Raw genomic sequence first — 44,279 nt, forward strand, 5'->3', positions numbered from 1 at the left:
AGCACACCGAAACCGACAGGCACCGACCCCTCCTCGACCCGGGCCACCGTATCGCGCTCATCGGTTGCTCATCGGGCGCCGCCACGCTGGTCGGGTACGACGAGACGAAAGAGGGATCGAGATGAGCACCACCATCGCGGGGTTCGACTACCAGCGCGTTCCGGTCGCCGAGGGCGTGACCCTGAACGTGGCGGTGGGCGGCTCCGGCAGCCCGGTCGTGCTGCTGCACGGCTTCCCGCAGACCCACCTGATGTGGCGGCACGTCGCCGCCGACCTGGCCGGCGAGCATACGGTGATCTGCCCGGACCTGCGCGGCTACGGCGCCAGCGACAAGCCGGCCGCGGACACCGAGGACACGTACGCCAAGCGGACCATGGCCGCCGACGTGGTGGCGGCGGCCCGCGCGCTCGGGCACGAGCGGTTCGCGCTCGCCGGGCACGACCGGGGCGCCCTGGTGGCGGTCCGGGCCGGCCTGGACCACCCGGACGTGGTCACCCACCTGGCGTCGCTCGACGTGCTGCCGACACTCGACATGTGGGACGTGCTGCACGGCGTGAACGCGTCGGTGGCGTTCCACCTCTACCTGATGGCGCAGCCGCCCGGCCTGCCCGAGCAGATGATCGCGGGCAGCGCTGACGCGTTCTTCGGGCACTTCCTGGACGCCTGGGCGGGTGACCCGGCGGCGATGCCGGCGCAGGTGCGCGCCGAGTACCTGCGTGCCTCCCGGGAGGCGGTCGACTCGATCGTGGCCGACTACCGGGCGTCGGCCGGGATCGACGTGGCGCACGACCGGGCCGACCGGGACGCCGGGCGGCGGCTGGCCATGCCGGTCACCGTCATCCAGCAGGACTGGGGCGCCGCGCTGGGTTACGACGCGGCGGCGGTGTGGCGGGCCTGGGCGCCGGACCTGGAGCACCGCACCACCACCGCTGGGCACTTCATGGCCGAGGAGGCGCCGGGCGAGATCGCCGAGGCGCTGCGCGCGCTGCTCAAGCGCTAGGTACGGCGGTCCGGGCGCGCGCCACGCGCCCGGACCGGCCGCCCCCGTCCGCTCAGCCGGCCCGTCTCCGGACGTGCCACAGGCCGAGCGCCGCCAGCAGACCGGCCGCGCCGAGGTGCAGCGCCAGCTCGATCCACTGGAACGTCCAGAACCGGTGGTTCGGCTGGTAGGCCAGGTCCACGTGCAGGTCGAGCTTGCCGAGGCAGACCGCGGTGTCGCCGAACGTGCCGGTGGCGCCGGTCCGCGGCGGGTCGCGGAAACAGGTGCCGAACGCGGCGTCGGAGAGCTGCCGTCCGTCGGCGGTCCGCAGCGGGCTGATGTCGGTGACCCAGGCGCCCGGCACGTCCAGTCCGCCGACGACCGGGGAGCCGGTGATGCTGCCGAGGTTGCGGGCCCGGTTGACAGTGTCGGCGGTCATCGGCACGGTGACCCGCTCCGGCGGCAGGTAGTGCGGGCGCAGCAGGTTCGGCACCGCGAGCTGCGCCAGCACCACTGCCAGGAACACCACTGCCATGGCTGGGAGGGTGCGGCGCAGCAGCAGCCCGGCGACGACGCCGAGGACGAGGCCGAACACGGCGTACCCGACCGGTGCGACGCCGCGCGCGCCGAACAGCACGGTGCTGAACCGGTCGCCCGCGACCCGGTCGACGGGCGAGGCCGCCCAGGTCAGCAGCGCGCCGAGCAGCCCGGCGACGAGCGCGGCGGCGGCCGACAGCACGGCGAGCTTGACCGCCAGCCAGCGGCGGCGCGGCACGCTCTGGTTCCACACCAGCCGGTGCGTGCCCTGCTCCAGTTCCCGTGCGACCAGCGGCACGCCCCAGAACGCGCCGATCAGTGCGGGCAGCAGCGCGAACCCACCGGCGAGGAACAGCATGGTCTGCGCGTACCGGTCGGGCAGCCGGGCCGGGTCGGGCACGGCCCGGATGTCCGCGCCGAGGCGCAGCAGGTAGGCCCCGGCCAGCACCAGCAGGACCGCGCCGGCGAGCGCCGGGAGGCGGAACTGCCGCAGCGTCATCCGGATCATCCGGTCACCGCCGGGTGGGCGGCGGCCCGGGACAGGTACGCCAGCACCAGCTCCTCCAGCGTGACCGGCGCGTCGTCGCGTACCGCCGGGCCCCGGACCACGACGCGGCCGGGCTCGGCCCAGACCACCTCGGCCCCGGCGGGCGCGGCGGCGATCCGGTGGTGGGTGGCGAGCAGGTCCGTGACCGGCCCGGCCACCTGGACCCGGGCGGCGCAGAGCACGACCAGGTGGTCGCAGACCTGCGCCACGTCGCCGAGCAGGTGCGAGGAGAGCACCGCGCCGGCGCCGAGTTCCCGCACGAAGCCGGCCAGGCCGTGCATGAACTCGCGGCGCGCGAGGGGGTCCAGCGCGGCGGCCGGCTCGTCGAGGATGAGCAGGTCGGGGCGTTTCGCGGCGGCCAGCGCCAACGCCAGTTGGGCGCGCTGGCCGCCGGAGAGCCGGCCCGCCTTCTGCGCCGGATCGAGGCCGACCTCGTCGATCCGCCGCCGGGCCAGCGCCGCGTCCCAGGACGGGTTGAGCCAGGCGCCCATCCGCAGGTGCTCGGCGACGGTGAGGGAGGCGTAGACCGGTGTGTCCTGGGCGACGAATCCGACCCGGGCCAGGTGCGCGGCGTCGGCGGCCGGTGGTGCGCCGAGCACCGTCAACGTGCCGGAGGTGGGCGCGATCAGCCCGCAGGCGAGTTGCAGCAGTGTGGACTTGCCGGCGCCGTTGGGGCCGACCAGGCCGACCACGTGGCCGCGCGGGACGCTCAGGTCGCAGTCGGCAAGCGCGTTGCGGCGGCCGTACCGTTTGGTCAGCCGCTCGGCGTGCAGGGCGAGTGGTGGATGCATGCGGCTCATCCTGGGCACGCCGGGGCCGGCGGACATCGGTCCGGAGCACGGTCCGGCGCGCGGCCGACCCTACTTTCGGCCGGTTCGCGGCGGCCCGCGATCTCCTAGCGTGCTGGGCATGGCTGGTGAACGGTTCCCCCGGGTGGCGGCGACGGCGGGGCTCGCCGTGGTGCTGCTCGCCGCGATCGGCGTCCAGGCGGTCGCGATCGCCGCGAGCTGGGGTCTGCGGTACTGGCTCGTGGGCGGCGCGGCCGCCGTCGTGGTCGGCGTGCTGGCTCTGGTACGCGACAGGCAGCGCGTCGTCACGGCCACTGCCGGGCTCGTCGTCGCCGGGTCGGCCGTCGCCGCCGCCCGGTTGTTCGACCTGCCGACCGAGCCGGGGCCCACGCTGGCGCTGGCGTCGGCGGTCCTGGTCGGATCGGCGGTACGCGCGTTGCCGCCGCTGCCCGCCGGCCTGATCGCCGCCGGTGGTCTCGTGGTGGCGGCCGGGGCGTGGGCGGTGGCCCGACCGGGCGCGGGCGGGTCCGGGGTGGTGGCGCTCAGCTGCCTGTGCTGGCTCGGCGGGGTCGCCACCGGGCTGAGCCTGCGGCTGCTCGACGAGCGGGCCCGCGCCACCGCCGAGCGGGTACGCCGCGACGAGCGACTGGAGCTGGCCCGGGAGCTGCACGACGTGGTGGCCCACCACGTCACCGGCATCGTGGTGCAGGCGCAGGCCGCCCACCTGGTCGGACGGCGGGATCCGGCGCGCGTCACGGAGTCGCTGGCCGGGATCGAGGAGGCCGGCGGCGAGGCGCTGCGGGCCATGCGCCGCGTGGTGGGGGTGCTGCGCGACACCGATGACGCGCCGCCGGCCTCGGCCGGTACCGAGCAGATCGAGGAGCTGGTCGAGCGGTTCCGCCGGCAGGGCCCGCCGGTGCGGCTGCGCCTACCGGGGGAGACGGCCTGGCCGCCGGAGGTCACCAGCACCGTGCACCGGATCGTCCGGGAGGCGCTGACCAACGTGGCCCGTCACGCCCCGCACGCCGGGCAGGTCACTGTGGACGTGGCGCGGGAGCCGGACGCGGTGGTGGTCGAGGTGACCGACGACGCGCCCGGCGGGCCCGCCGAACACCGGGGCGGATACGGCCTGGTCGGCCTGCGTGAGCGCGTCGAGGCCCTCGGCGGGACGCTGCGCGCCGGTCCCCGCCCCGACGGCGGATGGTCGGTGCGGGCCTCCGTGCCGTGCGGGAGGCCGTGATGGCGATCCGGGTGCTGCTCGCCGACGACCAGGCGATGGTCCGCGGCGGGTTGCGGCTCATCCTGGAGGACCAGCCCGACATCACAGTGGTCGCCGAGGCGTCTGACGGCGTCGACGCGGTCGCCCAGGCCCGCCGGCTGCGCCCGGACGTCTGCCTGGTGGACATCCGGATGCCGCGGCTCGACGGCCTCCAGGTGACCCGGGCGCTCGCCGGGCCCGAGGTGGCCGATCCGCTGCGGGTCGTCGTGGTCACCACGTTCGACCTGGACGAGTACGTCTACGGCGCGCTGCGCGGGGGAGCGGCCGGGTTCCTGCTCAAGGACGCCGGTCCGGCGCTGCTGGTGGAGGCGGTGCGGGCGGCGCACCAGGGCGACGCGCTCGTGTCCCCGTCGGTGACGGTCCGGCTGCTGCGGCACCTGGCCCCGCCCGCCCCGCCCCGCGACGAGCGCCGCCCGGCGCTGTCCGAGCGGGAGATCGAGGTGGTACGCGAGATCGCCCGGGGCCGTACGAACCTGGAGATCGGCGCGGAGCTGTTCATCTCGCTGAGCACCGTAAAGAGCCACGTCTCGGCCGTGCAGACCAAGCTCGGCCTGCGCAACCGTACCGAGATCGCGGTCTGGGCGTGGGAGCACCGCGTGGTCGACTGAACCGTTGACGGACGCCATACCGTACGTTGTACGTTAGTGACTGTCGTCAACGGAGGGGGACAGACGTGGAACACGCGATCCTCGCGGAGGGCCTGCGCAAGCGGTACGGGGGCAACGTGGCGCTGGACGGATTCGACCTGCGCGTGCCACCGGGCACCGTGTGCGGGCTGCTCGGCCCGAACGGCGCCGGCAAGACCACAGCCGTACGCATCCTCGCCACGCTGCTGCGCTTCGACGCCGGGCGGGCCGAGGTCGCCGGCTACGACGTGGCCGGGCAGGCCGACCGGGTACGCCACCGCATCGGCCTGGTCGGCCAGCATCCGGCGGTGGACGAGGCGCTGAGCGGCCGGGAGAACCTGGTCATCTTCGGCCGCCTGTTCCACCTGGGCCGGGCCGGGGCGCGGCGGCGGGCGACCGAACTGCTCGACCGGTTCGGGCTCGCCGACGCCGCCGACCGGCCGGTACGCACGTACTCCGGTGGCATGCGCCGCCGCCTCGACCTGGCCGCCGGGATGATCCTCGCGCCGTCGGTGCTGTTCCTGGACGAGCCGACCACGGCGCTGGACCCGCGCGGGCGCAACGAGGTGTGGGAGGCGGTACGGGACCTGGTGCGCGGCGGCACCACGGTGCTGCTGACCACGCAGTACCTGGACGAGGCCGACCAGCTCGCCGACCGCGTCTGCGTGCTCGACGCTGGGCGGGTGATCGCCGAGGGCACCCCGGACGCGCTCAAGTCCCGCCTGGGCGGCGACCGGATCGAACTGGTCGTCCGCGACGCCGCCGACCTCGCCGCCGCCGCGAGTCGGCTGCGCGCGGTGGCCCGCTCCGAACCGGCTGTCGATCCGGACCGGCGGGCGGTCAGCGCCCAGGTCGGCGAGCGGGCCGGTGCGCTGACCGAGGTGCTGCGCGCACTCGACTCCGACGGCGTGGGCGTGGCCGACGTGGCGCTGCGGCGGCCCACACTGGACGAGGTGTTCCTCCAGCTCACTGCCACGTCCTCCGCCGCCCGCACCGGCGTGGAGGTGACCGCGTGACCGCGACGGTGAACCCGGCCCGGCGTGCGTCGCTGGCCGGTGACGGCCTCACGTTGACCGGGCGCGCGCTGGCGCACTGGCGGCGCGAGCCCGGCCCGCTGATCGGCTCGCTGGGCTTCGACATCCTGATGGTGCTGATGTTCGCGTACCTGTTCGGCGGCGCGCTCCAGGTACCAGGCGGCGGCAGTTACCGCGAGTTCCTGATGCCCGGGATGTTCGCCATGACCATGGTCTTCGGCATCAGCATGACCACCATGGCGGTCGCGGCGGATCTGGAGCACGGTGTCACCGACCGGCTGCGGTCCATGCCGGTGTCGCGGCTGGCGCCGCTGCTCGGCCGCGCTGTCGCCGACCTGATGTTCGCGGTGGTGACGCTCGCCGTCATGCTGCTCGTCGGCTTGGCCGTCGGGTGGCGGGCACGCGGCGACCTCGGCGACACGCTCACCGCGTTCGGGCTGATCCTGCTGCTGCGGATCGCGCTGGTCTGGGTGGGCGTCTTCCTCGGCCTGACCGTGCAGGGACAGAGCGCGGTCACGGCCGTGCAGACGCTGGAGTTCCCGCTCGGTTTCCTGTCCAGCGCGTTCGTGGCGCCGTCCACCATGCCCGCGTGGCTGGGCGCGGTCGCCGAGTGGAACCCGCTGTCCGCGACCGTCGGCGCCGCCCGGGAGCTGTTCGGCAACCCCGGCTGGGGCGGCGACTCCTGGGTGGCCGCGCATCACCCGCTGCTGGCGGTGCTCTGGCCGCTGGCGCTGATCGCCGTGTTCCTGCCGCTGTCGCTGCGCCGCTACCGGGCGCTGAGCCGCTGAGCCGGACCCCGGGGGCGGCCGTGCGCCGCCCCCGGGGCACGGGTCACGGCCCGGTGAGCACGACCAGCTCGCCGGTGGCCCGGGTCATCGCCACGTACCGGTCCACCGCGCCGGAGATGCCGTCGCCGAACGACTCCGGGTCGACCAGCACCACCAGGTCGAACTCCAGCCCCTTCGCCAGCTCCGGCGTCAGCGACCGGACCCGGTCGGTCGCCGGGAACCCGGGATCGCCGATGACGCACGCGACGCCCTCGGGATGGGCGGCGAGCCAGCCGTCCACCACCGCGCGCAGCTCGGCGCGGTCGCCGTACCGCACGGGGGCGCCGTCGCGGATGGACGTGGGCACGTTGGCGTCCGGGAGCACGGCCCGGATCACCGGCTCGGCCGCCGCCATCACCTGCGCCGGGGTGCGGTAGTTGACGGTCAGCGTCGCCACCTCGACCCGGTCGAACCCGGCCCGCGTCAGCCGCTGCGGCCACGACTCGGTGAACCCGTGCCGCGCCTGCGCCCGGTCGCCGACCACTGTGAAGCTGCGCGACGGGCAGCGCGCCAGCAGCATCTGCCACTGCGCGTCGGTCAGCTCCTGCGCCTCGTCCACCACCACGTGCGCGAACGGCCCGGCCAGCAGGTCCGGATCGGCCACGCTCAACGCGCTGGAGTCGACCAGGCTGGTGCGCATGTCCTCGCCGTACAGCATGGTCATCAGACCTTCGCCGTCGTCGTAGGCGTGCGACGCGATCAGCGCGTCGACCACCGTGTCCATCTCGGCGCGCTGCGCGGCCAGCACCGCCTCGTCGCGGCGCCGCCGCAGCGACGCCTCCGGGTCGCCGACCCGCCGCCGGGCCGCGTCCAGCCACGGCAGGTCCGCGGCCGTCCAGGCCCGGGCGTCGGCCCGCCGCAGCGTACGGATCTCCTCGACGCTCAGCCAGGGCACGCACCGGCGCAGGTAGGCCGGCACCGACCACAGGTCGGCCACCACGTCGAGCGGGTCGAGCAGCGGCCACGCCCGGCCGAACGCGGTCACCAGTTCCCGGTCGCGTCCCAGTGCCCGGCGGACCGCCTCCTCCGGCTCGTCCCCGCGGTACTTCTCCACCAGGATCGTGACCAGTTCCTCCCACACGTCGTCGCGGGCCTCGTTGTGCCCGACGCCCGGGCCGGCCGCCTCGAACGCCGTCGCCCAGTCGTCGGCGGTCAGCCGCAGCTCGGCGTCCCCGACCCCGACTGTCATCCCGGTCGCGGGCGGCTCCTCGTAGAACCGGACCGCGGCGTCGACAGCCCGCACGACGTCCGCCGACGCCTTCAGCCGGGCCACCTCCGGGTCGGTCTCCGGCGCCGCCGCCGCGCCCTCCGGCACCAGGTCGGCCAGGGTGCAGATCTGCACGTCCTCCTCGCCCAGGCTGGGCAGCACGTCGGAGACGTAGTTCAGGTACGGCTGGTGCGGCCCGACGACGAGGACCCCGCCCCGGCGCTCGCCGAGGCGCGGGTCGGCGTGCAGCAGGTACGCGGTGCGGTGCAGCGCCACCACCGTCTTGCCGGTGCCGGGACCGCCGTCGACCACCAGCGCGCCCCGGGAACCGGCCCGGATGATCGCGTCCTGGTCGGCCTGGATGGTGCCGAGCACGTCACGCATCCGCGCCGACCGGGTCGCGCCCAGGCTGGCGATGAACGCCGACTGGTCGTCCAGCGCGGCGTGCCCGGCCAGAGCGTCGGCGGTGAACACCTCGTCCCAGTAGTCGGTGATCCGCCCTCGGCTCCACCGGTACCGGCGGCGGCTGACCAGGCCCATCGGGTCGGCGTGGGTGGCGCCGAAGAACGGCTCGGCGGCGGGGGAGCGCCAGTCCAGCAGCAGTCGGCCGCCCGCGCCGTCGGTCAGGCCGAGCCGGCCCACGTACACCGGTTCGCCGCCGTCCGCGCCGACCATCCGGCCCAGGCACAGGTCCAGGCCGTAACGGCGCAGCGTACGCAGGCGCGCGCTCAGCCGCCGGACCTCCTGGTCCCGGTCGACGGCCTGCCGGCCCCGGCCGCCGGCGGACCGGCGCGTCGCGTCGAGCCGGTCGGTCAACTCGGCGATCGAGCGGCGCAGGCTGTCGGCGATGACGGCGAAGTGCCGCTCGTCGGCGGCGATCAGGTTCGGGTCGGCCTTGGCCGACAGACGTTCGGGAAGATCGAAAACGCTGGTGGCAGGCAGATTCAACTCGTCTCCGATCACGGGCACGGCCGAGCCTCCGCTCTTCGCGGCTTTTCGAATGCCTCGGCAATGGGTTACGGCCGGCAATTCTGCGCCACCACCCGGGGCTTGCCGCAAGACCGGGGGTGCGCTATATGTTGGTAGTGGCGGGAGAACCCGCCATTCTTTTTGCCCGAACAATTCTCGTGGTTTTTGCCCGGCGTCCCGCCGACGGGCCGCGACCGGCGTGGCCGGTAGGATGACGGCACCATGTCGAAGGAGCGCCGGCGCAAGGCCGATCCCGCCCGCAGCCTGGCCCTTCTGTGGCGCACCCGGGAGCCGGCCAGCCGCGGCGCCGGTCCCGGTCTCAGCGTCGACCGGATCGTGCGCGCCGCGATCGAGATCGCCGACGCCGAGGGCATCGACGCGCTCACCATGCGCCGGGTCAGCGAGGCGCTCGGCGTGGGCACCATGTCCGTCTACACGTACGTGCCGGGAAAGGCGGAACTGCTCGACGTCATGGTGGACGCCGTTCTCGGTGACCTTCCACGCCCGGCCGACGTGCCGGGTGGCTGGCGGGGCCGGCTGGAACGGATCGCGCGGGACAATCTGGCGCTCTACCGGTCCCACCCGTGGCTGCTGCGCGCCGAGACGACCCGGCCGGTGCTCGGCCCGAACGTGCTCGCCAAGTACGACTACGAGCTGCGCGCCGTCGCGGACATCGGGCTCGACGACGTGGAGATGGACGCGGTGCTCACGCTCGTGCTGGGGCACGCCAAGAGCGCGGCGCGGGTCGCGCTGGACGTGGCCGAGCTGGAACGTGAGACCGGGATGACCGACGACCAGTGGTGGCAGACGCACGGGCCCTGGCTGGAGAAGTTCATGACCGCCGGCAGTTTCCCGCTCGCCGCGCGGGTCGGCACGGCCGCGGGCATGGCGCACGGCGCGGCGTACGGGCCGGACCACGCCTTCGAGTTCGGTCTGCAGCGGGTGCTCGACGGCATCTCGGTGGTGGTCGCCGAACGTGCCGCGGGTGAGCCGGAGCGCGGGAAGACCTTGTAATCCTACTGGTTAAGTAGGAAACTCTCCGTGGGGTCGATGAGCCTTCGGCTGCCCTCCCTCGCCCGCGCGTACCTGTAGGAGCCCTCCATGAGCAACGCGCCCACGCCACCCGAACCGCCCACCGCAGGCACGTCCCGGCTCGCCTTCAGCGAGGACTGGGCCGCCACTGTCCTCGGCCTCGCGCTGCTGCTCCTGGTGCTGGTCGGCGCCATCCCCGCCGGGCTGGTGCCGTGATGGCCGCCGCACCGGAGCCCGCCGTTCGCAGCACCGCCGCCGGGCCGTCCGCGGCCTCCACCGCGGACGCCCCAGCCGCCGCGACCTCAGTGGACCGACCGGACGGTACGCCCGCGGACGCGCCGCCCCCGGCCGACCTGCGCTCCGGCGCGTTCTGGGCCTGGACCGCCGTGGGTCTGCTGGTGGTGCTCGGGCTGGCCGCGCTCACCCGCTACCTGGAACAGAACGTGCCGGTCTGGGCCGAGGGCAGCGCGGTCGAGGAGGTGGCCGCCGCGATCGAGTACCCGGTCTATGCGATCCTGCTCGGCCTGCTCGGCAACCTGGTGGTCACCGTGACCGGCCTGCGCGACCGGATCTCCGCCGCGTTCCGGACCGAGTTCTTCATCAAGACCGGCCTGGTGCTGCTCGGCGCCTCGATCAACCTCGCCGTCATTGCGAGCGCCGCCGGTCCCGCCATCGCCCAGGCGCTGCTGCTGATCAGCGGCGTGTTCCTGTTCACCTGGTGGCTGGCCGGGCGCTTCGGCCTCGACGACAAACTGCGGGCGCTGCTCGCCTCGGCCGTGTCGATCTGCGGGGTGAGCGCCGCGATCGCCGCCGCCGGCGCGGTCCGGGCACGCCGGGAACAGCTCGCGTACACGGCCAGCCTGGTCATCGCGTTCGCGTTGCCGTCGATCTTCCTGCTGCCGTGGCTGGCCGACGTGCTCGGCCTCTCCGACGCGGTCGCCGGTGCCTGGATCGGCGGCAACATCGACACCACCGCCGCCGTCACCGCGGCGGGCGCGCTCGCCGGTGAGGACGCGCTCCAGATCGCCAGCATCGTCAAGGTCACCCAGAACGCGCTGATGGGCGTGGTCGCGGTGGCGCTCACCGCGTACTTCGCGCTGCGCGTGGAGCGCCGTCCGGACACCCCGCGGCCGGGGCTCGGCGAGCTGTGGCGTCGGTTCCCGAAGTTCGTCCTCGGGTTCGTCGCCGCCTCGGTGATCGCCACCTGGTACCTCGACGCCGCCGGGGCGGACGGCAAGGCCACCATGGCGATCGTCACCGACCTGCGGGTCTGGTTCCTCATCCTGGCGTTCGTCAGCATCGGCCTGGAGGTCCGTGTGTCGTCGCTGCGCGAGGCCGGCTGGCGGCCGGTCACCGTGTTCGGCGCGGCCACCGTGTTCAACCTGGTGCTCGCGCTCGGGCTGGCGTCGGTGCTGTTCCACGGCTTCACGGTCTGACCGGCTGGACCTGGGCTCGTCGAGCTGGCCGGTGGTGTCCCGGGCCCGGCACGTCGCGGTGCACCTGCTCGGGCACGGCCAGCACGAGGTGGCCCGGACGTTCGCCGCCAGCGGGATCGACAGGTTCGCCGAGCCGACCCGCTGGCGGCCCGGCCCGGAAGGGGTGCCGGTCCCCGACGACACACTGGCCTGGCTGCTGTGCCGGGTGGTGGACCGGGTCGTCGTCGGGGACCACGCCGTCGTGCTGGCCGAACCGGAACTGCTGCGGCACGCCGACGTCGGCTCGCCGCTGCTCTACCACCGGGGCCGGTACGCGGGCCTGGCCGACACGACCGACCCCGGCGACCGCCGCTGCGCCGCCTGACCGACCGTCGCTATCGTGGCCGCGTGATCACCTGCGTCGTGCACTACACGATCGACCCCGCACAGATCGAGGCGTTCGAGCGCTTCGCCCGCACCTGGATGCGGCTGGTGGCACAGCACGGCGGCGTGCACCACGGCTACTTCCTGCCCGCCGAGGGCGCCAGCGACCGGGCCGAGGCGCTGTTCAGCTTCGCCAGCCTGGCGGCGTACGAGCAGTACCGGGCCCGGTTCGGAGTGGACCCCGAGTTCGTCGCCGCCGACCGGATCCGTGACGAGTCGGGCTGTGTCCTGCGGTACGAGCGCACGTTCATGCGCCCCCTCCTGCCCACCGACTGACACCCCGGCCGGCCCGGCTACCGAGGCGGGTTCGGGCCCTCCGCTGCTGCGGCGTAGCGGCGGGCCAGGCGGGCGAACGCCTCCCGCAACTCGGGCGGCCCGACCACCTCGATGTCGGCGTCGTAGCGGCCGAGCAGGGCGGCCAGCCCGGCCCACGACCAGCCGCCCTGGGTCAGACGGCAGCGATCGGGCCCCAGCTCCTCGACGATGCCGTCGCGGGTCCACGCGGAGACCGTCCGGGCGGGCAGGTCGAGGATCACCTCGCCCCGGCAGGGCCAGTCACCCGGCCCGGTGGCGCCCTTGAACCGGCCGGCGATGTACGCCGCGACGTCCCCGCCGGGCAGCTCGCGGGGCGTGAACCGGGGGCCGGTGGGCGTACGCGGGCTGATCCGGTCGACCCGGAACGTGCGCCAGTCGTCGCGGTCCAGGTCCCAGGCCACGAGATACCAGCGCCCGCCCCAGGTGACCAGGTGGTGGGGCTGCGCGCGGCGCGGCGGCGCGTCGGGAGCGGACGCCGACACCGAGTCGTAGTCGAAGCGCAGCTCCTCCCGGGCGTGCACGGCGGCGCTGAGTGTCATCAGCAGTCCCGGCTCCACGCGGGCCGCGGCGGGCGTGCCGGCCCGTTCCACGGCGATCACCCGCAGCGCGTCGACCCGGTGGCGCAGCCGGGGCGGCATCACCTGCCGGACCGTGGTCAGCGCCCGCGCGGCGGCCTCCTCGATGCCGGTCACGCCGGTGGCGGCGGTCTGCAACGCCACGGTCAGCGCGACCGCCTGCTCGTCGTCGAAGAGCAGCGGCGGCAGCGCCGAGCCGGCGCCGAGACGGTAGCCGCCCTCCGGGCCCTTGGTGCTCTCGATCGGATAGCCCAGCTCGCGGAGCCGGTCGACGTCGCGGCGCACGGTACGCGCGCTGACCCGTAACCGTTCGGCGAGCAGCGCGCCCGGCCAGTCCCGGCGGGCCTGAAGCAGGGACAGCAGGGAGAGCAGTCGCGCGGAAGTCGTCGGCACGACACGCATTCTGCCCGCAGAAGAGGACACATCCTGACCGCTATGCCTGCGAGTGTGGGCCCGTACCCGATCAGGACCGGAAGGAACCGATGACGATGACCGGCACCACCACGACCCCCACCACCCTGGACGCCGAGCGGGCCGACCTGCTGGCCGAGCTGGCTGAAGCCCGGAACATGCTGACCAACACGGTGCGCGGCCTGACCGACGAGCAGGCCGGGCAGAAGCCGACGGTCAGCGCGCTCTGTCTGGGCGGCCTGATCAAGCACGTCGCGTCCACCGAGGAGGCGTGGTTGCGGTTCGTGGTCGAGGGCCCGTCGGCGATGTCCTTCGCCATGCCGGAGGGCGTCACCTGGGAGGACTTCATGTCCGGGCAGGCCCGCGAGCTGCCGCAGTGGGCGATCGAGCGGGGACGGGACTTCCAGATGCTGCCCGAGGACACGCTGCCGGCCATCCTGGACCGCTACGCCCGCATCGCCGCCCGTACCGAGGAGATCGTCGCCGGCGTCGAGGACCTGTCGGCGACCTGGCCGGTGCCGGACGCGCCGTGGAACGAGCCCGGCTCGGTCCGCAGCATCCGGCGGGTGCTGATCCACGTCATCGCCGAGACCACCCAGCACGCCGGGCACGCGGACATCCTGCGCGAGAGCATCGACGGGCAGACCACCACCTGAGCCGGCCGGGGCACCGGCGCCGCGGGGCGCCGGTGCCGGCCCGGCCGTCAGCCGGTCGCCGCCCGGCCCATCCGGGTCACCGCCTCGGTGAGCACGGCGGGGGAGGTGGCGAAGTTGAGCCGGACGAATCCGGCGCCGCCGGTGCCGAAGACGTGCCCGGAGCTGAGCGCCACCCGGGCCCGGTCGAGGAACATCCGCGCCGGCCCGTCCAGATCGCTGGCCACCCCCGGGCCGTCGCCCGCCTCCGTGGGCACGCCGAGGGCGCGGCAGTCCAGCCAGGCCAGGTACGTGCCCTCCGGCGGCCGCCACGACACCGCCGGCAGGTGCTCGGCCAGCAGCGACCCGAGCAGTGCCCGGTTGGCGTCCAGGCCGTCGAGCAGCCGGTCCAGCCACGGCCCGCCGGCCCGGAACGCGGCGGTGTGCGCGAGCACGCCGAAGTGGCTCGGGCCGTGGCTCACCTCCTCCGGCATCCGGGCCAGGTCGTCGGCGGCGTCCGGCCCGGCGACCGCGAGCGCCGCCTTGAGCCCGGCGAGGTTCCACGCCTTGGACGCCGACAGCAGCGCGAACGCGTTCTGGGCACCCGGCACCGTCAGGTACGGGGTGAACCGCGCACCTGGTAGCGCCAGCGGCGAGTGGATCTCGTCGGAGACCACCCGGACGCCGTGCCGGGCGGCCAGCTCCGCGACGGTGGCCAGCTCGTCGGGCCGGTGCACCACGCCGGTCGGGTTGTGCGGGTTGCAGAGCAGGAACGCCGGCCGCTCGCCGATCGCACGAGCGCGCCGGAACGCCTCCTCCAGCGCGGCCGGGTCGAGCCGCAGGTCCGCGCCGAGCGGCGCCTCGATCACCTGCCGGTCGGCGTGCGTGACGAACGCGTAGAACGGCGGGTAGACCGGGGGAGTGACCACCACCGCGTCGCCCGGCCCGGTGACCAGGCGCAGCACCTCGACCGTGCCCATCATGACGTCGGGCACCAGCGTGGTCCGGCCGACCGGGAAGTCGGCCCAGCCCCACCGCTGCGCGGCGAACCCGCCGACCGCCTCGGCGTACCCGGTGCCGTACGCGTAGCCGGTGTCGCCCAGGTCGACCGCGCGGCGCAGCGCCTCGGCCACCGGCGGCGCCAGCGGCACGTCCTGCTCGGCGACCCACAGCGGCAGCACGTCCGGCGGGTACAGCCGCCACTTCACGCTGGTGCGTGCCCGGAGCTGGTCGAGTGTGAGCTGGGTGAGCGGGTTGCCGTCGTCGGCGGAAACGACCATGCGGCTCACCCTAGGCGCGTCCTACCATCGCCCGATGGCCCACCCGGCGTACCCGCTGCGCACGCCCCGGCTGCTGCTGCGCCCGGTCATGCTCGACGACCTCGACGACGTGCACGCCTGGCAGCGCCGCCCGGACGTGGTCCGCTGGATGGCGGGCGCCGCCCCGCGTACCCGGGCGGAGTCCCTGGCGTCGGTGACCGCGATGGCCGGCGAGGACGCGCTGCGCGCGGAGGGCGACTGCCTGACGCTCGCCGTGGTGCGCGACGGGCGGGTGATCGGCGCGGTCGAGCTGGTGTGGCGCAGCGCCGCGGACCGCACCGCCGAGCTGGGGTACGTGTTCCACCCCGCCCACGGCGGCCGGGGGCTGGCCACGGAGGCGGCCGGGGCGCTGCTGGACTGGGGTTTCGGCGAGTTCGGGCTGCACCGGGTGGTGGCCCGCTGCCACGCGGACAACGAGCCGTCGGCGCGCCTGATGGCCCGGCTCGGGATGAGGCGGGAGGCGCGGCACGTGCGCAGCTACCGGTTCCGGGGCGGGTGGGCAGACCAGCTCGTCCACGCGATCCTGGCCGACGAGTGGCGTGGCCGCTGAGCGGCCGGATCAGGAGACGGTGACGGGATCGCCGACGCGGATCTCGCCGGTGGTCTCCGGGACCAGCCGGACGCCGAACCAGGTCTTGCCGTCGTGGCGCCGGTGCCGGGCCAGCGTGCGGATGGGCTCCTTCCCGCTGGCGAGGGTCTGCGGGTCGATGAGCGTCACCGAGCAGCGGTCGCAGCGTTCGGAGACCCGGAAGTCGACGGCGCCGATGCGCACCCGTGTCCAGCCGTCCTCGGCGAACGGCTCGAACGGCCCGTCGAGCACCACAGTGGGCCGGAACCGGGCCATCGCCAGCGGCTCCGGGGCCGGTTCGCCGCGTTCCAGCGCGCCCTCGACGATCCAGTCCCGCAGCCGCCGCAGCGACGGCGCCGTGGCCACCAGCAGCGGTCCGGCGTCGGAGAGGTTGAGCGGGTCGCCGGGCCGGCCGCCGTGCTCGGCCGACATCGGCCGGCGGCGCGGGTCGTCCAGCCAGGCCAGCCGCACCGGCCGGCCCAGTCGCGCGGAGAGCCAGTCGTGGGCCTCGTCGGCGGCGAGCCGGACCGTGTCCAGCCGGGACACGTCGGTCGGGACGAGCGGCCCGTCCACCGGCTCGGCGACTGTCAGCGACGACCCGTCGCGGGCGGTGAGCGTGAGCGACCCGGGCCCGGGCGCGGCGGTCAGGCCGAGCAGCGCCGGCAGGGCGGTCGAGCCCACTTTGCCGCCGTCGGGGCGCAGCACCACCCAGCGGCGGTCGTGACGCAACCCCCACGGCTGGACCTCGGCCCGGTCGACGTCGACGCCGCCGAGGGACTTGACCGGATACAGGTGGGCCGAGACCAGGCGCGTCATCGCCGCTCAGCCGATCTTCGGGGTGGCGCGCTCGATGATCGCGGACAGGTCCAGTCCGCCGGGTAGCGTCCCGTACGCCTGGCCGTGGTCGCCGCCGAGCCGGGACGCGCAGAACGCGTCGGCGACCGCGGGGTGGCCGTGGCGTACCAGCAGCGCGCCCTGCAGCACCAGCGCCAGCCGCTCCACCACGCGCCGGGCGCGCAGCTCCAGGTCGGTGTGGTCGGCCAGCTCGTCGCGCACCCGGCGCACCGCGGCGTCCAGTCGCGCGTCCGCGCCGGCCGCGGCGGCCACCTCCGCCTCGTACGCGGCGAGGACCTGCGGTTCCCGGGTGAGCGCGCGCAGCACGTCCAGCGCGGCGACGTTGCCGGAGCCCTCCCAGATCGAGTTCAGCGGCGACTCGCGGAACAGCCGCGGCATGCCGGACTCCTCGACGTAGCCGTTGCCGCCCAGGCACTCCAGCGCCTCGGCGGCGTGCCCCGGCCAGCGTTTGCACACCCAGTACTTGCCGACTGCGAGGGCGAGGCGCTTGAACGCGGTCTCGCCGTCGTCGCCGCGCGCCGACCGGTCGGTCGCGCCGGCCAGCCGGACCATCAGCACGGTGGCGGCCTCGGACTCCACGGCCAGGTCGGCCAGCACGTTGCGCATCAGCGGCTGGTCGACCAGGTAGTCGCCGAACGCCCGCCGGTGGGTCGCGTGGTGCACGGCGGTGGTCACGCCGTGACGCATCCCGGCCGCCGCGCCGATCACGCAGTCGAGCCGGGTCAGGTTGACCATGTCGATGATGGTGCGCACGCCCCGGCCCTCGTCGCCGACGCGCCACGCCACCGCGTGCTCGTACTCGACCTCGGCGGAGGCGTTGGAGCGGTTGCCGAGCTTGTCCTTGAGCCGCATCAGCCGCATCGGGTTACGGGCGCCGTCGGGCAGCACGCGAGGGACCAGGAAGCAGGTGAGGCCGCCGGGCGCCTGGGCGAGCGTGAGGAACAGGTCGCACATGGGCGCGGAGGTGAACCACTTGTGCCCGACGAGCCGGTAGCTGCCGTCCGGCTCGGGCCGGGCCGTGGTGGTGTTGGCGCGCACGTCCGAGCCGCCCTGCTTCTCGGTCATCGACATGCCGGCGAGCAGCCCGCGCTTGGTCTGCGGCGGGCGCAGCCCGAAGTCGTACTCCCGGGTGGTGAGCAGCGGCTCGTAGCGGTCGGCCAGCTCCGGGCTGTGCCGCAGCGCGGGCACCGCCGCGTAGGTCATCGAGATCGGGCAGCCGTGCCCGGCGTCGGGCCGCCACAGGTAGAAGCCGGCCGCCCGGGCCACGTGCGCGCCGGGTCGGTCGTCGGCCCACGGCGCGGCGTGCAGGCCGTGCCCGACAGCGGTACGCATCAGCTCGTGCCAGGACGGGTGGAACTCCACCTCGTCGATCCGGTTGCCGTACCGGTCGTGGGTGCGCAGCACCGGCGGGTGCTCGTTGGCGAGCCGCCCGTGTTCGGCCGCCTCCTCACCACCGGCGAGACGGCCCAGCTCGTGCAGGCCGGGCAGCGCCCATTCGGCGCCCTCCCGGGTCACGCCGTCGCGCAGTGCCGGGTCGTCGGCGGTGTCGTGGCCGACCATCGGGGGGACCTGGTTGACGACCTCGTGTGTGGTCACGGCGGCAACTCCCAGCGCGGTGGCGGATCGGGTCGGGGCCCGGATTGAACCACCGTTCACTCCGCACCGGCAACACCGATCGGCCAGTCATTTTGGCTGGATTCGTTTGACATCATCCGGCTCGGAGACAAGACTCGCCGAAACTTTCTTTTGTCCGGGAAGTGGCAAGGGGGGCCTGTGTCCAGGAACAAGCTCGGCGCGTTCGGCGCCGCACTCATCCTCACCGTCGGCGTCCTGTCCGGATGCACCGGCGGCGAGGCGGTCGACGTCGGCGGCGGGGGGAACGCCGGCGGCGAAGGCGGAATCCTCAACGCCGCGATCGGCGGCGAACCCGACCAGCTCGACCCGCACAAGACCTCGGCCTACTACAGCTTCCAGGTGCTGGAGAACGTCTACGACACGCTCGTCGAGCCGGACGCCGACCTGAAGATGGTGCCGTCGCTGGCGACCAAGTGGACCACCAGCGACGACCAGCTCACCTGGACGTTCACGCTGCGCGAGGGCGTGAAGTTCTCCGACGGGTCGCCGCTGACCTCCGAGGACGTCGTCTACTCCTTCGAGCGGATCATCAAGGAGAAGCTGAACAACGCGTACAAGTTCGCCACCGTCAAGTCGGTCACCGGGCCCGACCCCGCGACGGTGGTGGTGACGCTCAGCGCGCCCACGCCGAACCTGCTCGCCAACCTCGGTGGGTTCAAGGGCGTCGCGATCGTGGAGAAGTCCAACGTGGAGTCCGGCAAGGTGAAGACCGCGCCGGTGGGCAGCGGCCCGTTCACGGTGGCCGGCTACACCTCCGGCGACAGCATCAAGCTGGTGCGCAACGACGCCTACTGGGGTGAGAAGCCGAAGCTCGACGGCGTCACGTTCACCTTCGTCAAGGACCCCACCGTGGCGCTGCAGAACCTGCGCAGCGGCCAGGTGCAGTGGACCGACAACCTGCCACCGCAGCAGGTCAAGTCGCTGCAGGACGGCGACGACCCGGTGGTGAAGTCGGCGGCCTCCACCGACTACTGGTACGTGGCGCTCAACGAGGCCCGCAAGCCGTTCGACAACCCCGAGGTGCGGCGCGCCATCGGGTACGCCCTGGACCGGGAGGCGATCACCAAGGCGGCGAAGTTCGGCCTGGCCACCGTCAACCAGACCGCCATCCCGAAGGACAGCACGTTCTACTACGACTACGCGCCCTACAGCCACGACCCGGGCAAGGCCAAGCAGATGCTCGGCCAGGCGGGCGTGAGCAACCTGACCATGGACCTGATGGTCACCAGCGAGTACCCGGAGACGGTCAGCGCCGCCCAGGTCATCGCCGCGCAGCTCAAGGACGTCGGCATCACCGTGAAGATCCGTACGCTGGACTTCGCCCAGTGGCTCGACGAGCAGGCCAAGGGCAACTTCGACGGGTTCATGCTGGGCTGGCTCGGCAACATCGACCCGGACGAGTTCTACTACGCCCAGCACCACAGCGGCGGCACGTTCAACTTCCACAAGTACAAGAACCCGGCGGTGGACAAGCTGCTGGACGACGCGCGCACCCAGACCGACCAGGGCGCCCGCAAGCAGGCGTACGAGCAGGCGGCGAAGCAGATCGTCGACGACGCCAGCTACCTCTACCTCTACAACCCGGACGTGGTGCAGGGCTGGTCGAAGAAGGTCTCCGGCTACGAGGTGCGCACCGACCGGGCGATCCGGTTCCGGTCGGTCTCCCTGGCCAAGTGATGGCCCGCTTCGTCCTGCGGCGGGCACTCCAGTCGGCGGTCGTGCTGGTCGGCGTGACCCTTGTGGTGTTCCTGCTGCTGCAACTCGTGCCGGGCGACCCGGTCCGGGTGGCGCTCGGCACCCGGTTCGACCAGGAGACGTACGACGCGTTGCGGGAACGGGCCGGCCTCGACCAGCCGCTGCCGGTGCAGTACGCCAGCTACCTCGGGCACGCGCTCACCGGTGACCTGGGGGTCAGCTTCCGCACCGGCCAGCCGGTGAGCCAGATCGTGCTGGAACGGCTGCCCGCCACGCTGTCCCTGGCCGTCACCGCGGTGCTGTTCGCGCTGCTGGTGGCGTTCCCGCTGGGCATCGTCGCGGCGGTACGCAGCGGCTCCGCCGTGGACCACGCCGCCCGCGTGTTCAGCCAGTTCGGCGTCTCGGTTCCGGACTTCTGGATGGGCATCATGGGCATCCTGCTGTTCGCCGGGGTGCTCGGCTGGCTGCCACCGTCGGGTTACGTGGCGCTGACCGAGGACCCCGGCCGGTGGGCCACCCACGTGGCGCTGCCGGCGGTCACCGTCGGCCTGGTCACCGCCTCCATCCTCACCCGGTTCATCCGCTCCTCGGTGCTGGAGGTGCTCTCCGCCGACTACGTGCGCACCGCCGAGGCGAAAGGGCTGCGCAACCGGGTGGTGATCGTGCGGCACGTGCTGCGCAACGCGCTGATCCCGGTGGTGACTGTGGTCGCCGTGCAACTGGCGAGCCTGCTCGGCGGCGTCATCGTCATCGAAGTGCTGTTCGCCTGGCCGGGCATCGGCCGGCTCACCTTCGACGCCGTGCAGGCCCGCGACTATCCCGTCCTGCAGGGCGCGGTGCTGCTGGTGGCCGCCCTGTTCCTGCTGGTCAACCTGCTGGTGGACATCCTCTACGCCCGCCTCGACCCGAGGATCACGGTCAAGTGAGCGCCACGACCGAGAGCACCGGGCGCCGTGTGCTGGACGCGCTGCGCCGCGACCCGCTCGCCGTCGGCGGCACCATCGTGCTCGTCCTGCTGGTCGTGGTGGGCGTGGCCGGCCCGTGGCTGGCCCCGGCCGGCGTCAACGACGTCGACGTGGAACAGATGCTGCGCCCGCCCAGCGGCGCGCACCCGTTCGGCACCGACGAGCTGGGCCGCGACGTGCTCAGCCGGGTGCTCGTCGCCGCCCGCGTGTCACTGCAGGTCGGCGCGGTCAGCGTCGGCATCGCGCTGGTCGCGGGCGTGACGCTCGGGCTGCTTGCCGGCTACTACCGGGGCTGGCTGGACAGCATCCTCATGCGCTGCATGGACGTGCTGTTCGCGTTCCCGGTGCTGCTGCTGGCGGTGGCCATCGTGGCGGTGCTCGGCCCCGGCCTGCTCACCGCCATGGTCGCCATCGGCGTGGTCTACACGCCCATCTTCGCCCGGATCACCCGCGCCGGCGTGCTGTCCGTACGCGAGCAGGTGTTCGTCCGGGCCGCCGTGTCCATCGGCGCGTCCGACCTGCGCATCATGCGCCGCCACGTGTTGCCGAACATCGCCGCGCCGCTGATCGTGCAGACGTCGCTGTCGCTGGCGTTCGCGATCCTCTCCGAGGCCGCGTTGTCCTTCCTCGGCCTCGGTATCCAGCCGCCCGCGCCGGCCTGGGGCCGGATGCTGTTCGACGGGCGCGGCTTCGTCACCGACGCCTGGTGGCTGGGCGTGTTCCCGGGCGCGGCGATCTTCCTCACCGTGCTGGCGTTCAACCTGGTCGGCGACGCGCTGCGGGACGTGCTCGACCCGCGCCAGCTCACCCTCGCCGAGGCCCGCCGGAGCACCCCATGAGCGAGCGCACCGAACGCATGCCGAGCCAGCGCCAGCGGCCCAGGACCGACTCGACGGTGCTGTCCGTGGACGACCTCACCGTCACCATCGGCACCCGCCGTGGCCCGGCCCGCGCCGTGGCCGGCGTGTCCTGGCAGGTACGGCAGGGGGAGACGTTCGCGCTGGTCGGCGAGTCCGGCAGCGGCAAGAGCATGACCCTGCTCGCGGCCACCGGCCTGGCCCCGCGCGCCGCGACGGTCACCGGCCGGGTGCGGCTGCTCGACCACGAGCTGACCGCGCTGCCCGACGACCGCCGCCGCAGGCTGCGCGGCCGGCACGTCGGGTTCGTCTTCCAGGACCCGATGACCTCGCTCAACCCGGTGCTGCCGGTGGGCCGGCAGGTCACCGAGGCGGCCGAGGAACACCTCGGGCTGACCCGCCGCGCCGCCCGCGACCGGGCGGTGGAGCTGCTGGAGCTGGTCGGCATCCCGTCGGCCGCGCGGCGCGTCGACGCGTACCCGCACCAGTTCTCCGGCGGCATGCGCCAGCGCGTCGCCATCGCGATGGCGCTGGCGTGCGAGCCGGACCTGCTGATCGCCGACGAGCCGACCACCGCGCTGGACGTCACCACGCAGGCGCAGATCATCGAGCTGGTCGCCGACCTGCAGGCGCGGCTGGGCACCGCTGTCGTCTGGGTCACCCACGACCTGGGCGTGGTCGCCGGCATCGCCGACACCGTCGCGGTCATGTACGGGGGGCGGATCGTCGAGCAGGGCCCTGTCGACGCGGTGTTCGACACGCCCACCCACCCGTACACCCGGGCGCTGCTGGCGGCCCGGCCCGACCCGTCCCGGCGCGGCGAGGACCTGGTCGCCATCCCCGGCGCGCCGCCGAGCCCGCTGGACCTGCCGCCCGGCTGCGCGTTCTGGCCGCGCTGCCCGGTCCGCGCGGACCCGCGCTGCGAGCACGAGCTGCCGCCGCTGACCCCGGTCGGCGACGGGCACACGGTCCGCACCTTCTACAGTGGAGAGGCCGGATGAGCGACGACACCCCCGACGTGATCGCCGAGCTGGACGACCTCGCCGTGCACTTCCCGACCCCGGCCGGAACGGTCCGCGCCGTGGACGGCGTCACGCTCGCCGTGCACCGGGGCGAGACGCTCGGGCTGGTCGGCGAGTCGGGCAGCGGCAAGTCCACCGCCGGGCTGGCGCTGCTGCGGCTGGTCGACCCGAGTGCCGGGCGGGTCCGGGTGGCGGGCGCGGACGTGACCCGCTGGTCCCGGCGCCGCCTGCGCGCGACGCGCCGCCACGTGGCGATGGTGTTCCAGGACCCGCAGGCGTCGCTGGACCCGCGCCGCACCGTCGGCGACAGCATCGCCGAACCTCTTGTCGTGCACCGGCTCGCCGCGTCCCGCACCGCCCGGCGGGAGCGGGTGGCCGAACTGCTGGACCTGGTCGGCCTGCGCGCCGACACGGCCGGCCGGCATCCGCACGAGCTGTCCGGCGGCCAGCGCCAGCGCGTCGGCGTGGCCCGGGCGCTGGCCGGCGAGCCGGATCTGATCGTCCTGGACGAGCCGATCGCCTCGCTGGACCTGAGCGTCCAGGCGCAGATTATGAACCTGCTGCGGCGCCTGCAACGCGACCTCGGGCTGACCTACCTGTTCATCGCGCACGACCTGGCCGCCGTGGAGCACATGAGCGACCGGATCGCGGTCATGTACCTGGGCCGCATCGTGGAGACCGGCCCACCGGAGCGGATCTACCGACGCCCGGCGCACCCCTACACGGCGGCGCTGCTGTCGGCGGTGCCGGTGGCCGATCCCCGGGTCGAGCGGCAGCGCCGCCGCATCGTGCTCACCGGCGACATCCCCAGCCCGGTGGACCCGCCGAGCGGCTGCCGCTTCCGTACCCGATGCCCCCAGGCCCGCCCCGCGTGCGCCGAGACCGATCCGGCGTTGGCCGAGGTGGGTCCGGGCCACGAGGCCGCGTGCCTGTTCCCGCTAGACGGCGAGCGCGACGGCAGCCCGGGGGAGGAGGGCGGCGCGACGGACCGCGCCGACGTCGCCGGCACGGCGTAGGCTCACCGCCGATGACGTTCACCACCCGGCCGACGTTGCGCGGCACGTTCGGCATGGTCTCGTCCACGCACTGGCTGGCCAGCCAGTCCGCGATGGGCGTGCTGGAGCGCGGCGGCAACGCGTTCGACGCCGCCGTCGCGGCCGGGTTCGTGCTGCACGTCGTGGAGCCGCACCTCAACGGCCCGGCCGGCGAGGTGCCGGCGATCCTCGCCACCGCCGCCGACCCGGCGCCGCGGGTGCTGTGCGGCCAAGGTCCGGCCCCGGCCGCCGCCACCGTCGCGCACTTCCGGTCGCTGGGCCTGGACCTCGTGCCCGGCGCCGGCCCGCTCGCCGCCGTGGTGCCCGGCGCTGTCGACGCGTGGCTGCTGTTGCTGCGCGACCACGGCACCCGCACGCTCGCCGAGGTGCTGGAACCGGCGATCGGCTACGCCGCCGCCGGCCACCCGCTGGTCGGCGCCGCCGGGCAGACAGTCGCGCGGGTCCGGTCGCTGTTCACCGACCACTGGCCGACGTCCGCGCGGCTCTGGCTGCGCGACGGCCGCCCACCCGCGCCGGGGGAGATGATCACCAACCCGGCGTACGCGGACACGCTGCGCCGCCTCGTCCACGCCGGACGGGCCGCCGGTGCGGACCGGGAGGCGCAGATCGAGGCGGCCCGGCGCGCCTGGCGGGAGGGTTTCGTCGCCGAGGCGATCGACCGTTTCAGCCGGCTGCCGTTCCGCGACTCCAGCGGGCGCGCCCACGCCGGGCTGGTCACCGGCGACGACCTGGCCGGGTTCTCGGCCACCTGGGAGGCGCCGGTCACGCTGGACTGGCGCGGGCACACGATCGCCAAGACCGGCTTCTGGGGGCAGGGCCCGGTGCTGCTGCAGACCCTGGCCGTCCTGGACGCGCTCGACGACCCGGCGGTCTACGATCCGTCCAGCTTGGACGGCATCCACGCGCAGGCCGAGGCGCTGAAGCTCGCCTTCGCCGACCGGGAGGCGTGGTACGGCGACACCGACGTGCCGGGTTCCGCGCTGCTGTCGGCCGGCTACGCCCGTTCGCGGGCCGCGCTGATCGGCGACCGCGCCGACACGTCGCTGCGTCCCGGCAGCCCGGCGGGCAGCCCGCCCCGGCTGCCGTCGCACCTGCGGGCCGACGCGGACCGGCGGGCCGTCCCGCAGGACCCGAGCACCGGCGAACCGACGGTACGCGCCGACGGCGTGACCCGCGGCGACACCTGCCACGTCGACGTGGTGGACCGGTGGGGAAACATCATCTCCGCCACGCCCAGCGGCGGCTGGCTGCAGAGTTCACCCACCATTCCGGAGCTGGGTTTCCCGCTGGGCAGCCGGTTGCAGATGTGCTGGCTGGAGGAGGGGCTCGCCTCGACGCTGCGGCCGGGGCGGCGTCCGCGTACCACGCTCAGCCCGACGCTCGTGCTGCGCGACGGCGAGCCGGTGATGGCCTGCGGGACGCCCGGTGGCGACCAGCAGGACCAGTGGCAGCTGCTGTTCCTGCTGCGGCACCTGGCCGGCGGGCAGGACCTGCAGGAGGCGATCGACGCCCCCACGTGGCACACCACGAGTTTTCCGGCGTCGTTCTACCCGCGCGGCGTCGAGCCCGGCGTGCTGGTGCTGGAGGACCGGATCGACGCGGAGGTGCTGGCCGGCCTGCGCGCGAGGGGCCACACCGTCCGCCTGTCCGACCCGTGGAGCCTGGGCCGCATGTGCGCGGTCACCCGCGCCCCCCGCACCGGAGTCCTGTCCGCGGCGGCGAACCCCCGAGGTGCCCAGGGCTACGCCGCAGGCCGCTGACCCCTCCCGCGCCCCTCCCTTCCTCGTCGATCTTGCACTTGCGGCCCGGGCACAGCGGTCATAACGGGCGCTCCCGGGGCAGCAAGTGCAAGATCAACGGGGTGGAGGGCGGGGCAGCAGGGGTCAGTCGTTGATCCGGGTTATGTTGCGGATCTTGTTGGCGGCGTCCAGGGCGGCCACCTTGTACGCCTCGGCGAGGGTCGGGTAGTTGAACACCGCGTCGAGCAGGTAGTCGACGGTGCCGCCGCAGCCCATCACGGCCTGCCCGATGTGGACGATCTCGGTGGCGCCGGTGCCGAACACGTGCACCCCGAGCAGCCGTCCGTCCTCGGGTGAGACGAGCAGTTTCAGCATCCCGTACGAGTCGCCGACGATCTGCCCCCGGGCCAGTTCCCGGTAGCGGGCGATGCCCACCTCGAACGGAGTGGACGCCTCGGTCAGCTCCTCCTCGGTCTTCCCGACGAAGCTGATCTCCGGGATGGTGTAGATGCCGATCGGCTGCAGGTCGGACATCCCGCGGGCCGGTTCGCCGCAGGCGTGCTGGGCGGCCAGCCGGCCCTGCTCCATCGACGTGGACGCCAGCGCGGGGAAGCCGATCACGTCGCCGACCGCGTAGATGTTGTCGACGGCGGTGCGGTAGTTCGCGTCGACCGCGATCCGGCCGCGATGGTCGGCGGTGAGCCCGGCCGCGTCCAGCGCGAGGTCGTCGGTCTGTCCCTGCCGCCCGGCCGAGTACATCACCGTGTCCGCGACGATCTTCTTGCCGCTGCGCAGGACGCAGAGCGCTGCGGTGCGGTGCTTCTCGACGGCGGCCACCTCCTCGCCGAAGCGGAAGGTCACCGACAGGTCCCGCAGGTGGTACTTCAGCGACTCGACGATCTCCTCGTCGCAGAAGTCGAGCATCCGGGGGCGGCGCTCGACCACCGTCACCTTGGTGCCGAGCGCGGCGAACAGCGAGGCGTACTCCATCCCGATCACCCCGGCGCCGACCACGACCATGCTTCGCGGGACGGCCTGCAGGTTGATCACGCCGTCGGAGTCGACGATGGTCCGGTCGTCGAAGTCGACGCTGTCCGGTCGGGCCGGGCGGGTGCCGGCGGCGACGACCGCCTTGTCGAAGCTGATCCGGGTCTCCCGGCCGGAGCCGGCGTCCACCCAGACGGAGTGGGCGTCGGCGAACCGGCCGGTGCCGGTGATCAGCGCGACCTTGTTGCGGGCCAGCTGGTCGCGGATCACGTCGGTCTGGCGGGTGATCACGTGCTGGGTGCGGGCGGCCAGGTCGGCGACGGTGATGTCCTCCTTGACCCGGTAGCTGCTGCCGTAGAGGTCGCGCTGGCTCAGCCCGGTCAGGTAGAGGACCGCCTCGCGCAGCGTCTTCGAGGGCACGGTGCCGGTGTTGATGCACACTCCGCCGAGCATGTCGCGGCGATCGACGATGGCGACGCGGCGGCCCAGTTTGGCAGCGGCGATCGCCGCCTTCTGTCCACTCGGTCCGGAGCCCAGCACCAGCAGGTCGTAGTCATACACGAGCGCCAGCCTCGCAGGGTCTCGCAACCCGCGCCAGCGGCAGGGCTCCGCGCCGGGGGTGGAACGCGGAGCCCTGCCGGGTCAGCGGCCCTGCAGGGAGCGGACGTTGTCGCCGAACGTCCAGCCCTTCGATCCGTCCCAGTTCACCGACCAGGTCATCAGGCCCTTCAGCCGGCCCTGGTAGGTGTTCCACGCCTGGGCCACCAGCGCCGGGCTCATGTACCCGCCGCCGGCGCCGACCTGAGCGGGCAGCCCGGGGACCTGCCGGTCCAGCGGTACGCGGACGGTGGTGCCCTGGATGACCAGGCCGGCGTCGAGGCAGTTGGTCTGCGCGACGAAACCGGCGACGGTGCCGGCCGGGTACGAGTCACCGGCGCAGCCGTACATCGAGCCGTTGTAATACTGCATGTTGAGCCACCAGAGCCGCCCGTTGTCGGCGTACTTCTTGATGACCGGCAGGTACGCGCCCCAGATCGAGCCGTAGGTGACGCTGCCGCCGGTGACGTACGCGGTCTCCGGCGCCATGGTGAGCCCGAACCCGGCGGGCATCTGGGCCAGCACCCCGTCGATGATCCGGATCAGGTTGGCCTGCGAGGGGGAGAGCTGGTTGATGTTCCCGCTGCCGGTGAGGCCGGTCTCGATGTCGATGTCGATGCCGTCGAAGTTGTGCCGCTTGAGGATCGGCACGACGGTGGCGACGAACCGATCGGCGACGGCGCTGGAGCTGAGGTCGATGCCGGCGGTGGCGCCGCCGATGGACAGCAGCACGGTGAGTCCGGCGGCCTTGGCCTGGCACACCTGGGCGGGGGTGGGCACCTTGACGCCGGCGTCCATGCCGTCCTCCCAGAGCACGGTGCCGTCGGCGCGGATGACCGGGAACGCGGCGGTCACCACGTTGTAGCCGTGGCCGGTGATCCGGGAGTCGGTGATCGGGATCCAGCCGAGGCCGGGGTGTACGCCGTTGGCGGCGCCGTCCCAGTTCTCCCAGTAGCCCTGCAGCACCTTCCCGGACGGCCGGGACCGCAGCGCGCAGGTGTCCCCGCCCGGGGTGGTCGGGCTGGACGACACCGTGGGCGTGGGGGTAGGCGTCCGGGTCGGGGAAGGGGAGGTGGAGGCGGAAGGGGAAGGCGACGGCGGGCGGGTGGTGGGGCTCGGCGACGGCGTGCCGCCGGTGCAGGCGCCGAGGTCGGTCCAGAGCGCCGGTACGGCGGCCGGGTTCCAGCCCGCGCCGGCCGGCGGGGTGTGTGTGACGAGCGCCTGGTACAGCCGGCCGCCGTAGGTCGCCCGGCTGCCGGCGGTCCAGGTGACGCCCTCGGCCCAGGCCGGCGCGTCACACGCGACGAGCGCGCCGACGGCGCCGGTCGTGGTGGCGGCGGTGGCGGGCAGGGCGGCGGCGGTGGCGGCGAGCAGCGCGACGCCACCGAGCAGTGCGGTCATCCCGCGTCCGAGTCGCATTGACATACCTCCTCATCGATGCGCCGGAGGTTATCAGTTAACTTTGTTAAGTGTAAATGCGCAGTACGCTGTCACCGCTTGGTTCACGGCGTGAACGCAGATGAACGCAGGTCGCCGTGGGCGGCCGGGAAGGGACGGCGGCGGACGTGGACGCCAGACGCACCACGGTGCGCGACATGCGCCGGGCCAACCGGTCGGTGCTGCTGACCCGGATCTGGCTGGACGGCCCGCTCAGCCGGCACGAGCTGGGCCAGTCCACAGCGCTCAGCCTGGCCAGCGTCAGCAACCTGGTCGGCGAAATGATCAACGAGGGCCTGGTCGAGGAGGCCGGCTCGGTCGAGTCCGACGGCGGCCGTCCCCGCGTGCTGCTGCGCGTCGCCCCCGGCTACGGCTACCTGGTCGGCGCCGACGTCGGCGAAACCCGCGTCCAGGTCGAGCTGTTCGACCTGAGCATGACCGCGCTGGCCAAGGCCGAGTACCCGATCGCCGCGACCGGGCCCGACCCCGAGCGGGTCGCCGCCCACCTGCGGCACGGCCTCGCCGCGGTGACCGAACAGGCGGGCGTCGACCCGGCCGCGGTGCTCGGCTTCGGCGTCGCCGTCGCCGGCACGGTCGAGCGCACCGCCGACGCCGTGGTGCACGCCCAGACACTCGGCTGGGACGGTGTCCCGCTCGGCGCGATGCTGCGCGCCGACGTGCCGGTGCACGTGGACAACGGCGCGAAGACGCTCGGCCAGGCCGAGATGTGGTTCGGCGCCGGCCGCGGCGTCCGGCACGCGGTGGTCGCGCTGGTCGGCTCCGGCGTCGGCGCGAGCGTGGTCGCCGACGGCGTCGGCTACCGCGGCGCGCACAGCAGCGCCGGGGAGTGGGGCCACACCACCATCGTGTACGGGGGCCGCCGCTGCCGCTGCGGCAACCTCGGCTGCCTGGAGGCGTACGTCGGCGCGGAGGCGGTGCTGGACCGGTTCCGCCAGGCCAACCGGGGCCGCCCGGCGCCGGGCGCGGACGAGGAGACCGCCTTCGGTGAGCTGCTCCGGTCAACCAGCGGCACCGCCGCGAAGGTGATCGACGAGACGGTCGGCTACCTGGGCGCCGGGGTGGCGAACCTGGTGAACCTGTTCAACCCGGAGCGGGTGGTGCTCGGCGGCTGGGCCGGGCTGGCCCTGGGCGAGCGGCACCTGCCCGCGATCCGCGAGGCCACCGCGCGGCACGCGCTGCGCCAGCCGTACGCGCAGACCTCGATCGAGCTGTGCCGGCTCGGACCGGACGCGGTCGCGATGGGCGCGGCCACCCTGCCGATGACCCGGCTGCTGCGCGACGGCGGCGTGCCCCGCGACCCGGCCGCCCGCCCGTCCCCGGCGTGGGGGCCGGCCCGCCGTCACTGACCGGCCCGGCCCCCACGCCGGCGTCAGCGCCGGCCGCGTACCCGCCGCACGGTGTCCCGGTACCACAGCGCGCTGCGCTTGGGGATGCGGCGCTGCGTGTCGTAGTCGACCCGGACGATGCCGAACCGCTTGTCGTAGCCGTACGCCCACTCGAAGTTGTCCAGCAGCGACCAGGCGAAGTAGCCGCGCACGTCGGCCCCGGCCGCCCGGGCCCGGGCCACCGCCCGCAGGTGCTCGGCGAGGTAGCCGACCCGGTCGTCGTCGGCGACGAACCCGTCTGCGTCCGGCTCGTCGTCGAACGCCGCGCCGTTCTCGGTGATCACCATCGGCGTGCCCGGGTAGTCGCGGTGCAGCCGCACCAGCAGGTCGGTGAAGGACTCCGGCACGATCTCCCAGTCCATCGCGGTACGCGGCAGGTCACGCCGGACCACCCGGCGTACCGGCTTGCCGTCGTCGTCGCGGTCGCGGCCCTGCTCGTCCACGCCGGAGTGCAGCTGCCCGAAGTAGAAGTTCACGCCGAGCACGTCGATCGGGGTGGCGATGACGTCCAGGTCGCCGTCCTCCACCGGAATCCGCACGCCCTCGGCGGCCAGGTCCGCGATCACGTCCTGCGGGTACTCCCCGCGCAGCACCGGGTCCAGGTAGAGCCGGTTGCCCAGCCCGTCGGCGGCCCGCGCCGCGTCCCGGTCGGCGGCGCTGTCGGTCGCCGGGTCGGCGGTGGCCAGGTTCAGCGTGAGGCCCAGCTCGATCGGCACCGTGGCCGCCTCGCGCAGCCGCCGCGTCGCCAGCCCGTGCCCGAGCAGCAGGTGGTGCGCCGCGGCGATGCCGTCACCAAGGTTCCGCCGGCCCGGCGCGTGGTCGCCGTAGGCGTACCCGAGCATCGCCGAGCACCACGGCTCGTTGAGCGTGGTCCAGGTGCGGACCCGGTCGCCGAGCGCGGCGAAGACCAGCTCGGCGTAGTCGGCGAACCGGTACGCGGTGTCCCGGTTCGGCCAGCCGCCCGCGTCCTCCAGCTCCTGCGGCAGGTCCCAGTGGTACAGCGTCACCCACGGCTCGACGTCTCGGCCGAGCAGCTCGTCCACCAGCCGGTCGTAGAAGGCCAGCCCGGCCACGTTCGCCGGGCCGCGTCCGCCCGGCTGCACCCGCGGCCAGGCCACCGAGAACCGGTACGTGTCCAGCCCCAGGTCGGCGATGAGCGCGACGTCCTGCGGCATCCGGTGGTAGTGGTCGCACGCCACGTCGCCGTGATCGCCGTTCGCCACCGCGCCCGGCACCCGGCAGAACGTGTCCCAGATGGACGGCGTGCGGCCGTCGGAGGCCACCGCGCCCTCGATCTGGTATGACGACGTCGCCACCCCCCACCGGAAGGTCGGCGGCAGCGTGTCGATCGGGTCCGCGCCGGCGACTGACGACGGGCGGGTGAGGTCGGTGTCCATGGCTCTCCTCGCGGGTAGCGGGTGGTGGTGTCGGGCGGGTCAGCGGGACAGGGGCGCGACGGCCGGGTGCAGCCGGCACGCGACGGCCCGCGCCGGGTCGTCGACGTACGGCGCGCCGAGCACCGGCACCTGCTCGTCGCACCCGTCGAACGCCTTCGGGCAGCGGGGGTGGAACGCGCAGCCGGACGGCATGGCGCGCAGGTCCGGCGGGGAGCCGGGGATGCCGGTCAGCTCCCGGCGCGGACCGTGCAGCGCCGGGAACGAGTGCAGCAACCCCTCGGTGTACGGGTGCAGCGGCTCGGCGTACAGCCGGGCGGCGGGCGCCTCCTCGACGATCCGGCCGCCGTACATGATCGCGATCCGGTCGGAGAACTCGACCAGCAGCGACAGGTCGTGGGTGATGAACAGCACCGCGAAGCCGAGGCGTTCGCGCAGCTCGGCGAGCTGGCCGAGGATCTGCCGTTGCATCACCACGTCCAGCGCGGTGGTCGGCTCGTCCATGATGACCACCTGCGGCTCCAGCGCCAGCGCCATGGCGATCATGACGCGTTGCCGCATGCCGCCGGAGAGCTGGTGCGGGTAGCTGTCCAGCCGGTCCGCGGAGATGCCGACCAGGCGCAGCAGCTCCTTCGCCCGGGCCAGCCGGCTCGCCGCCGTGCTCTTCGGCTCGTGTGCCCGGATCACGTCGAGCAGCTGGGTGGAGACCTTGTGCACCGGGTTCAGCGAGTTCATCGCGCCCTGGAACACGATCGACGTCTCCGCCCAGCGGAACTCGCGCAGCTTCGCCGGGCTGAGCGTGAGCACGTCGACCGGCGGGCCGTCGGCCGGGTGGTAGATGACCTGGCCGCCGCTGACCACGCCGGGCGGGGGCAGCAGCCGGGTCAGCCCGTAGGCCAGGGTGGACTTGCCGCTGCCGCTCTCCCCGGCCAGCCCGAGCACCTCGCCGCGGTGCAGTGTCAGGTCGACGTCGCGGACCGCGCGGACCGCGTCCGCGCCGACGCCGTAGTCGACGCACAGCCCGCGGATCTGGAGCACCTGGTCGCTCATGAGGTCGCGTCCTCTCGGGTGGGGTCCGCCGGCCGCTGCATCGGGACCGGCGCCGTGTTCGGCGCGAGCACCGGGGTGAACCCGACGCGCATCGCGACGGTGCGCCCGTCGGCGGTCCGGATCCGGGTCCGGCCGCCGGTGCGCAGCCGGGGGCTGACGAACTCGTCGATGCCGAAGTTGATCAGCGCGAGCGCGGTGCCGAGCAGCGCGATGGCCAGCCCGGCCGGTACGAACCACCACCAGGCGCCCTGCGCGAGGGCCTGCTGTCCCTGCGCCCAGAACAGGATCGTGCCCCAGTTCCACGACGAGACCGACGAGACGCCGATGAACGCCAGGGTGATCTCCGACATGACCGCGAAGATGACGGTGCCGACGAAGCCGGAGGCGATGATCGCGGTCAGGTTGGGCAGGATCTCGAAGCCGATGATCCGCCAGGTCCGCTCGCCGGTGGCCCGCGCCGCCTCGACGTAGTCGCGGCGGCGTAACGACAGCGTCTGGGCGCGCAACACCCGTGCGCCCCAGGCCCACGACGTGAGGCCGATGATGAGCGCCACGAGCGTGTCGCTGGCCTGGTCGACCAGGGACGTGACGATGATGATCAGCGGCAGCGCCGGGATGACCAGGAACACGTTCGACACCGCCGACAGGCCCTCGTCGGCCGCGCCGCCCAGGTAACCGGCGGTCACGCCGATCAGGATGGACAGGATCGTGGCGAGCACGCCGGCGGTCAGGCCCACCACCATCACGCTGCGCGCGCCGACCAGAATCTGGCTGAAGATGTCCTGCCCGAGGTGGGTGGTGCCGAACCAGTGCCGGGCCGAGGGTGCCTGGAGCACGTCGGCGCTGCGCGCGTCCGGGTCGTACGGCGCGATCCACGGTCCGATCACCGCCAGGAGCACGTACACCCCGAGGACGGCCAGGCCGGTCGCGGCCTTGCCGTTGGCGACGAAGCGGAACCGGCGGCGGCGGGCCCGGGCCGAGGGCTGCGCCATCGCGCCCTGGCCGGGGATGACCTGCTCGATGCTGGACGGGGAGAGTGTCATCGCTCAGCTCTTTCGGGTCCGCGGATCGAGGAGCAGGTACGCCACGTCGGCGAGCAGGTTCGCCACCAGCACCGAGATCGTGATGATCAGGAAGATGCCCTGCATGAGCGGGTAGTCCTTCGACCCGACGGCCTGGAAGAGCTGGAACCCCAGACCCGGGTACGAGAAGACGATCTCCACGAGCAGCGTGCCGCCGACGATGAAACCGAGCGACAACGCGAACCCGGACACGTTCGGCAGCAGCGCGTTGCGCGCGGCGTAGCTGAGCGCCACCCGGCGCTCGGAGAGCCCCTTGGCGTGCGCCACGGTGATGTAGTCCTCGCTGGCGACAGTCACCATCATGTTGCGCATGCTGAGGATCCAGCCGCTCATCGACGACACCAGGATGGTCGCCGCGGGCAGGATGCTGTGCTGGATCGCGCTCGGGATGAAGTACGCGTCGAACGCCGGCACCAGGCCCGGCTCGTAGCCGCCGGAGGACGGGAAGAAGCTGCCGGGCCCGGCGAACAACGCGATCGCGACCAGGCCCAGCCAGAAGTACGGGATCGAGGACAGGAACGTGGTGGCCGGCAGCAGTCCGTCGATCCAGGAGCCGCGCCGCCAGCCCGCGCCGACGCCGAGCGCGGTGCCGAGCAGGAAGCTGACGATCGTGGCGACGCCGACCAGGCCCACCGTCCACGGCAGGCTGCTGCCGATCACCTCCGACACCGGCGCGGGGAAGAACGTGAACGACAGTCCCAGGTCGCCGCGCAGCAGCTGTCCCCAGTAGGCGACGTACTGCTCCCACAGCGAGCGGTCGGAGTCCAGCCCGAACAGCACCCGCAGCGACGCGATCGCGTCGGCGCTGATCCGGCCCTGGTTGCGGGAGATCAGTGACTGGACCGGGTCGCCCGGCACCATCCGCGGGATGAAGAAGTTCAGCGTGATCGCCGCCCAGGCGGTGAACAGGTAGAAGGCCACCCGTTGCAGCAGGAACCTCACCGGGCCGTCTCCGTTCCGGCCTGCTCCGCGTTCTCCGCCTTCTCCGCCGTGACGGTCTCGGCGTCGAACAGCCAGCACGCGGCCCAGTGCCCGGGCGCGTCGTCGACCGGGATCGGCGGCGGCAGGTCGGTGGCGCAGCGCGGCATGGCCGCCGGGCAGCGCGGGTGGAACCGGCAGCCGGCCGGCGGGCGGATCAGGCTCGGCGGCTCGCCGTGGCCGCGCTCGCCCGCCGCCGCGCCGTCGCCGCCCGCGCCGGTGATCCGCTCCGGGTCCGGCGCCGATTCGATCAGCAACCGGGTGTACGGGTGCGCCGGCCGCTGGGTGACCGTCTCGCTGTCGCCGCCCTCGACCATCCGCCCGGCGTACATGACGATCGTCTCGTCGGCGAAGTAGCGGGCCGAGGCGATGTCGTGGGTGATGTAGAGGATCGCCAGGTCGAGCCGGTCCTTGAGGTCCTGCAGCAGGTTGAGCACGCCCAGGCGGATCGACACGTCCAGCATCGACACCGGCTCGTCGGCGAGCAGCACCTCCGGGTCCGCGCCGAGCGCCCGCGCGATCGCGACGCGCTGGCGCTGCCCGCCGGACAGCTCGTGCGGGAACGCGTCGAGGTAGCGCTCCGGCGGGGTCAGGCTGACCCGGGTCAGCAGGTCGGCCAGCGCCTTGTCCAGCCCGTCCGGCCCGGTCCCGGCGTTGCCGTGGATGCGCAGCGACCGGGTCAGGTGGTAGCGGACCGTGTGCACCGGGTTCAGCGAGGCGAACGGGTCCTGCAGGATCAACTGCACCCGCCGCACGTACGCCCGGAACCGGCGTCCGCCGCGTACCCGGGTCGAGCGGCCGTGCAGCCGGATGTCGCCGCCGGTGCGCGGGTAGAGCTGGGCCAGCAGCCGGGCGACTGTGGACTTGCCGGAGCCGGACTCGCCGACCAGCGCGGTCACCCGGCCACGGCGCAACTCGATCGATACGTCGTCGACGGCGTGCACCACCGCCGGGGTCCGGGAGAGAAGGTCACGCAGCCGCCGGCGGACGGGGAAGTGCTTGGTCAGGCCGACGGCCTCCAGCACCACCTCGTCGGCCGGCGCCGGTGCGCTCTCGGTCAACGTCATGCCGAATTCCTGTCTGGGGTTGCCGGTAGCGAGGGGCGGGCGCCGCCGGCCCGGCCGGGCGATCGTGGCCGGGCCGGCGGCGCCGGGTCAGCCGTTGGCCGGCTTGAGGTGCAGCACCACGTCCACCGCGTTGGGCTGGGTGGGCTGGAGAGCGCCGTACGGGTTCGAGTCGTCCGGCCAGCCGACCCAGTTCTTCGTGCTGTACGCGCCACCGATGTTGTCCGCGCCGACCGGGATCATCGGCATCTGCTCGACGAAGATCTTCTGCAGCGTGGCCAGCGCGGTGGCGCGGGTGGCGTCGTCGGTGGCGTTGGCGTACGACACCAGCGCGTCGGTGGCCTCCTTGCTGTCGAACCGGCCGAAGTTGCCCGCCGGGGAGGCGGTGCCGATCGGCTTGAGCACACGGCCGTCCATGATGGTCCGGTAGATGTCGTACGGCGTGGCGCCGCTCTCGGTCCACCGGAACGTGGCCTCGAAGTTGCCCTGCTCGACGTTGCGGAACCAGGCGTCCTGGTTGGCCTTGTCGATGGTCGCCGCGATGCCGATCTTCGCCAGGTTGCCCTTCACGATCTCCAGGCTGGTCTGGTAGTCCGACCAGCCGGCCGGGTCGGTCAGCCGGATCGTGACGGCCTTGCCGCTGCGGTCCTTCAGCGTGTTGCCGTCCAGCTTGTAGCCGGCGCCGGTGAGCAGCGCCTTGGCGCCCTCGACGTCGACCTTGTGCTCCTGGCCCTTGTACTCGGGCGCGATGAACGAGTCACCGGCCGGGCTGGGCAGGCCGGTCACGCTCTTGACCTCGGGGTGGAAGTAGCCGGCCTCGGCGGTGGTGAAGATGTCCGCCCGGTCGATCACCATGTTCATGGCCTTGCGCAGCGTCGGGTCGTCGAACGGCTTCTTCGTGGTGTTCAGGTAGAGACCGTGGATGCCGAGCACCGGGGGCGCCCACATCTTGTGGTTCTTCTGGTCCTTGGCCACGAACACGGTCTGGTAGTTCGGGATGAAGACGAAGCTCCACTCCGCCTCGCCGTTGGCCAGCGCGGTGGTCTGCGCGCTGTTGTCGGTGTACGAGGTGTACCGCAGCTCCTTCACCTTCGGCAGGTCCTGCCAGTAGCCGCTCTCGCGTACCGCCAGCGTCATGCTCGCCGGGGTGAACGACTTGAGCGTGTACGGGCCGCTGCCGACCGGCTGCTTCACCGGGTCGCTGGCCGGGTCGGCGATCTTCTCCCACAGGTGCTTGGGCACGATCGGGACCCGCCACAGCACCTTCTGCTGGTTGACGAACTGGGGGCTGGCCATCGAGATGGTGACCTCGTTGCCGCTGGCGACGGCGTCGGTGTACGGCACGCCCTGGTCGTTGATGGCGGGGAACTTCTTCACCAGGTTGTAGGTGAACGCGACGTCCTCGGCGGTGACCTTCTGCCCGTCCGACCAGGTCGCGTTCTCGCGGATGGTCACCTTCACCGACTTGTAGTCCGACGACCACTCGGCCTTGGTGGCCAGCCACGGCTTGAACGGCTCGGCCGGCTTCACCGGGTTCCACATCATCAGCGGCTCGTAGATCTGCCACCGGTAACCAAGCGAGGCGGCGGCCGAGGTGGTGAGGAACGGGTTGTTGTTCTCGGCCTGCGGGCCGTTGGGCATGCCGACGCTCAGCACCGTCGCGGCCTGGCCGCTCTTCTTGTTCGCGTTCGGGCTGTCGCCGCACGCGGCGGCGGTGGTGACCATCGCGCCGGCCAGCGCGAGGGCGAGGAGTTGCCGTCTTCTCATGGAGGTCTCCCTCGGTGGTCCCGCATTCCTCGGGCGGGATGTGGTGGATGGAGGGTGTGCGGTGGAGCCACCGGCGGGCGGGCCCGCCGGCGTGGTCGCCGGGTACGGCGGGGTGGGTCAGGTGACGCCGGTCGAGTCGCGGGTGGTGAAGCCGGTGGGGATGACGGTCGGGCCCTCCGGCAGCGGGGTGCCGGCGAGGTGGGCGATGAGCAGCCGGGCGGCGGCCGTACCCATCTCCCGCAGCGGTTGGCGCACGGAGCTCAGCGGCGGGTGGGTGTGCCCGGCCAGCGGCAGGTCGTCGAAGCCGACCACCGCGACATCCTGCGGGACGCGCCGCCCGGCGTCGCGCAGCGCCTGCAGCGCGCCGGCGGCCGACAGGTCGTTGTGGGCGAAGACGGCGTCGAAGGGTACGCCGTCGGCGAGCAGCCGCCGCACCGCCGCGCGCCCGCACTCGAACGTGAAGTCACCCTCGACCACCCGGCCCGGGTCGATCGCCAGGCCGGCTTCGGCGTACGCGCCGGCGAACCCGGCGAGCCGTTCCCGGGTGCAGCCGAACCGGCGCAGGCCGGTGACGACGAGCGGCCGCCGCCGTCCGAGCGCCAGCAGGTGCGTCGCGGCGGCCCGCGCCCCCGCTTCGTTCGTGGTGCGCACGGACGGGAAGCCGGGTTGGTGTCCCCGGTCGTCGATGAGGATGACCGGCAGGCCGCGCCGGTGCAGCTCGGTGATGTAGTCGAGCGTCCCCTCTGGTTCGACCACGAGCAGCCCGTCGAACGACTTGGCCGACACCTGGGAGGCGAAGCGGCGCATCGACTCGTCGCCGTGGGTGCAGGTGAACAGCAGCATGCCGTAGCCGGCGGCCTCGACCACGTCGGCCGCGCCCTGGAGCACCTCGCCCATCCAGGGCCAGGTCAGCGCCGGCACCAGCATGCCGACCACCCGGGTACGTCCCCGGGCCAGCCCGACCGCGCGGGCGCTCGGCACGTACCCGAGGTCGTTGATCACGGCGCGGACCCGGTCGGCGGTGCGCAGGTGCACCTCGCCCTTGCCGTTCAGGACCCGGGACACCGTCGTCTTGCTCACCCCGGCGCGGGCGGCGACGTCGGCGATCGTGATCGGCACGTGGCGCTCCCGGGTCGAAGGGATGAGCGGGATGTTTCGGAACCGGTTGCGGAAGCGGTTCCGTGGCAGTCAACCCAAGTGGCGCGGGTCACGTCAATCACAGATGGGTAACGATGTATAGCTAAGTTCGAGCCGTGAAAAAAGCGCCCGGGCTGCGTCTGCGCCGATTCGTGCGATGAGCAGGGTCGATACCGTCCGGCCCCGATCGGGCCTGGTCCGAAGTGGAGGTTCAGGGGCGGGCGTACACGTCGCCGGAGTTGGCCTCGTCCGGCAGCGTCCCCAGGTACGCGGCCACCTCGGCGGCCGGCCGCCAGCCCGGCAGCGCGAACGTCGTCTCGTCACCGATCGCCACGGTGAAGCGGGTGAACCCCAGCGCGGTGAGCCGGTCCAGGCAGCGTGCCGCCGCCACCCGGGCGATGGTGGTGAACTCGAACGACAGCGCCGGGACCGGCCGGCTCAGCCCGGCCAGCACGGCGTCCTCGAAGCCCTCCACGTCGATCTTCACGAACGCCGGCACGCCGTACGCGGCCATGAGCGTGTCGAGCGTGGTGCCGGGCACCTCGATCTGCGCGTCCCAGGTCTCGCCCGCCCAGCCGGGCGCGCCGTCGGCGGCGCGGACGAACCCGGGGGATGCGGTGGAGACCGTCGGGTTGGCCGAGTTCACGTGCAGCCGCACCGGCCCGGCGGTACGCCCGCACGCCGCCTCGACCACAGTCACCCGTTCGTCGCCCGCGTACAACTCGCGCAGCGCCCGCGCGCACAGCGGCTGCGGCTCGACGGCCACCACCGTCGCGCCGAGACGGCGGAAGCTGCCCAACCGGTCGCCCACGTGCGCGCCGACGTCGAAGACCAGGTCACCGGCGCGGACGAGCGGGGCGTAGAACCGGTCGAGCGCGGCGTCGCGCGCCGGGTCGCCGTGGTAGAAGTCCAGCGACCGGCGCAGACCGGACATCGCCGGGTCCGCCTTCAGTGTCTCGATCACCCCGTCCCGCACCCTCCCGACGCTAGCCAGCGAGGCGTTGGTGCGAGCCGCATTCGCATCCTTCCGGCGGCCAGCGCCCGCCAACACCCCACCCTCCTAGGATGCTGTAGGGATGGTGAGGCCGGCCGCTCACCGCGAACGGAGAACTGGCCGCTGCGGCGCGCCCTCGGTGCTCGCGTTCGTTACCTGCGAGATCTTGGTACGAGACGGCCCTCGGAGGGGCGACTCCGTACCAAGATCTCCAAGCCGTCCCGTGGTGCGGGACACTGATCTCGGTTGCCGAGAACGTGGCGGTCGTCCTCGGGTGCGAACGTCAACTCGCCGCGTAACCGTCGTGGAGTGGAACGCCATGGGTGTCAAACAGGGCCGGAGGCACCCATGGCGTTCCAGTGGCGGGTGGACCCCGCGTGGCGAGGAGGGGTTACGGGTTCTCGACGACCTCCTGGCCGAGCGGCCACAGCGCCGCCGGGACCAGCTTGAAGTTCGCCACGCCGAACGGGATACCGATGATCGTCACGCAGAGCGCGACGCCGGCGAGGATGTGCGACAGGGCCAGCCACCAGCCGGCCAGCACCACCCAGAGCACGTTGGCCAGGCCGGAGGGAAGCCCGGCGCCCGGCTTGCGCACGATGGTGCGGCCGAACGGCCACAGCGAGTACGAGGCGAGCCGCAGCGAGGCGACGCCGAAGGGGATGGTGACGACCAGGACGAAGCAGACCAGGGCGGCGACGCCGTAGCCGAGGGCCAGGACGAAGCCGCCGCCGAAGACGAGCCACAGCAGGTTCAGCAGAAAGCGGATCACCACTCCATGGTCGCTCGTGCCCGCAAGCGCGCGCATATCGGCGCGAGCGGCGGGTAGAGGAGGGCGTGATCGAGCCCGAGCCGTCGTGCCTGTGACCCCTGTCGCTCCGGCGGCGCGCCGGGAGTTCCGGGAGTTCCGGGAGTCGTACGAGCGGCTGCGCCGGTACTTCATCGTGGCGCTGCTGCACCGCGACTTCCTGGCCGGTCGCCTGCCGGACATCGCGCGGGCCCGGGCGCGGGAGGCCGCCGAGCAGGCCGGCCGGGCCCGGGCGGCGGGCCTCGGCTTCGATCATCAACCGGACTCCCGCGCTGGCCCAAACGACCGTTAAGCTTCGGTTGTGGGAACCGACGATCTGTACCCGGCCGGGCGACTCGCCGAGGCCCAGCGCGCCGCCGCAGCGGCGGGCCTGGACGCGCTGCTGCTCACCCCGGGCTCGGACCTGCGCTACCTGACCGGCTACGACGCCCGCGAGGGGGAGCGGCTGACCTGCCTGGTGCTGCCCGCCGAGGGTGAGCCGACGCTGGTCGTGCCGGTGCTGGAGCGGCCGGACGCCGAGGCCGCGCCGGGCACCGGGTACCGGATCGTCGACCACGCCGACGGCGCCGACCCGTGGCCGCTGGTGCGCGCGGCGCTGCCCGGCCCGGTCCGCGCGGTGGGGCTGGCCGACCGGATGTGGGCGCAGCAGGTCCTCGCGCTGCGCGACGTGCTGCCCGGCGCGGCGCAGCGGCTCGCCTCCGACGTGCTGCGCGAGATGCGGATCCGCAAGTCGCCGGCCGAGGTGGCGGCGCTGGCCGAGGCGGGCGCCGCGATCGACGCGGTGCACCTGCGGATGGCCGAGTGGCTGCGTCCCGGCCGCACCGAGCGGGAGGTCGCCGCCGACCTGGCCGCCGCGATCCGGGCCGCCGGGCACGCCACTGTCGACTTCGTCATCGTCGCCGCCGGCCCGAACGGCGCGAGCCCGCACCACGGTGTCTCGGACCGTCCGATCGGCGTCGGCGAGCCGGTGGTGGTCGACATCGGCGGCACGATGCCGTCGGGCTACCGCTCCGACTGCACCCGCACGTACGTGGCCGGCGGCCCGGCGCCCGCCGAGTTCACCGACTACTACGCGGTGTTGTGGGAGGCCCAGCGCGCCGCCGTGGCCGCCGTCGCGCCGGGCGTGACCGCCGAGGCCCTCGACGCGGTCGCCCGCGACGTCGTCACCGCCGCCGGTTTCGGCGACGCCTTCCTGCACCGCACCGGTCACGGCATCGGCCTCGACGGCCACGAGGAGCCGTACGTGGTGACCGGCAACCCCCGGCCCCTCGAGGCCGGCATGGCTTTCTCGGTCGAACCCGGGATCTACCTCGCCGGGCGGCACGGCGCCCGGATCGAGGACATCGTCGTCTGCACGACGGACGGCGGGCAACGGCTCAACACCACCCCCACGGAGCTCATCGCGCTATGAACGTCGACCGGATCCTGCCCACCGACGAGGCCCACGACCTGCTGGACCTCGCCACCGAACTCGCCGACCGGGAGCTGGCCCCGGCCGCCGCCGGTTTCGAGGCCCGCGCCGAGTTCCCCCGGGAGGTGCTGCGCACGCTGGGCCGCGCCGGGCTGCTCGGCCTGCCGTACGCCGAGGAGCACGGCGGCGCCGCCCAGCCGTACGAGGTGTACCTGCAGGTGCTGGAGATCCTCGCCAGCCGGTGGCTGGCGGTGGCCGAGGCGGTCAGCGTGCACACGCTGTCCTGCTATCCGGTGGCCCAGTTCGGCACCGACGAGCAGCGCAAACTGCTGCCGGACATGATCGGTGGGGAGCTGCTCGGGGCGTACTGTCTCTCCGAGCCGCAGGGTGGTTCGGACGCGGCGGCCCTGACCACGCGGGCGGTGCGCGACGGCGACGAGTACGTGGTCACCGGCACCAAGGCGTGGATCACGCACGCCCGGGTCGCCGACTTCTACAACATCTTCTGCCGCACCGGCGGTCCCGGCCCGAAGGGCATCTCCTGCCTGCTGGCCGACCGGGCCACGCCGGGCATCCACCCGCAGGCCGCCGAGCGCACCATGGGTCTGCACGCCTCGCCGATCGCGCAGATCGCGTTCGACGACGCCCGGGTGCCGGCGGAGCGGCTGATCGGCGGCGAGGGCGCCGGGTTCACCATCGCCATGTCGGCGCTGGACTCCGGCCGGCTGGGCATCGCCGCGTGCGCGGTGGGCCTGGCCCAGGGCGCGCTGGACTACGCGGTCGGCTACGCCCGGGAGCGGCGCCAGTTCGGCCGCGCGATCATCGACTTCCAGGGGCTCGGGTTCAACCTGGCCGACGCCGCCACCCAGATCTCCGCCGCGCGGGCGCTCACGCTTGCGGCCGCGCGGCTGCGCGACGCGGGTCGCCCGTACTCGATCGAGGCGGCGAAGGCGAAGCTGTTCGCCACCGACGTGGCGATGCGGGTGACCACCGACGCGGTGCAGGTGCTCGGCGGCGCCGGGTACGTCGCCGACCACCCGGTCGAGCGGTACATGCGTGAGGCGAAGGTGCTGCAGATCGTGGAGGGCACCAACCAGATCCAGCGGCTGGTCATCTCGCGCGCGCTGGCCAAGGGCTAGCCTGTCGCGGTGACCTTCCCCCGGATCACCGCCGACCCCGACGTCATGGGGGGTGCGCCCTGCGTGCGGCAGTCGCGCATCCCCGTGGCCACCCTGCTGGCCATGATGGCCGAGGGCATGTCCGTCACGGACATCCTCACCGACCTGCCGTTCCTGGACGAGGAGGACATGGCGGAGGTGCTGAACTACGCCGCGGACGCGGTACGCGACCGGACGGCGCGCTGAGCGTCACCACGGCGGGCCGGGTGCGGCGGGAGAGCGTTTTACCGGCTACTGTGCAGCGCGTGGAGGAGATCGACCGCGCCATCGTCGCCGCGCTGACCGGGGACGGTCGGCTGTCGTACACGGACCTGGCCGAGCGGGTGGGCCTGTCGGTGTCGGCCGTGCACCAGCGGGTCCGCCGGCTGGAGCAGCGCGGGGTGATCAAGGGGTACGCCGCGCGGGTGTCGTTCGAGGCGCTGGACCTGCCGCTGACCGCGTTCGTGGCGATCCGGCCGTTCGACCCGTCCCAGCCGGACGACGCGCCGGAGCGGCTCGCCCACCTGCCCGAGATCGACTCGTGCTACTCGGTGGCGGGGGAGGACTTCTATCTCCTGCTGGTGCGGGTGGCCGGCCCGGCCGACCTGGAGCGGGTGCTGCAGGAGATCCGCACCTCGGCGAACGTCACCACGCGCACCACTGTGGTGCTGTCGACGCCGTACGAGAACAGGCCGCCGAAGATCAGTGGCGAGCTGACCGGCCGGGGTCGTCCGCGCCCGTCGGCGGAGCCGGCAGGTTCCACCGCCTGATCACCCGCCGGCCGTGCTCGTGCCCGAGCACGCTGAGCGTGGCGGTGTCCAGCCGCAGCAGCCCGCCGGCCGACGGCGAGAGCCCGATCCAGCGTGCCCCGAGCACCCGCAGGCTGTGGCCGTGCCCGACCAGCGCCACGTCGCCCTGCTCCAGCAGCGGCGCGACCCGGTCCAGCACGCGGTCCAGGCGGGTGCCCACCTGTTCCGGTGACTCCCCGCCGGGGCCGCCGTCGGTCCAGATCGACCAGCCGGGCCGCTCGGTCTGGATGTCCGCGCTGGTGCGTCCCTCGTACTCGCCGTAGTGCCATTCGGCGAGGTCGGGCTCGATCGCGTCGACGGTGAGCCCGGCCAGGGTGGCGGTGCGGGTGGCGCGCTGCCGGGGGCTGGACAGCACGCGGGCGAAGCGCCGGCCGGCGAGCAGGGGAGCCAGCGCGCGGGCCTGCCGCTCGCCGTCGGGGGTCAGCTCCAGGTCGGTGTACGAGGTGTGCCGGTGGGCGGCGCTCCAGGTGGTCTCGCCGTGCCGGATCAGCAGGATCTCGTTCACCGGCCCAGTCAACCACGGTGGGTCGGCGTCGGCCGGGCGTCCAGCCTTCAACCTATTGTCCTAGGACGCATTACGCGATGTGCGCAGCACAACAGCGTTTCACCCGACAGTCACCGGGGACGCGACAAGGGCAACGCTCAGCCGGAACGAGGAGGGCGACATGAGCTTCACCGACAAGGCGAAGAACAAGGCCCAGGAGATGAGCGGAATGGCCAAGGAACGGATCGGCGACGTGACCGACAACGAGCGGTTGCGCGCCGAGGGCGCCTCCGAGCAGAGCGCGGCCCGGGCCCGGCAGGCCGGGGAGCACGCCAAGCAGGCGGGCCGCGACGTCAAGGACGCCTTCAACAAGTGAGTACGCGGAACGGC

Annotated in this window: 44 protein-coding genes and 1 pseudogene (1 of these 45 only partly in view); 25 read left to right on the plus strand and 20 right to left on the minus strand. The window is 73.4% G+C overall.

The features are described from left to right. Nucleotides 1-23, minus strand: the 5' portion of a protein-coding gene (locus tag HA073_RS10625) for a BTAD domain-containing putative transcriptional regulator (RefSeq protein WP_166456269.1). 1,936 nt of this gene lie to the left of the window's left edge; only the first 23 of its 1,959 coding nucleotides appear in the window; the start codon lies at nucleotides 21-23; its stop codon lies beyond the left edge, outside the window. A gap of 98 nt (nucleotides 24-121) precedes the next feature. Between HA073_RS10625 and HA073_RS10630 the strand changes: the two genes are divergently transcribed. After that, nucleotides 122-1,000 (plus strand): alpha/beta fold hydrolase, encoded by an 879-nt coding sequence (locus tag HA073_RS10630; RefSeq protein ID WP_166456270.1) that lies wholly within the window; start codon nucleotides 122-124, stop codon nucleotides 998-1,000. Nucleotides 1,001-1,052: 52 nt separating this feature from the next. Here the strand turns inward: HA073_RS10630 and HA073_RS10635 are convergent, their stop codons facing one another. Both HA073_RS10635 and HA073_RS10640 read right to left on the minus strand, forming a co-directional pair. Next, a complete protein-coding gene (locus HA073_RS10635) occupies nucleotides 1,053-2,024 on the minus strand; it encodes an ABC transporter permease subunit (protein WP_166456271.1) in 972 nt (323 codons plus the stop codon). Further along, nucleotides 2,021-2,854, minus strand: coding sequence for an ABC transporter ATP-binding protein (locus tag HA073_RS10640; protein ID WP_166456272.1), 834 nt, complete (start codon nucleotides 2,852-2,854; stop codon nucleotides 2,021-2,023). Before HA073_RS10640 ends, HA073_RS10635 begins: the two co-directional genes overlap by 4 nt. A 118-nt stretch (nucleotides 2,855-2,972) precedes the next feature. Here HA073_RS10640 and HA073_RS10645 point away from each other — a divergent pair, with 118 nt between their 5' ends. From HA073_RS10645 to HA073_RS10660, 4 genes are all read left to right on the plus strand, one after another. Beyond that, the gene (locus tag HA073_RS10645) at nucleotides 2,973-4,091 is read left to right on the plus strand and encodes a sensor histidine kinase (RefSeq protein ID WP_064446502.1); all 1,119 of its coding nucleotides are present in this window, start codon (nucleotides 2,973-2,975) and stop codon (nucleotides 4,089-4,091) included. Further along, nucleotides 4,091-4,738, plus strand: a complete 648-nt coding sequence (locus HA073_RS10650) for a response regulator transcription factor (protein ID WP_064446501.1) — start codon at nucleotides 4,091-4,093, stop codon at nucleotides 4,736-4,738. The genes HA073_RS10645 and HA073_RS10650 overlap by 1 nt, the downstream gene beginning before the upstream one ends. Nucleotides 4,739-4,803: 65 nt before the next feature. After that, a complete protein-coding gene (locus HA073_RS10655; RefSeq protein WP_166456273.1) occupies nucleotides 4,804-5,772 on the plus strand; it encodes an ATP-binding cassette domain-containing protein in 969 nt (322 codons plus the stop codon). Next, the gene (locus HA073_RS10660) at nucleotides 5,769-6,578 is read left to right on the plus strand and encodes an ABC transporter permease (RefSeq protein ID WP_166456274.1); all 810 of its coding nucleotides are present in this window, start codon (nucleotides 5,769-5,771) and stop codon (nucleotides 6,576-6,578) included. The genes HA073_RS10655 and HA073_RS10660 overlap by 4 nt, the downstream gene beginning before the upstream one ends. Before the next feature lie 43 nt (nucleotides 6,579-6,621). Here HA073_RS10660 and helR read toward each other — a convergent pair whose 3' ends face one another. Then, on the minus strand, nucleotides 6,622-8,793 hold the full coding sequence (helR, locus tag HA073_RS10665; protein ID WP_166456275.1) for an RNA polymerase recycling motor ATPase HelR: 2,172 nt from the start codon (nucleotides 8,791-8,793) through the stop codon (nucleotides 6,622-6,624). Between the two features lie 222 nt (nucleotides 8,794-9,015). Here helR and HA073_RS10670 point away from each other — a divergent pair, with 222 nt between their 5' ends. The 5 genes and pseudogenes from HA073_RS10670 to HA073_RS10690 all read left to right on the plus strand — a co-directional run bounded on the left by HA073_RS10670 (nucleotide 9,016) and on the right by HA073_RS10690 (nucleotide 11,960). After that, a complete protein-coding gene (locus HA073_RS10670) occupies nucleotides 9,016-9,807 on the plus strand; it encodes a TetR/AcrR family transcriptional regulator (protein ID WP_166456276.1) in 792 nt (263 codons plus the stop codon). 87 nt (nucleotides 9,808-9,894) lie between these two features. Further along, the gene (locus tag HA073_RS10675) at nucleotides 9,895-10,041 is read left to right on the plus strand and encodes a hypothetical protein (protein ID WP_166456277.1); all 147 of its coding nucleotides are present in this window, start codon (nucleotides 9,895-9,897) and stop codon (nucleotides 10,039-10,041) included. Beyond that, nucleotides 10,041-11,261, plus strand: a complete 1,221-nt coding sequence (locus HA073_RS10680) for a YeiH family protein (protein ID WP_240925628.1) — start codon at nucleotides 10,041-10,043, stop codon at nucleotides 11,259-11,261. Before HA073_RS10675 ends, HA073_RS10680 begins: the two co-directional genes overlap by 1 nt. After that, nucleotides 11,236-11,625: pseudogene (locus tag HA073_RS10685) on the plus strand (flavin reductase family protein); the annotation flags it as partial. The gene HA073_RS10680 and the pseudogene HA073_RS10685, both read left to right, overlap by 26 nt. Before the next feature lie 23 nt (nucleotides 11,626-11,648). Further along, complete coding sequence (locus HA073_RS10690; RefSeq protein ID WP_166456278.1) at nucleotides 11,649-11,960, plus strand: NIPSNAP family protein; 312 nt, start codon at nucleotides 11,649-11,651, stop codon at nucleotides 11,958-11,960. A 17-nt stretch (nucleotides 11,961-11,977) separates the two neighbouring features. Here HA073_RS10690 and HA073_RS10695 read toward each other — a convergent pair whose 3' ends face one another. Next, nucleotides 11,978-12,976: a YafY family protein gene (locus tag HA073_RS10695; protein WP_069089710.1), complete on the minus strand. Its 999-nt coding sequence runs from the start codon at nucleotides 12,974-12,976 to the stop codon at nucleotides 11,978-11,980. Between the two features lie 86 nt (nucleotides 12,977-13,062). On the opposite strand from HA073_RS10695, the gene HA073_RS10700 reads away from it, so the two are divergent. Then, the gene (locus HA073_RS10700; RefSeq protein ID WP_166456279.1) at nucleotides 13,063-13,641 is read left to right on the plus strand and encodes a DinB family protein; all 579 of its coding nucleotides are present in this window, start codon (nucleotides 13,063-13,065) and stop codon (nucleotides 13,639-13,641) included. A gap of 47 nt (nucleotides 13,642-13,688) precedes the next feature. Here the strand turns inward: HA073_RS10700 and HA073_RS10705 are convergent, their stop codons facing one another. Beyond that, the gene (locus tag HA073_RS10705) at nucleotides 13,689-14,897 is read right to left on the minus strand and encodes a MalY/PatB family protein (RefSeq protein WP_166456280.1); all 1,209 of its coding nucleotides are present in this window, start codon (nucleotides 14,895-14,897) and stop codon (nucleotides 13,689-13,691) included. Between the two features lie 34 nt (nucleotides 14,898-14,931). Here HA073_RS10705 and HA073_RS10710 point away from each other — a divergent pair, with 34 nt between their 5' ends. Next, nucleotides 14,932-15,486 carry a GNAT family N-acetyltransferase gene (locus HA073_RS10710; protein WP_166456281.1) on the plus strand — a complete coding sequence of 185 codons (555 nt, stop codon included), beginning with the start codon at nucleotides 14,932-14,934 and terminating at the stop codon, nucleotides 15,484-15,486. Nucleotides 15,487-15,495: 9 nt separating this feature from the next. Here HA073_RS10710 and HA073_RS10715 read toward each other — a convergent pair whose 3' ends face one another. After that, nucleotides 15,496-16,320, minus strand: coding sequence for an MOSC domain-containing protein (locus HA073_RS10715; protein ID WP_166456282.1), 825 nt, complete (start codon nucleotides 16,318-16,320; stop codon nucleotides 15,496-15,498). A 6-nt stretch (nucleotides 16,321-16,326) separates the two neighbouring features. Beyond that, nucleotides 16,327-17,955, minus strand: coding sequence for an isovaleryl-CoA dehydrogenase (locus HA073_RS10720; RefSeq protein ID WP_166456283.1), 1,629 nt, complete (start codon nucleotides 17,953-17,955; stop codon nucleotides 16,327-16,329). Between the two features lie 177 nt (nucleotides 17,956-18,132). Between HA073_RS10720 and HA073_RS10725 the strand changes: the two genes are divergently transcribed. From HA073_RS10725 to HA073_RS10750, 6 genes are read left to right on the plus strand one after another with little or no spacing between them, the layout of a single operon-like run. Next, a complete protein-coding gene (locus tag HA073_RS10725) occupies nucleotides 18,133-19,671 on the plus strand; it encodes an ABC transporter substrate-binding protein (protein WP_166456284.1) in 1,539 nt (512 codons plus the stop codon). After that, a complete protein-coding gene (locus tag HA073_RS10730; RefSeq protein ID WP_166456285.1) occupies nucleotides 19,671-20,615 on the plus strand; it encodes an ABC transporter permease in 945 nt (314 codons plus the stop codon). Before HA073_RS10725 ends, HA073_RS10730 begins: the two co-directional genes overlap by 1 nt. Further along, nucleotides 20,612-21,493 carry an ABC transporter permease gene (locus tag HA073_RS10735; protein ID WP_166456286.1) on the plus strand — a complete coding sequence of 294 codons (882 nt, stop codon included), beginning with the start codon at nucleotides 20,612-20,614 and terminating at the stop codon, nucleotides 21,491-21,493. The genes HA073_RS10730 and HA073_RS10735 overlap by 4 nt, the downstream gene beginning before the upstream one ends. Next, nucleotides 21,490-22,512 (plus strand): ABC transporter ATP-binding protein, encoded by a 1,023-nt coding sequence (locus tag HA073_RS10740; RefSeq protein ID WP_166456287.1) that lies wholly within the window; start codon nucleotides 21,490-21,492, stop codon nucleotides 22,510-22,512. Before HA073_RS10735 ends, HA073_RS10740 begins: the two co-directional genes overlap by 4 nt. After that, the gene (locus HA073_RS10745) at nucleotides 22,509-23,549 is read left to right on the plus strand and encodes an ABC transporter ATP-binding protein (protein ID WP_113974045.1); all 1,041 of its coding nucleotides are present in this window, start codon (nucleotides 22,509-22,511) and stop codon (nucleotides 23,547-23,549) included. Before HA073_RS10740 ends, HA073_RS10745 begins: the two co-directional genes overlap by 4 nt. 11 nt (nucleotides 23,550-23,560) lie before the next feature. Beyond that, nucleotides 23,561-25,348, plus strand: coding sequence for a gamma-glutamyltransferase family protein (locus HA073_RS10750; RefSeq protein WP_166456288.1), 1,788 nt, complete (start codon nucleotides 23,561-23,563; stop codon nucleotides 25,346-25,348). Nucleotides 25,349-25,471: 123 nt separating this feature from the next. On the opposite strand, the gene sthA is transcribed toward HA073_RS10750, so the two are convergent. Both sthA and HA073_RS10760 read right to left on the minus strand, forming a co-directional pair. After that, nucleotides 25,472-26,875, minus strand: a complete 1,404-nt coding sequence (sthA, locus tag HA073_RS10755; protein WP_043324162.1) for a Si-specific NAD(P)(+) transhydrogenase — start codon at nucleotides 26,873-26,875, stop codon at nucleotides 25,472-25,474. Nucleotides 26,876-26,956: 81 nt separating this feature from the next. After that, on the minus strand, nucleotides 26,957-28,330 hold the full coding sequence (locus tag HA073_RS10760) for a glycosyl hydrolase family 18 protein (RefSeq protein WP_166456289.1): 1,374 nt from the start codon (nucleotides 28,328-28,330) through the stop codon (nucleotides 26,957-26,959). 146 nt (nucleotides 28,331-28,476) lie between these two features. On the opposite strand from HA073_RS10760, the gene HA073_RS10765 reads away from it, so the two are divergent. Further along, nucleotides 28,477-29,715 (plus strand): ROK family transcriptional regulator, encoded by a 1,239-nt coding sequence (locus HA073_RS10765; RefSeq protein WP_104115733.1) that lies wholly within the window; start codon nucleotides 28,477-28,479, stop codon nucleotides 29,713-29,715. 23 nt (nucleotides 29,716-29,738) lie between these two features. Here HA073_RS10765 and HA073_RS10770 read toward each other — a convergent pair whose 3' ends face one another. From HA073_RS10770 to HA073_RS10810, 9 genes are all read right to left on the minus strand, one after another. Then, nucleotides 29,739-31,151, minus strand: a complete 1,413-nt coding sequence (locus tag HA073_RS10770) for a GH1 family beta-glucosidase (protein WP_166456290.1) — start codon at nucleotides 31,149-31,151, stop codon at nucleotides 29,739-29,741. A gap of 39 nt (nucleotides 31,152-31,190) precedes the next feature. Continuing rightward, nucleotides 31,191-32,198, minus strand: coding sequence for an ABC transporter ATP-binding protein (locus HA073_RS10775; RefSeq protein ID WP_043324152.1), 1,008 nt, complete (start codon nucleotides 32,196-32,198; stop codon nucleotides 31,191-31,193). Then, nucleotides 32,195-33,241: an ABC transporter permease gene (locus HA073_RS10780; protein ID WP_199496097.1), complete on the minus strand. Its 1,047-nt coding sequence runs from the start codon at nucleotides 33,239-33,241 to the stop codon at nucleotides 32,195-32,197. The genes HA073_RS10775 and HA073_RS10780 overlap by 4 nt, the downstream gene beginning before the upstream one ends. Nucleotides 33,242-33,244: 3 nt before the next feature. Continuing rightward, nucleotides 33,245-34,222 (minus strand): ABC transporter permease, encoded by a 978-nt coding sequence (locus HA073_RS10785; protein WP_166456291.1) that lies wholly within the window; start codon nucleotides 34,220-34,222, stop codon nucleotides 33,245-33,247. Continuing rightward, nucleotides 34,219-35,325, minus strand: a complete 1,107-nt coding sequence (locus HA073_RS10790) for an ABC transporter ATP-binding protein (protein WP_064446010.1) — start codon at nucleotides 35,323-35,325, stop codon at nucleotides 34,219-34,221. Before HA073_RS10790 ends, HA073_RS10785 begins: the two co-directional genes overlap by 4 nt. Before the next feature lie 87 nt (nucleotides 35,326-35,412). Continuing rightward, a complete protein-coding gene (locus HA073_RS10795; protein WP_104115738.1) occupies nucleotides 35,413-37,089 on the minus strand; it encodes an ABC transporter substrate-binding protein in 1,677 nt (558 codons plus the stop codon). A 117-nt stretch (nucleotides 37,090-37,206) separates the two neighbouring features. Further along, on the minus strand, nucleotides 37,207-38,208 hold the full coding sequence (locus HA073_RS10800) for a LacI family DNA-binding transcriptional regulator (RefSeq protein ID WP_043324146.1): 1,002 nt from the start codon (nucleotides 38,206-38,208) through the stop codon (nucleotides 37,207-37,209). Nucleotides 38,209-38,437: 229 nt separating this feature from the next. Beyond that, nucleotides 38,438-39,160 carry an FkbM family methyltransferase gene (locus tag HA073_RS10805; RefSeq protein WP_205796898.1) on the minus strand — a complete coding sequence of 241 codons (723 nt, stop codon included), beginning with the start codon at nucleotides 39,158-39,160 and terminating at the stop codon, nucleotides 38,438-38,440. A 451-nt stretch (nucleotides 39,161-39,611) separates the two neighbouring features. Then, nucleotides 39,612-39,992 carry a YccF domain-containing protein gene (locus tag HA073_RS10810; protein WP_051611482.1) on the minus strand — a complete coding sequence of 127 codons (381 nt, stop codon included), beginning with the start codon at nucleotides 39,990-39,992 and terminating at the stop codon, nucleotides 39,612-39,614. Between the two features lie 85 nt (nucleotides 39,993-40,077). On the opposite strand from HA073_RS10810, the gene HA073_RS10815 reads away from it, so the two are divergent. Genes HA073_RS10815 through HA073_RS10835 form a run of 5 tightly spaced genes read left to right on the plus strand, consistent with a single transcriptional unit; the run spans nucleotide 40,078 to nucleotide 43,366 of the window. Next, on the plus strand, nucleotides 40,078-40,320 hold the full coding sequence (locus HA073_RS10815) for a hypothetical protein (protein ID WP_166456117.1): 243 nt from the start codon (nucleotides 40,078-40,080) through the stop codon (nucleotides 40,318-40,320). Nucleotides 40,321-40,329: 9 nt separating this feature from the next. Continuing rightward, nucleotides 40,330-41,439, plus strand: coding sequence for a Xaa-Pro peptidase family protein (locus tag HA073_RS10820; protein WP_166456292.1), 1,110 nt, complete (start codon nucleotides 40,330-40,332; stop codon nucleotides 41,437-41,439). Next, entirely contained in the window at nucleotides 41,436-42,578 is a 1,143-nt protein-coding gene (locus HA073_RS10825; protein ID WP_113974061.1) for an acyl-CoA dehydrogenase family protein, read from the plus strand. Before HA073_RS10820 ends, HA073_RS10825 begins: the two co-directional genes overlap by 4 nt. Before the next feature lie 9 nt (nucleotides 42,579-42,587). Beyond that, nucleotides 42,588-42,803, plus strand: a complete 216-nt coding sequence (locus tag HA073_RS10830) for a DUF433 domain-containing protein (RefSeq protein ID WP_030502405.1) — start codon at nucleotides 42,588-42,590, stop codon at nucleotides 42,801-42,803. Nucleotides 42,804-42,862: 59 nt separating this feature from the next. Next, nucleotides 42,863-43,366: an Lrp/AsnC family transcriptional regulator gene (locus HA073_RS10835; protein ID WP_043330145.1), complete on the plus strand. Its 504-nt coding sequence runs from the start codon at nucleotides 42,863-42,865 to the stop codon at nucleotides 43,364-43,366. On the opposite strand, the gene HA073_RS10840 is transcribed toward HA073_RS10835, so the two are convergent. Beyond that, a complete protein-coding gene (locus tag HA073_RS10840; RefSeq protein WP_166456293.1) occupies nucleotides 43,299-43,910 on the minus strand; it encodes a histidine phosphatase family protein in 612 nt (203 codons plus the stop codon). The genes HA073_RS10835 and HA073_RS10840 overlap by 68 nt on opposite strands. A gap of 160 nt (nucleotides 43,911-44,070) precedes the next feature. On the opposite strand from HA073_RS10840, the gene HA073_RS10845 reads away from it, so the two are divergent. Further along, complete coding sequence (locus tag HA073_RS10845) at nucleotides 44,071-44,265, plus strand: CsbD family protein (protein ID WP_043324133.1); 195 nt, start codon at nucleotides 44,071-44,073, stop codon at nucleotides 44,263-44,265. Nucleotides 44,266-44,279: the final 14 nt, after the last annotated feature.

This window comes from Micromonospora sp. CMU55-4, from assembly GCF_011602315.1.
In the GTDB taxonomy this organism is placed as follows: Bacteria; Actinomycetota; Actinomycetes; order Mycobacteriales; family Micromonosporaceae; genus Micromonospora; species Micromonospora chalcea.

What these genes read in the sequence shown, in the direction of transcription:
- HA073_RS10750 (WP_166456288.1), top strand. Translation starts at nt 23,561, where the DNA reads ATGACGTTCACCACCCGGCCGACGTTGCGCGGCACGTTCGGCATGGTC.
- HA073_RS10675 (WP_166456277.1), top strand. Translation starts at nt 9,895, where the DNA reads ATGAGCAACGCGCCCACGCCACCCGAACCGCCCACCGCAGGCACGTCC.
- HA073_RS10775 (WP_043324152.1), bottom strand. Translation starts at nt 32,198, where the DNA reads ATGAGCGACCAGGTGCTCCAGATCCGCGGGCTGTGCGTCGACTACGGC.
- HA073_RS10640 (WP_166456272.1), bottom strand. Translation starts at nt 2,854, where the DNA reads ATGCATCCACCACTCGCCCTGCACGCCGAGCGGCTGACCAAACGGTAC.
- HA073_RS10770 (WP_166456290.1), bottom strand. Translation starts at nt 31,151, where the DNA reads ATGGACACCGACCTCACCCGCCCGTCGTCAGTCGCCGGCGCGGACCCG.
- HA073_RS10740 (WP_166456287.1), top strand. Translation starts at nt 21,490, where the DNA reads ATGAGCGAGCGCACCGAACGCATGCCGAGCCAGCGCCAGCGGCCCAGG.
- HA073_RS10730 (WP_166456285.1), top strand. Translation starts at nt 19,671, where the DNA reads ATGGCCCGCTTCGTCCTGCGGCGGGCACTCCAGTCGGCGGTCGTGCTG.
- HA073_RS10760 (WP_166456289.1), bottom strand. Translation starts at nt 28,330, where the DNA reads ATGCGACTCGGACGCGGGATGACCGCACTGCTCGGTGGCGTCGCGCTG.
- HA073_RS10705 (WP_166456280.1), bottom strand. Translation starts at nt 14,897, where the DNA reads ATGGTCGTTTCCGCCGACGACGGCAACCCGCTCACCCAGCTCACACTC.
- HA073_RS10795 (WP_104115738.1), bottom strand. Translation starts at nt 37,089, where the DNA reads ATGAGAAGACGGCAACTCCTCGCCCTCGCGCTGGCCGGCGCGATGGTC.
- HA073_RS10650 (WP_064446501.1), top strand. Translation starts at nt 4,091, where the DNA reads ATGGCGATCCGGGTGCTGCTCGCCGACGACCAGGCGATGGTCCGCGGC.
- HA073_RS10745 (WP_113974045.1), top strand. Translation starts at nt 22,509, where the DNA reads ATGAGCGACGACACCCCCGACGTGATCGCCGAGCTGGACGACCTCGCC.
- HA073_RS10700 (WP_166456279.1), top strand. Translation starts at nt 13,063, where the DNA reads ATGACCGGCACCACCACGACCCCCACCACCCTGGACGCCGAGCGGGCC.
- HA073_RS10805 (WP_205796898.1), bottom strand. Translation starts at nt 39,160, where the DNA reads ATGTCCGGTCTGCGCCGGTCGCTGGACTTCTACCACGGCGACCCGGCG.
- HA073_RS10635 (WP_166456271.1), bottom strand. Translation starts at nt 2,024, where the DNA reads ATGATCCGGATGACGCTGCGGCAGTTCCGCCTCCCGGCGCTCGCCGGC.
- HA073_RS10780 (WP_199496097.1), bottom strand. Translation starts at nt 33,241, where the DNA reads ATGACACTCTCCCCGTCCAGCATCGAGCAGGTCATCCCCGGCCAGGGC.
- HA073_RS10645 (WP_064446502.1), top strand. Translation starts at nt 2,973, where the DNA reads ATGGCTGGTGAACGGTTCCCCCGGGTGGCGGCGACGGCGGGGCTCGCC.
- HA073_RS10670 (WP_166456276.1), top strand. Translation starts at nt 9,016, where the DNA reads ATGTCGAAGGAGCGCCGGCGCAAGGCCGATCCCGCCCGCAGCCTGGCC.
- HA073_RS10680 (WP_240925628.1), top strand. Translation starts at nt 10,041, where the DNA reads ATGGCCGCCGCACCGGAGCCCGCCGTTCGCAGCACCGCCGCCGGGCCG.
- HA073_RS10630 (WP_166456270.1), top strand. Translation starts at nt 122, where the DNA reads ATGAGCACCACCATCGCGGGGTTCGACTACCAGCGCGTTCCGGTCGCC.
- HA073_RS10845 (WP_043324133.1), top strand. Translation starts at nt 44,071, where the DNA reads ATGAGCTTCACCGACAAGGCGAAGAACAAGGCCCAGGAGATGAGCGGA.
- HA073_RS10825 (WP_113974061.1), top strand. Translation starts at nt 41,436, where the DNA reads ATGAACGTCGACCGGATCCTGCCCACCGACGAGGCCCACGACCTGCTG.
- HA073_RS10710 (WP_166456281.1), top strand. Translation starts at nt 14,932, where the DNA reads ATGGCCCACCCGGCGTACCCGCTGCGCACGCCCCGGCTGCTGCTGCGC.
- HA073_RS10695 (WP_069089710.1), bottom strand. Translation starts at nt 12,976, where the DNA reads ATGCGTGTCGTGCCGACGACTTCCGCGCGACTGCTCTCCCTGCTGTCC.
- HA073_RS10790 (WP_064446010.1), bottom strand. Translation starts at nt 35,325, where the DNA reads ATGACGTTGACCGAGAGCGCACCGGCGCCGGCCGACGAGGTGGTGCTG.
- HA073_RS10715 (WP_166456282.1), bottom strand. Translation starts at nt 16,320, where the DNA reads ATGACGCGCCTGGTCTCGGCCCACCTGTATCCGGTCAAGTCCCTCGGC.